This is a genomic window from Streptomyces sp. NPDC058664, from assembly GCF_042716635.1.
Classification (GTDB): domain Bacteria; phylum Actinomycetota; class Actinomycetes; order Streptomycetales; family Streptomycetaceae; genus Streptomyces.
The window spans coordinates 1-56,065 of record NZ_JBHXRW010000023.1; the positions used below are offsets into that span (position 1 = coordinate 1).

Consider the following 56,065-nt stretch of genomic DNA (forward strand, 5'->3'; position numbering starts at 1 on the left):
TTTTTTGTGGGGGCGTGTTTTTTTTTTTAAACCGACGGGCGGTCGGGGGGGGGGGGGGGGGCGGTTGTAACCCCCCCCCCCCCCCCCGTCGCGTACCCGCCCCCCTGGAGCCGGCCCGTGCCCATGACGCCACCCGACCACGCCCTCTGGTTCGCACCGGAAGCCGCCGTCACGCCCGAGGACGGAAAGAGCGCCGCCTTCACCGTGACGGACCTGGGGGCGCTCACCCTGCCCACCGGACGGCTCGTGGCCTGCGACCCGATCGTCCACCTGGGGAACGACGACGAGCGGCCCGAGCCCTTCACCGTCACGGTCCCGCCCGGGAGCTACCCGGTCCAGACCGTCGTGACCGACGTCGAGCACCCCTTCCCGCACCGCGTGATCGCCGCCGCGCGCCTGGTGATCCGGGACGCCCCCGTGGTCCGCTGGGAGCCCGCCCTGGTCCCCGGCCAGGACCCCGCCGACCTCGCCGACGGGGAGTTCTTCGGCTACGGCGTGGACGCCGGCGTCGGCTGCTTCCACGACGCCTCCGCCCATCACTCCTTCCCGGGCACCGAGGACGAGGAGGGCGTCGTCTGGGAGACGATGGACGGCAGCCCGGCCGGTCCGACGGCCTTCCTCGTCGAGGGTGAGGACGGCCACACCGTCGCCGTCTTCGACTCGGGCTGGGGCGACGGCTGCTACCCGACCTGGATCGGCCGCGACGCCGACGGCGAGGCCGTCTGCTTCGTCACCGACTTCCGCGTCTTCCGCTTCGCCCCCGCCTGACCCCGCCCCGGGGGTACCGTCGGGGCATGGCGATCCGCGCGATCCTCTGGGACATCGACGACACCCTCTTCGACTACGCGCGCGCCGACCGGGCCGGCATGCGGGCCCACCTCGCCGCCGAGGGGCTGCTCGGGGCGTACGACTCCGTCGAGGACGCCCTGCGCCGCTGGAAGGAGCTCACGGAGCTGCACTGGCGGCGCTTCGAGACGTCGGGCGGCACCTTCCAGGACCAGCGGCGCCACCGGGTCAGGGACTTCCTCGGGGAGCCCGGACTCACCGACACGGAGGCCGACGACTGGTTCGGCCGGTACGTGGTCCACTACGAGGCCGCCTGGGAGCTCTTCCCCGACACCCTCCCCGTCCTCGACCTCCTCGCCGCCGACTACCGGCACGCGGTCCTGTCGAACTCCAGCATCCACGCCCAGGACCCCAAGCTCCGGGCGCTCGGCCTGCGTGACCGCTTCGAGGCCGTCCTCTGCGCCGCCGAGCTGGGCACCGCCAAGCCCGCCCCGGAGGCCTTCCACGCCGCCTGCGCGGCCCTGGACCTCGCCCCGTACGAGATCGTCTACGTGGGGGACCAGCCCGACATCGATGCCCGGGGCGCCCGCGAGGCGGGGCTGCGGGGGGTGTGGCTCGATCGCGCCGCCACGGGCGGCAGACCGGAGCTCGACCGGATCACCGACCTCCACCAGCTCCCCGCCCTGCTCCGCGCGGATACCCGTTTTGGAGCACCGTCCACCTTCGGGTAATGTTCTTCCTGCGCCGAGGGGAACAAGCCGAAAGGCAAGAACCCGCAAAGCGCAAGCCGAGCAAGATCCTCCCTGGTGGGGATGGCGCCCCGGTGGCCTATGGTGTAATTGGCAGCACGACGGTTTCTGGTTCCGTTAGTCTTGGTTCGAGTCCAGGTAGGCCAGCTCGCAGAGCTCATCTGCAAACCAGTGGATGGCATCCACGAAGCCCCCGTTGTGTAGCGGCCTAGCACGCCGCCCTCTCAAGGCGGTAGCGCCGGTTCGAATCCGGTCGGGGGTACAGATCCTTCCCGCGGGATCACCTGGGTCGCACCCGGTGAACTCGATGCAGGATCGCTAGGGCCCCCGTTGTGTAGCGGCCTAGCACGCCGCCCTCTCAAGGCGGTAGCGCCGGTTCGAATCCGGTCGGGGGTACGGTTTAACCGCCATGGCCTATGGTGTAATTGGCAACACTACGGTTTCTGGTACCGTCATTCTTGGTTCGAGTCCAGGTAGGCCAGCTCGCAGAGCTCATCTGCACCGCGGATCTGATCCGCAAGGCCCCCGTTGTGTAGCGGCCTAGCACGCCGCCCTCTCAAGGCGGTAGCGCCGGTTCGAATCCGGTCGGGGGTACAAGACAAGGAAGCCCTTCCCTTCGGGGGAGGGCTTCTTCGCTGTTTCCTTCCGGGTCACAGACACAACTCCGGCCCACCGCTGCGGCGTTGAAGCGGTGGGCCGGGACGAACGGAAGGGAAGGGGAACGTCAGCCGGTGCGGCGCAGTGCCTCGGAGAGCCGGGCGGCGGCGTCGATGACCGCCTGGGCGTGCATACGGCCAGGGTGGCGCGTCAGACGCTCGATCGGACCCGAGACCGACACGGCGGCCACGACGCGGTTCGAGGGGCCGCGTACGGGCGCGGAGACGGACGCGACGCCCGGCTCCCGCTCGCCGATCGACTGGGCCCAGCCGCGGCGCCGTACGCCCGACAGGGCCGTCGCCGTGAAGCGGGCGCCCTGGAGGCCGCGGTGCAGCCGCTCGGGCTCCTCCCAGGCCATCAGGATCTGCGCCGACGAGCCGGCCTTCATCGTCAGCGTCGAGCCGACCGGGACGGTGTCCCGCAGGCCCGAGAGACGCTCGGCCGCCGCCACGCAGATGCGCATGTCGCCCTGACGGCGGTAGAGCTGGGCGCTCTCGCCGGTGACATCGCGCAGATGCGTCAGCACCGGGCCCGCGGTCGCGAGCAGGCGGTCCTCGCCGGCCGCGGCGGCGAGCTCCGCGAGGCGCGGTCCGAGGATGAATCGGCCCTGCATGTCACGCGCCACCATCCGGTGGTGTTCCAGTGCCACGGCGAGACGATGTGCCGTGGGTCGTGCGAGTCCCGTCGCCGCGACCAGTCCTGCGAGGGTGGCCGGACCGGACTCCAGGGCGCTCAGGACAAGGGCTGCCTTGTCGAGAACGCCTACGCCGCTAGAGTTGTCCATGCAACGATATTCGCGTCTCACTCTGTGAAACGCAAGTTCAATTTCCTGCGGAACTTGTCACTCTGGTGAGGCGGCCGCACAACGGCCCGCGAAACGGGTCTCTAGTTGTGCCGGCGTAGACGTCGGCCGGAGGGAAAGCGATGGGTAGGACACTCGCGGAGAAGGTCTGGGACGATCATGTCGTCCGGCGCGCCGAGGGCGAGCCCGACCTTCTCTTCATCGATCTGCACCTGCTGCACGAGGTGACCAGCCCCCAGGCCTTCGACGGCCTGCGCCAGAACGGCCGGCAGGTGCGGCGCCTCGACCTCACCATCGCCACCGAGGACCACAACACCCCGACCCTCGACATCGACAAGCCCATCGCCGACCCTGTCTCCCGCGCGCAGCTGGAGACCCTCCGTAAGAACTGTGCCGAGTTCGGCGTCCGCCTGCACCCGCTGGGCGACGTCGAGCAGGGCGTCGTCCACGTCGTGGGACCGCAGCTGGGCCTGACCCAGCCCGGCACCACCGTGGTCTGCGGCGACTCGCACACCTCCACGCACGGCGCCTTCGGCGCGCTGGCGTTCGGCATCGGCACCAGCCAGGTCGAGCACGTGCTCGCCACCCAGACGCTGCCGCTGGCCCGCCCGAAGACCATGGCCATCACGATCGACGGCGAGCTGCCCGAGGACGTCACGGCCAAGGACCTGATCCTGGCGATCATCACGAAGATCGGCACCGGCGGCGGCCAGGGCTACATCCTGGAGTACCGCGGCTCCGCCATCGAGAAGCTCTCGATGGAGGCCCGGATGACCATCTGCAACATGTCGATCGAGGCCGGCGCCCGCGCGGGCATGATCGCCCCCGACGAGACCACCTTCGCCTACCTCCAGGGCCGCGACCACGCCCCCGAGGGCGAGGACTGGGACGCCGCCGTCGCGTACTGGAAGACCCTGAAGTCCGACGACGACGCCGTCTTCGACGCCGAGGTCGTCATCGACGCGGCCTCGCTGGCGCCGTTCGTCACCTGGGGGACCAACCCCGGCCAGGGTGCGCCGCTTTCGGGACACGTCCCCGACCCGGCTTCGTACGAAGACGCTTCGGAGCGCCTCGCCGCCGAAAAGGCCCTGGAGTACATGGGGTTGACCGCCGGGCAGCCGCTGCGCGACATCAAGGTCGACACCGTCTTCGTAGGCTCCTGCACCAACGGCCGCATCGAGGACCTGCGCAACGCCGCCGGGCTGCTCGAAGGCCGCAAGGTCGCCGACGGCGTCCGCATGCTGGTGGTCCCCGGCTCCGTCCGGGTCGCCCTGCAGGCCGTCGAGGAGGGCCTGGACAAGGTCTTCAAGGAGGCCGGCGCCGAATGGCGGCACGCGGGCTGCTCGATGTGTCTGGGCATGAACCCCGACCAACTGGCGCCCGGTGAGCGCTCCGCGTCCACCTCCAACCGCAACTTCGAGGGTCGGCAGGGCAAGGGCGGCCGGACCCACCTGGTCTCGCCCCAGGTCGCCGCCGCCACCGCCGTCCTGGGCCACCTGGCCTCCCCGGCCGATCTGTCCGACGTCGCCACCACCGCGGGGGTCTGAGGAACCATGGAAGCTTTCACCACGCACACCGGCCGGGCCGTCCCGCTGCGCCGCAGCAACGTCGACACCGACCAGATCATCCCGGCGCACTGGCTGAAGAAGGTCACCCGCGACGGCTTCGAGGACGGTCTCTTCGAGGCCTGGCGCAAGGACTCCGAGTTCATCCTCAACCGCCCCGAGCGGCAGGGTGCCTCGGTCCTGGTCGCCGGCCCCGACTTCGGCACCGGCTCCTCCCGTGAGCACGCCGTCTGGGCGCTCCAGAACTACGGCTTCCAGGCGGTCATCTCCGCCCGCTTCGCCGACATCTTCCGCGGCAACTCGCTGAAGAACGGCCTGCTGACCGTGGTCCTGCCACAGGAGACGGTGGACGCGCTCTGGGAGCTGACCGAGGCCGACCCGAGCGCCGAGGTCACCGTCGACCTGGAGCGGCGCAAGGTCCTGGCCGACGGGATCGACGCCGACTTCGAGCTCGACGAGAACGCCCGCTGGCGGCTCCTGAACGGACTCGACGACATCAGCCTCACCCTTCAGAACGAAGCCGACATCGCGGCCTACGAGGCGGCTCGACCGGCCCACAAGCCCCGTACAATTACGGCCTGAGCAGCGCTTTTCCAAGACTGCGCCCCCCACCGTCCGGTGGGGGGCGCAGTCGCTTGTTGAGACCCTGTCGGGCGACAACTCGCCCTAGATGGCACAATCGGTGCATGGAACGCGACAGCCAACTCGAGCTCTACGAGGCAGTCGCCGCCCGATTGAAGGAAGCGCACACAAGAGTGCGCTCACTGCAAGTCCCGGAGGGCGTAAGGATGGCGCTGTCCCGGAAGCTGCTGGTCGTGACGGCCGCGGCGAAGCACGATCTCAAGGACGCGGCGACGCGTCTGGACCGGTTGATGAAGGACCTCGACGAGGGCCGATTCCCAGAGGACGACTGACACCAAGAACTCCGCAGCGGATCTTCCACGTTGCGGCACTAGGGTGATTAGACCGTTTCGTGTTTGATTTGCGGTATATACATGCCTAACGTGCGAAAAAGCTTGAACACTTTCGTTCTGGCAATGTCTCCGAAGGGGAAGACGTGAACAAGGCGCAGCTCGTAGAAGCGATTGCCGACAAGATGGGCGGTCGCCAGCAGGCCGCCGAAGCCGTCGACCACGTGCTCGACGCCATCGTGCGTGCCGTGGTCAGCGGTGACCGGGTCTCGGTGACGGGTTTCGGCTCGTTCGAGAAGGTCGACCGTCCGGCCCGCTACGCCCGCAACCCGCAGACGGGTGAGCGGGTGCGGGTCAAGAAGACCTCGGTTCCCCGCTTCCGTGCCGGTCAGGGCTTCAAGGACCTGGTCAGCGGCTCGAAGAAGCTCCCCAAGGGCGGCGAGGTCTCCGTTAAGAAGGCCCCCAAGGGCAGCCTCACCGGTGGCGCGTCCGCGACCGTGAAGAAGGCCGCCGCCAAGAAGGCCACCACCGCCAAGAAGGCCGCCGCGAAGAAGGCGACCCCGGCGAAGAAGGCCACCCCGGCGGCCGCCGCGAAGAAGGCGACCCCGGCGAAGAAGACCACCACGGCGGCCGCCAAGAAGGCGACCCCGGCGAAGAAGACGACTCCGGCCGCGGCGAAGAAGACCGCGAACGGCGCCGCCAAGAAGGCCACCACGGCCGCCGCCGCCAAGAAGGCGACCAAGGCCGCCGCCAAGAAGACCGCGCCCGCGGCGAAGAAGGCCACGGCGACGAAGGCGCCCGCCAAGAAGACGACGGCGCGCAAGACGACCGCCAAGAAGACCGCCGCCAAGAAGTAGGACGAGCGGCACCGATCCGCCGGGCCGGGCTCCCCCAGGGGAGCCCGGCCCGCGGCGCGTCCGCGCGGAGAAGGCCCCGTTCGGAAGGCCGGTGCGTGGAGAAGGCCTGCTCAGAAGGCCGGCGCGCGTGACAAAGTCCCGCTCAGCGTGCGAGAAAGACCCGCTCAGAAGGTCTGCAGCGTCACCAGGGTGATCCGCGGGACGGCCCCGGAAGCGCCGGGCTCCACCTCGATCCGCACCCGCTGCCCCGGCCGCAGCAGCCGCAGCCCGCCCGCCTCGAAGGCCTCCGCCCCGAACTCCACGGGGGTGCCGTCGTCGAGCAGCACACTGCCGCTGCGGGTCTCGGGGTCGTACGTGAACGCGGTCGCCTGCATGGACCGCAGCCTATCCGGCCGCCGACAGCCACCGGGCGGCCGTCCGCGGACCGAGCCCCAGCGCCCCGGCCGCCGCGAGATCCTCACCGGTGTCCACGTCCCGGCGTACGGAATCCACCCCGGCGAGCGTGATTTCCACCGCCCCCGAGGACAAATGCCGGAGTCTCGACGCGCCCCCGAATGCCGGTTCCAATTCGACCCCCGGAGCCGCCGAGAGGAATGTCGTACCTATTTCGGCGGCATCGGCGAGAAATGCTCGCGGAAATTTCCGGGCCACGTCGAGCACCCGGCCCAGCTCCTCCGGCCGCAGCGCCGGCAGATCCGCGTTGAGCGCCCCCACGCGCGCGTACGGCCGCCGGGACCGCACGGTGCGGACCCCGTGCGCGAGGGCCGCGTTGAGCCCCGCCGCCGGGGCGTCCGGGACGATGCGCGCACCCAGCGCGGCCAGGGCCGCGGCGGCCTCGGGGTCGTCCGTGACGACCGCCACGTCCCGTATCAGGGCGCAGTTCAGCACCGCCCCGACGGTGTCCTCGGCGAACGCCAGCGCGAGCCGGGGGCGCAGCCGGGACCCGGCCGCCGCGGCCAGTCTGCTCTTCGCCAGGGCAAGGGGCTTCAGGGGGACGACCAGGGACCAGCCGTCGTCCGCGTCCGTGTGCATGGGATGCCTCGGGTGCCTCGACTTCATCGGGGGCCATTCTGTCCCGCCCACACGTTCTGCCGGAGGACCCGGGGCGTACGGTGTCACTCGACAGAGCAGGAGCATGGGGCGACACTTGACCCCCTGCCAGCCAGTCCCGGAGAAAGGTGTCCGAGTGCCCCGCCGCAGAATCGGCTTCTGGTACCGCCTCGCGGCGGTCATCGCCAAACCCCCCCTGGTGGTTCTGTTCAAGCGGGACTGGCGCGGCATGGAGCACATCCCGGCCGACGGCGGGTTCATCACCGCGGTCAACCACAACTCCTACCTGGACCCCCTGTCCTACGCGCACTACCAGTACAACACCGGCCGTGTCCCGCGCCTCCTCGCCAAGGCGGCCCTCTTCAAGGCCCCCTTCGTCGGCATGATGCTGCGCGGCACCGGGCAGATCCCCGTCTACCGCGAGACGACCGACGCGCTCGACGCGTTCCGGGCCGCCGTCGACGCCATCGAGCGCGGCGAGTGCGTCGCCTTCTATCCCGAGGGCACCCTGACCCGCGACCCCGACATGTGGCCCATGGCGGGCAAGACCGGTGCCGCGCGCGTCGCGCTGCTCACCAAAGCCCCCGTCATCCCGGTGGCCCAGTGGGGCGCCAACCTGGCGATGCCGCCGTACGCCAAGGAGAACAAGCTCAGCCTGTTCCCCCGCAAGACGCTGATCGTGCAGGCGGGTCCGCCGGTCGACCTCTCCCGCTTCCACGGGCTCGAGCCGACGCCCGACGTGCTCCGCGAGGCGACCGAGGTCATCATGGCCGCCATCACCGCCCTCCTGGAGCAGGTCCGCGGCGAGCAGGCGCCCGCCGAACCGTACGACCACCGCAAGGCGCGTCTCGAGCAGCGGCGCAAGGCGACAGAGGGGGGCACCAAGTGACCAAGGCCGCCGTGTTCGGCAACGGATCCTGGGGCACCGCCTTCGCCATGGTGCTCGCCGACGCGGGCTGCGAGGTGAGCCTCTGGGGCCGCCGCGCCGAACTCGCCAAGGAGATCAACGCCTCCCGCACCAACCCCGACTACCTGCCGGGCGTCGAACTCCCGCAGCGGATCACGGCCACCGCGGACCCCGCAGAGGCCGCCGAGGCCGCCGACTTCACCGTCCTCGTCGTCCCCTCGCAGACCCTGCGCGGCAACCTCGCCGCCTGGAAGCCGCTGCTCGCTCCCGACACCGTCCTCGTCTCCCTCATGAAGGGCGTCGAACTCGGCACCGCCAAGCGGATGAGCGAGGTCGTCACCGAGGTCGCCGACGTGCCCGCCGAGCGCGTGGCCGTCCTCACCGGCCCCAACCTGGCCAAGGAGATCGCCGCCCGGCAGCCCGCCGCCGCCGTCGTCGCCTGCGTCGACGAGACGGTCGCCCAGCGGCTCCAGACCGCCTGCATCACCCCGTACTTCCGCCCGTACACCAACACCGACGTGGTGGGCTGCGAGCTCGGCGGCGCCGTCAAGAACGTCATCGGCCTCGCCGTCGGCATCGCCAACGGCATGGGCCTCGGCGACAACTCCAAGGCCACGCTCATCACCCGCGGCCTCGCCGAGACCACCCGCCTCGGCCTCGCCATGGGCGCCGACCCGCTCACCTTCTCCGGCCTCGCCGGCCTCGGTGACCTGGTCGCCACCTGCTCCTCGCCGCTCTCCAGGAACAACACCTTCGGCACCAACCTCGGCCGCGGGATGACCCTCCAGGAGACCATCGCGGCCACCAAGCAGACCGCCGAGGGCGTCAAGTCCTGCGAGTCCGTGCTCGATCTGGGCCGCCGCCACGGCGTCGACATGCCCATCACCGAGACGGTCGTCTCGATCGTCCACGACGGCAAGCCGCCGATCGTCGCCCTCAAGGAACTGATGTCGCGATCGGCCAAACCCGAACGCCGCTGAGCCGTCGGTGACGCGCCCGCTGCGCCGTACGCGCGCGGCGGCGGCGGGGCTTAAGCAGTTCGGGAGCCGCAAGGTACGCTCATCGCGATATGAGCGAGAACACCCAGAGCCCCCGCAAGCCGCGCGTGGCCGTCGTCTTCGGCGGACGCAGCTCCGAGCACGCCATCTCCGTCGTCACGGCGGGCGCCGTCCTGAGCGCCATCGACCGGGACAAGTACGACGTGCTGCCCATCGGCATCACGACGGACGGGCGCTGGGCGCTCACCGCCGACGCCCCCGAGCGCATGGCCATCGCCGACCGCGCCCTGCCGAACGTCGCCGACCTGGCCGAATCCGCGGAGGGCGGCGTCGTCCTCTCCGTCGACCCCGCCAACCGCGAGGTCGTCCTCAGCGAGCCCGGCGCCGTGCCGAAGGCCCTCGGCGAGGTCGACGTGGTCTTCCCCGTGATCCACGGCCCGTACGGCGAGGACGGCACCCTCCAGGGCCTCCTGGAGCTCTCCGGAGTCCCCTACGTCGGCGCGGGCGTCCTCGCCTCCGCCGTCGGCCAGGACAAGGAGTACATGAAGCGGGTCTTCGTCTCCTTCGGACTCCCGGTCGGCCCGTACGAGGTCATCCGGCCCCGTGAGTGGGAGCAGAACCCGGCCGCCGCCCGCAAGAGGATCGTCGAGTTCGCCGCCGACCACGGCTGGCCGCTCTTCGTGAAGCCGGCCCGTGGCGGCTCCTCCATGGGCATCACCAAGGTCGACGACCTCTCCGGCCTCGACGAGGCCATCGAGGAGGCCCGCCGCCACGACCCCAAGATCCTCGTCGAGTCGCTGCTGCGCGGCCGCGAGATCGAGTGCGGCGTCCTGGAGTTCGAGGACGGGCCGCGCGCCAGCGTGCCGGCCGAGATCCCGCCCGTCACCGACCACGACTTCTACGACTTCGAGGCCAAGTACATCGACTCGGCCTCCGGCATCGTGCCGGCCCCGATCGGGGACGAGGCCACCGCCGAGGTCCAGCGCCTGGCCGTCGCCGCCTACGAGGCCGTCTCCTGCGAGGGCCTGGTCCGCGCCGACTTCTTCCTCACCGAGGACGGCGACTTCGTCATCAACGAGATCAACACCATGCCGGGCTTCACGCCCATCTCCATGTACCCGCGCATGTGGCAGGAGAGCGGCGTCGGCTACCCCGAGCTCGTCGACCGGCTCATCCAGGCCGCGCTGACCCGCTCCACGGGCCTGCGCTGACCGGACCGGACCCGGAGGACCGTGCCGCCGCCCCTCAGAGGCTCGGCGGCACGGTCTTCCGCACGGGTGCGGCGAGATCGGCGAGCGGCGTCGCGTCGTGCGCGTACCGCTCGTCGAGGGTCACCTCGACATAGGTCTTCCGGTACGTCGAGGTGAAGCGGGGGCCGCCGCCCTCGGGGCGCTCCAGCATCCAGTTCACCCCGTTCGCCTCGACGGCCTGCGCCTTGGGATCGCTCATCTTTTCGGGCCGGGGCACCCCGCAGCGCAGTACGATCGCACCGTCACCCCAGCCGGCGGTCAGCTCGGAGCCGGGCTCCGGGTCACTGCGCTCAAGTCCCGCCACGGTGTCGGGAAGCTCCTTCGCCAAGGCCTGGCAGAAGGCGGCCTCCACCGCCGGGGGGCTTGGAACCACGACGGACGCCGCGGCGTCCGACGGGGCACAGCCGGCGGCGGCCGGCAGCAGGACGGCGGCCGCCACGGCGGCGGACAGGCCGAAGGGCCGGTGGGAAGACATCACCGGCCAAGCGTAGACGGGGGCTACAGATGAACGACCGGGCAGGTGAGGGTGCGCGTGATGCCGTCCACTTGCTGGACCTTGGCGACCACCATGCGGCCGAGCTCGTCGACCGTGTCCGCCTGCGCGCGCACGATGACGTCGTACGGACCGGTCACGTCTTCCGCCTGGAGCACCCCCGGGATCTTGGAGATGGTGTCGGCGACGATCGACGCCTTGCCCACCTCGGTCTGGATGAGGATGTACGCCTGAACCACGGAACCTCCAGGGCGACCACGAGGATCTTGTGGGAGAAAGGGACGCCACGGTACCGCGTCGCCGCGGGCCGCGGGGAGACCCGCGCGGCCCGGGGCACTGCCGGGGTGGCGTACGCAGGACAGAAGTTGACGGTCTACTTGACGGTACCCAGCACGGTGACGGCCCGCGACCCGCGGCGCGAGACGACGCGCCCCCGCCCGCCGGCCGGCACGAAGACACGAGGTGAGGCGCGGTGAAGGGCACAGTCGGAGAGCTCGGCGAGTTCGGGCTCATCAGGGAGCTCACGTCCCGGCTCACCTCCACCCCGGCGGTACGGATCGGGCCCGGCGACGACGCCGCGGTCGTCTCCGCCCCCGACCGGCGCGTGGTGGCCAGCACGGACATCCTCCTCGAAGGACGTCACTTCCGCCGCGACTGGTCCACGGCGTACGACGTCGGCCGCAAGGCCGCCGCGCAGAACCTCGCCGACATCGCCGCCATGGGCGCGGTCCCCACCGCGCTCCTCCTCGGCCTCGTCGTCCCCGCCGAGCTCCCCGTCACCTGGGCCACCGAACTCATGGACGGCCTGCGCGACGAATGTCAGGTCGCGGGCGCGGCGGTGGTCGGCGGCGACGTCGTCCGCGGCGATGTGATCATGGTCTCCATCACCGCCCTCGGCGACCTGCGCAACCACGACCCGGTCACCCGGGGCGGCGCCCAGCCCGGCGACGTCGTCGCCTACACCGGCTGGCTCGGCTGGTCCGCCGCCGGCTACGCGGTCCTCTCCCGCGGCTTCCGCTCCCCGCGCGCCTTCGTCGAGGCCCACCGCAGGCCCGAACCGCCGTACCACGCCGGCCCCGCCGCCGCCGGTCTCGGCGCCACCGCCATGTGCGACGTCAGCGACGGCCTCATCGCCGACCTCGGCCACATCGCCGAGGCCAGCAAGGTCCGCATCGACCTGCGCTCGGGCCTCATCGACATCCCCACCCAGATGAACGACATCGGGCAGGCCGTCGGCGTCGACCCCATGCAGTGGGTGCTCACCGGGGGAGAGGACCACGCCATCGTGGCCACCTTCCCGCCGGACGTGAAGCTCCCGGCCCGCTGGAAGGTCATCGGCGAGGTCCTCAACCCCTCCGCGCTGCCCCAGGTCACCGTGGACGGCGCCCCCTGGCACAGCGTGGGCGGCTGGGACCACTTCGGGGAGACGGAATGAGACCCCGTCGGGTGCAGGTGCCCCCGCTGGTGCTGACCGTCGCCGGATCCGACTCCGGCGGCGGCGCCGGCATCCAGGCCGACCTGAAGACGATGCTCGCGCTCGGCGTCCACGGCATGAGCGTGCTCACCGCCGTCACCGCCCAGAACTCGCGGGGCGTCCAGGGCGTCTGGGAGCTGCCGGAGGAAGCCGTACGCGCCCAGTACCGGGCCGTCGCCGACGACATCGGCGTCCAGGCGGTCAAGACCGGGATGCTGGCCACGGCGGCGCTCGTGGAGACCGTCGCCGAGCTGCTCGCGGACACCGCGGCCCCGGTCGTCGTCGACCCGGTGGGCGTCTCCAAGCACGGGGACCCGCTGCTCGCCGAGAGCGCGCTCGACTCCGTCCGGGAGAGGCTGCTGCCCCGGGCCACCGTCGCCACGCCCAACCTGGACGAGGTGGCGCAGCTCACAGGCGTGCACGTCGTCCACGAGAGCGACATGCGGACCGCCGCGGAGGCGATCCTGTCGTACGGGCCGCGCTGGGTCCTGATCAAGGGCGGGCACCTGCCCACCGGTCAGGAGGCCGTGGACCTGCTCACGGACGGCTCGGAGGAACACTGGCTGCGCGCCCCGCGCCTCGACAACCGGCACACCCACGGGACGGGCTGCACGCTCGCGTCGGCGGTCGCGTCCGGGCTCGCCAAGGGCCTCCCGGTGCCGGAGGCGGTACGGGAGGCGAAGGAGTACGTGACCGGGGCCGTAGCCGCCGGCTTCCCGCTGGGTACGGGCATCGGCCCGGTCGACCACGGCTGGCGGTTCCGGGCCTGAGCGGCCGGGAGCCCGTAAGGCCCGTGACCGTTCCAGGGCAAGGCAAAAGGCCGGTTCACCGAGGTGAACCGGCCTTTCAAGGCAACCGCAGGGGCTGCGCTACGACAGAACGTCGCGATTAGCGCGAGACCTTGCCGGCCTTGATGCACGAGGTGCAGACGTTGAGCCGCTTCGGCGTCCGACCGACCACGGCACGCACGCGCTGGATGTTCGGGTTCCAGCGACGGGACGTACGGCGGTGCGAGTGCGAAATGTTGTTGCCGAAGCCCGGCCCCTTGCCGCAGACGTCGCAGTTGGCAGCCACGGGTCACTCCAAAAGCTTCAGGATTTACAGTGAATTCCGGCGCACCGGAATCAGGAGTCTGAAGTGGCTTGCCGGGGAATGGCCCGGTGTGAACCGGGCAACCGAAGCAGCATACAACGCCTGCATCGGTGGAACGAAACTACCACGGTCTCCGCGAACCTCGCCCCGGGCCCTGGTCACGAGCGGGGCACCCCCGGTCTACCCTGCGGTGAGCTCACCGCCCGAGGAGGACCCCGTTGTCGCGAGCCCTTCAGCCCTTCGACGAGCTCGTCGAGCTCGACGCCGAAGCGGTCAGGTCCTGGTGCGCGCGGGCGCTCGACGCGCTCGGCCGGGAGCGCGAGGAGATCGACGCGATCAACGTCTATCCCGTCGCCGACGGGGACACCGGCACCAATCTGTACCTGACGGCGGAAGCCGCCCACCAGGCCGTCGAGGCCCTCTTCACCGCCTCCGTCCCCGGCACCGCCGAGACCGTACGGGCCATGGCGCACGGCGCCCTGCTCGGCGCCCGCGGCAACTCGGGGACGATCCTCTCCCAGCTCCTCCGCGGCATGGCCGGGGTCCTCGCCGAGGGGTGTGACGGCGATCACCTCGCCCGCGCCCTCGCCGAGGCCGCGAGCGCGGCACGACGGGCCGTCGCCCATCCCGTGGAGGGCACCATCCTCACCGTGGCGAGCGCGGCGGCCGGGGCCTGCGCGGCGGGCGGCGGACTCGTCGAGGTGGCCAGGACCGCCCACGAAGGGGCCAGGACCGCCCTCGCCGCCACCTCGGGACAGCTCGACGTCCTCGAACGCGCCGGAGTCGTCGACGCGGGCGGCCGGGGCCTGGTGACGGTCCTCGGTGCCCTCCTGGAGACCGTGACGGGACAGACCCCGCCCCCCGCCGGCCCGGCGGCCGTCATGCCCGCCCCCCACGAGGAGTGCCCCACCGAGGGCGGCCCCGCCTACGAGGTGCTCTACCTCCTGGAGGCGGACGACACGGCCGTGGAACTGCTGCGGACCCGGCTCGACCGGCTGGGGGAGTCCCTCGTCGTCGTCGGCGGCGACGGACTCTGGAACGTCCACGTGCACGTCGACGACGCGGGCGCCGCCGTCGAGGCCGGCGTCGAGGCCGGACGGCCCCACCGCATCCGGATCACCCACTTCGCGGCCGACGCGGCGGCCGGCGAGGGCCGCGTCGCGGAACGTGCCCAGCGCGCCGTCGTCGCCGTCGTCCCCGGCGAGGGCCTCGCCGGACTCTGCGCCGAGGCGGGCGCGACCACCGTACGGACCCGGCCGGGCGAACCGCCCGCGGGCGACGAACTCCTCGACGCGATCCGCCGGGCCCACGCGCGCGAGGTCGTCCTCCTGCCCAACGACACCGAGCTGCGGCAGGCCGCGGCGGCCGCCGCCGAACACGCCAGGGCCGAGGGCATCCGCGTCGCCCTCATCCCGACCCGGGCCGCCGTCCAGGGCATCGCCGCCCTCGCCGTCCACGAACCCGGCCGGCGCTTCGACGAGGACGTCGTCGCCATGACGGCCGCCGCCGGCGCCACCCGCTACGCCGAACTCGCCGTCGCCGAACGCCAGTCCTTCACCTCGGCCGGCGTCTGCCAGGCCGGCGACGTCCTCGGCCTCATCGAGGGCGACGTCGCCGTCATCGGCGAGGACCTCACCGAGACGGCCCGCACGGTCCTCGACCGGATGCTCTCGGCCGGCGGCGAACTCGTCACCCTCGTCGTGGCCGACGACACCCCGCCCGGACTCGCCTCCGACCTGGAACGCCACGTCCGACGCGGCTACCTGGCCGTCGACACCACCACCTACCACGCGGGCGCGGGGGCCCCACCGCTGCTCATCGGCGTGGAATGACCCCCGCCGGGGGCCGACCCGCGCGCGGGGTCGTCCACAGCCTGGACGCGACTGTCGGTCCCTTGGTGTGGAATGGAACGCGTGCCCGCGCTCGACGAACCACTCAAGAAGTCCCTCGGCCCCGCCACCGCCAAGGTCATGGCCGAGGCACTCGACCTGCACACGGTCGGTGACCTGCTCCACCACTACCCCCGCCGGTACGCCGAGCGCGGGGAGCTGACCACCCTCTCCGACCTGCCGCTCGACGAGCACGTCACGGTGGTCGCCCAGGTCGCCGACGCCCGCGTGCTCACCTTCAACGGCTCCAAGGGGCGCGGCCAGCGCCTCGAAGTGACCATCACCGACGGCAGCGGCCGCCTCCAGCTGGTCTTCTTCGGCAAGGGCGTGCACAAGCCGCACAAGGACCTGCTGCCCGGCACCCGGGCGATGTTCTCCGGCAAGGTCTCGCTCTTCAACCGGCGCCTCCAGCTCGCCCACCCCGCGTACGAACTCCTCCGCGGCGACGAAGGGGAGACCGTGGGCACCTGGGCCGGGGCCCTCATCCCGATCTACCCGGCCACCACCAAGCTGGAGTCCTGGAAGATCGCCAAGGCCGTCGACGCCGTCCTGCCCAGCGCCGTCGACGCCGTCGACCCGCTCCCCGACGCCCTGCGCGAGGGCCGCGGCCTCGCCGAACTCCCCGAAGCCCTCCGGCTCATCCACAGGCCCCGCACCAAGGCCGACGTCGCCACCGCCCGCGAGCGCCTCAAGTGGGACGAGGCCTTCGTCCTCCAGGTCGCCCTCGCCCGCCGCCGGCACGCCGACACCCAACTCCCCGCCGTCGCCCGCCGACCGGTCCCCGGCGGCATCCTCGACGCCTTCGACGCCAAACTCCCGTTCACCCTCACCGACGGCCAGCAGAAGGTCTCCAAGGAGATCTTCGACGACCTCGCCACCGAGCACCCGATGCACCGCCTCCTCCAGGGCGAGGTGGGCAGCGGAAAGACCATGGTCGCGCTGCGCGCCATGCTCGCCGTCGTCGACTCCGGGGGACAGGCGGCCATGCTCGCGCCCACCGAGGTCCTCGCCCAGCAGCACCACCGCTCGGTCACCGAGATGATGGGCGAGCTCGCCGAGGGCGGCATGCTCGGCGGCGCCGACCGGGCCACCAAGGTCGTCCTGCTCACCGGGTCCATGGGGGCCGCCGCCCGTCGGCAGGCCCTCCTCGACCTGGTCACCGGGGAGGCGGGCCTCGTCATCGGCACGCACGCGCTGATCGAGGACAAGGTCCAGTTCCACGACCTGGGCCTGGTCGTCGTCGACGAGCAGCACCGCTTCGGCGTCGAGCAGCGCGACGCGCTCAGGGGCAAGGGCAAGCAGCCCCCGCACCTCCTGGTCATGACCGCCACGCCCATCCCGCGCACCGTCGCCATGACCGTCTTCGGCGACCTGGAGACCTCCGTCCTCGACCAGCTCCCCGCGGGGCGCTCCCCGATCGCCAGCCATGTCGTCCCCGCCGCCGACAAACCCCACTTCCTCACGCGCGCGTGGGAGCGCGTGCGCGAGGAGGCGGGGAAGGGGCACCAGGCGTACGTGGTCTGCCCGCGCATCGGCGACGAGGAGGACCAGAAGAAGAAGTCCAAGGCGTCCGCCGAGGACGAGGCCGAGAAGCGCCCGCCGCTCGCCGTCCTCGACGTCGCCGAGAAGCTCCGCGCCGGCCCCCTCTCGGGGCTCCGGATCGCCGTCCTGCACGGCCGTATGCACCCGGACGACAAGGACGACGTGATGCGCCGCTTCGCCGCGGGCGAGCTCGACGTCCTCGTCGCCACCACCGTCATCGAGGTCGGCGTCAACGTTCCCAACGCCACCGCGATGGTGATCATGGACGCGGACCGCTTCGGCGTCTCCCAGCTCCACCAGCTCCGCGGCCGCGTCGGCCGCGGCTCCGCCCCCGGTCTCTGCCTCCTCGTCAGCGAGATGCCGGAGGCGAGCCCCGCCCGGCAGCGGCTCAACGCCGTCGCCGCCACCCTCGACGGCTTCGAGCTCTCCCGTATCGACCTCGAACAGCGACGCGAGGGCGACGTCCTCGGCCAGGCCCAGTCAGGCGTCCGCTCCTCGCTGCGGGTGCTCACCGTCATCGACGACGAGGAGGTCATCACCGCCGCCCGCGAGGAGGCCACCGCCCTCGTCCTCGACGACCCGGACCTCACCGCCCAGCCGGGACTCCGCACCGCGCTCGACGCGCTGCTCGACAAGGACCGGGAGGAGTACCTGGAGAAGGGCTGACCGCAAGCCGTCACCAGCGGCCATAAGCTGTTGCGTACGCAATGGGCTATGGAGAACGAGGACACCGATGACCCGCGTGATCGCCGGTACGGCCGGCGGGCGCCGCCTGGCCGTGCCACCAGGCAACGGCACCCGCCCCACCTCCGACCGGGCGCGCGAGGGCCTCTTCTCCACCTGGGAGGCGTTCCACGGCCTCGACGGGTCGCGCGTCGCCGACCTGTACGCGGGCTCCGGCGCCGTCGGCATCGAGGCGCTCTCCCGGGGCGCCGCCCACGCCCTGCTCGTCGAGGCGGACGCGCGCGCCGCGAAGACGATCAGGGACAACGTCCGGTCGATCGGCCTGCCCGGCGCCGAACTCCGTACCGGCAAAGCGGAACAGATCGTGACGGGACCGGCGCCGGCCGAGCCGTACGACCTGGTCTTCCTCGATCCGCCGTACGCGGTCACGGACGCGGAACTCCGCGAGATTCTCCTCACACTGCGCTCGGGGGGCTGGCTGAGCGAGGATGCCCTCGTCACCGTGGAGCGCAGCACCAGAGGCGGAGAATTCGGCTGGCCGGCCGGTTTCGAACCACTGCGGTCCCGTCGCTACGGCGAGGGAACGTTTTGGTACGGTCGCGCCGCCTCTACGTGCGAAGACGCACGATGACCGGACCGGAGAGCGAGGGACCCAAGTTGCGCCGCGCCGTCTGTCCGGGGTCATTCGACCCCATCACCAACGGACACCTCGACATCATCGCCCGCGCCTCCAAGCTGTACGACGTCGTACACGTCGCGGTGATGATCAACCAGTCGAAGAAGGGCCTGTTCACCGTCGACGAGCGGATCGAGCTGATCCGCGAGGTGACCGCCGACTTCGGCAACGTCGAGGTGGAGTCCTTCCACGGGCTGCTCGTCGACTTCTGCAAGCAGCGCGACATCCCCGCCATCGTCAAGGGGCTGCGAGCGGTCAGCGACTTCGACTACGAGCTGCAGATGGCACAGATGAACAACGGCCTCACGGGCGTGGAGACCCTGTTCGTCCCCACCAACCCGACCTACAGCTTCCTCTCCTCCTCGCTGGTCAAGGAGGTCGCCGCCTGGGGCGGCGACGTCTCCCACCTGGTCCCCCCGACCGTCCTTCCCCGGCTGACCGAGCGCCTGGCGCGGAAGTGACGCGCGGCCACCGCCGCTGACGTTCCGTCACCTGGTGTCGGACGGGAGCCGACTGCCCTTACAGTCGTCCCGTCCGTCTCCATCCAGCTGTAGAGAGTGGCGAGCACCCGGTGGACGTACAGAAGAAGCTCGACGAGATCGTCGCGACCGTGCGGGGCGCCCGCTCCATGCCCATGTCGGCGTCCTGTGTGGTCAACCGGGCCGAGCTGCTCGCCCTGCTCGAAGAGGTACGGGAAGCCCTGCCGGGCTCCCTCGCCCAGGCCCAGGAGCTGATCGGCGGCCGGGAGCAGCTGGTCGAGCAGGCCCGCCAAGAGGCCGAGCGGATCATCGAGGCCGCCCACGCCGAGCGGGGCTCGATCGTCTCGGACACCCAGGTCGCCCGGGAGTCGCAGGAGGAGGCCGACCGGATCCTCTCCGAGGCCCGCCGGGAGGCGGAGGAGGTCCGCGCGGAGGCCGACGACTACGTCGACTCCAAGCTCGCCAACTTCGAGGTCGTCCTCAACAAGACGATCGGCTCCGTCGACCGGGGGCGCGAGAAGCTCCTCGGCCGTGGCCCGGGCCTCGACCAGGACGGCTACGCCGACCCGGACGCCCCGGAGTACAGCTCCGACCCGGGGACCCTGATCCAGCGGGCCGACGAGTACGTCGACGCCAAGCTCGGCGCCTTCGAGGCCGTGCTCAGCAAGACCCTGGAGGCCGTCGGCCGCGGCCGGCAGAAGCTGCACGGCCGGATCGCCTCCGACGCCCTCGGCGAGCACATGGTCGCCCAGGACGGTCTCGGCGGCTCCGTGCACACCAGCGACGCCGACTACCTCGCGGGCCTCGCGGAGCTGTCCGACCCGGAGCCGGTCCAGATCCCGGCCCAGCAGCAGCCCCAGCAGCCCCAGCCCGACCCGTACGCGGCGTACCAGCAGGTCCAGCAGCAGCCCGACCCGTACGCCGGCTACCAGCAGCCGCAGCAGGCCGACCCGTACGCCTACCAGCAGCCCGACCCGTACGCCTACCAGCAGCAGGACCCCTACGCGTACCAGCAGCCGGTCCAGCCGGTCCAGCCGCAGCAGGCCGCCGCGCTCGACGAGACCAGCTTCTTCGACACGAGCATGATCGACCTGGAGCAGCTGCGCCGGTACGAACAGGGACACTAGGGGCGCCAGGGCCCGGATTGGGCCCTGGGCGACACGTCCAGTATCCTGGCTCTTCGGTCGCGCGTATGCCCGCGATCCTTGCTGCCCACGTCTCGGCAGCCTCCTCACGACGTGAAACGATCCGAAAGCAGGAAGACCCCTGAGCACGCGCCTCGACCACCGCAACCCCCTCGTGTTCGACACACACGAGCTGGGGCGGCGTCCTGGTGCCCTCCAGCGGATCTCGCGTTCGGTCGAGGCCCCCGGGTACCTGGGCGTCGAAGGAGTGATCGGAGTGCCCGAGGGCGCTCCGGTGGACATCGATCTCCGTCTTGAGTCGGTCATGGAAGGGGTGCTTGTCACAGGCACCGCCCGTGCATCGGCCGAGGGGGAGTGCGTAAGGTGTCTGGAGCCCGTCGAGCTTGATCTCGACGTGGACTTCCAGGAGATGTTCTCGTACCCCGACTCCGACGACCGGGGCCGCTTCAAGGCGGCCGCGGACGACGAAGACGAGGAAGGCGAGGACATGATCCCCCTCGAGGACGGCATGTTCGACCTCGAACCCGTGCTGCGTGATGCGGTGGTGCTCGCACTGCCGATGCAGCCGGTGTGCCGGGAGGACTGTGCGGGTCTGTGTTCCGAGTGTGGAACCAACCTGAACGAGAACCCGGACCACCACCATGAAGCCGTCGACGCTCGTTGGGCGGCACTGCAGGGACTCGCCGGTTCGCTGGGAACCGATGAGAAGGACAACATGAGCGGCAAAGCCTCTGACGGGGACGTCCGAAGCGCCGCCGAGAAGCAGGAGAAGTAGCCGTGGCTGTTCCGAAGCGGAAGATGTCGCGCAGCAACACGCGCCACCGCCGGTCGCAGTGGAAGGCTGCGGTCCCCACCCTGGTTTCGTGTGAGCGTTGCCAGGAGCCGAAGCTGCAGCACATCGCGTGCCCGAGCTGCGGCACCTACAACAAGCGCCAGGTCCTCTCGGTCTGATTGGGCTGGTGAGAGGCGCAATGTCTGAGTCCCGCAAGACGGACGACAAGACGGACCATGCCTCGTCCCACACGCTTCTGGAAGGGCGGCTCGGCTACAAGCTCGAGTCCGCCCTTCTGGTGCGTGCGCTGACCCACCGTTCGTACGCGTACGAGAACGGCGGTCTGCCCACCAACGAGCGGCTGGAGTTCCTCGGGGACTCCGTGCTCGGCCTGGTGGTCACGGACACGCTGTACCGCACCCACCCCGACCTGCCGGAAGGCCAGCTGGCCAAACTGCGGGCCGCGGTGGTCAATTCTCGTGCGCTGGCGGAGGTCAGCCGCGGCCTCGAACTCGGCTCCTTCATCCGGCTCGGCCGGGGCGAAGAGGGCACGGGTGGCCGGGACAAGGCGTCCATCCTCGCCGACACCCTTGAAGCGGTGATCGGCGCGGTCTATCTCGACCAGGGCCTCGACGCGGCGTCCGAGCTGGTGCACCGGCTCTTCGACCCGCTGATCGAGAAGTCCTCGAACCTCGGTGCGGGCCTGGACTGGAAGACCAGTCTCCAGGAGCTCACCGCGGCCGAGGGTCTTGGTGTGCCGGAGTACCTCGTCTCCGAAGAGGGCCCGGACCACGAGAAGACCTTCACTGCTGCCGCCCGCGTCGGTGGTGTCTCGTACGGCACCGGCACCGGCCGCAGCAAGAAGGAAGCGGAACAGCAGGCGGCGGAGTCCGCGTGGCGCGCGATTCGCGCGGCCGCGGACGAACGCACGGCGGCGGCGAAGGCCGTGGCCGAGGCGGGAACGGGAGAGGTCGCCGACCCCTCTCCGACCGTCCACCCGGCGTCGGCCTGACGGCCCGCGCCCACCGCTTCCCGAGAACCCCGCCCCAGGGCGGGGTTCTCGCTTTTCCGGACGCGTACGGCCGGGCGCGTCCGGCCGGTAGGGTTGAACCGCTGTCGAAGACGTCCCGAGGAGTCCCGTGCCCGAGCTGCCCGAGGTCGAGGTCGTCCGGCGCGGTCTGGAGCGCTGGGTCGCCGGCCGGACCGTGGCCGAGGTCGAGGTGCTGCACCCGAGGGCCGTACGGCGCCATCCGGCGGGCGGCGCGGACTTCGCGGCCCGGCTGAAGGGGCAGCGGTTCGAGGTGCCGCGCCGACGCGGCAAGTACCTCTGGCTGCCGCTGGCCGACACCGGGACCTCCGTCCTCGGACACCTCGGCATGAGCGGGCAGCTGCTCGTCAAGGCCGAGGACGCCGTCGACGAGAAGCACCTCCGGATCCGGATCCGCTTCACCGCATCCGACAGCGACCTCGCCGCGGGCGTCGTCGGCACCGAGCTCCGCTTCGTGGACCAGCGCACCTTCGGCGGGCTCTCGCTCCACGACCAGACCCCGGACGGGCTGCCGGACGTCATCGGGCACATCGCCCGCGACCCGCTGGACCCCGCCTTCGACGACGCCGTCTTCTTCGCCGCGCTGCGCCTGCGCCGTACGACCGTCAAGCGGGCGCTCCTCGACCAGTCGCTGATCAGCGGCGTCGGCAACATCTACGCCGACGAGGCGCTCTGGCGGTCCCGGCTGCACTACGACCGGCCGACCGCCACCCTGACGCGGCCGCGCGCGGCCGAGCTCCTCGGACACGTCAGGGACGTGATGAACGAGGCGCTCGCCGTCGGCGGCACCAGCTTCGACAGCCTGTACGTGAACGTCAACGGCGAGTCCGGCTACTTCGACCGCTCCCTCGACGCCTACGGGCGGGAGGACGAGCCCTGCCGCCGCTGCGGTACGCCGATGCGGCGGCGGGCCTGGATGAACCGCTCCAGCTACTTCTGCCCCCGCTGCCAGCGCCCGCCGCGCGTGACGGTGTGACGGCCGTGACGAGGCACGGGGCCCAGCCGACGACCGGCGCCGCGCGTCAGCCGGTGGCCGGGGCCGCGCGCTCCGCGTCGTAGCTCTCCCGGGCCGCCTCCACCTGGGGCATCCGGCCCTCCACCAGCTCGATCAGGCCGATCAGCCGCTCCGCGACCTCGCGGCCGAGCGGGGTGAGCTGGTAGTCGACCCGCGGCGGGTTCACGGGCTGCGCCTCGCGGTGGACGAGACCGTCGCGCTCCAGCGCCTGCAGGGTCTGCGACAGCATCTTCTCGCTCACGCCGTCGATCCGCCGCCGCAGCTCGTTGAAGCGGAACGAGCCGTCGTGCAGCGCGCCCAGCGTCAGGCTGCCCCAGCGGCCCGTCACGTGCTCGAGCGTTCCGCGCGAGGGACACGCCCGCGCGAACACGTCATAGGCGAGGTCGTCCGTCATGGCCTCCACCGTACTCCCGCGCAGCGCTCGCTTCTAGGCATGCGCCCTCTGGCCGGAAGCGCTTTCGACTGGTTAGCGTTCCTCGGTCTCACGGCCCTGGGCCCTACGGGCTCAGTAGCCGAAGTTCTGCGTCCACCAGGGGCCGCCGTCGCCGAAGTGGACGCCGACGCCGAGGGTCGTGAAGTCGCAGTTCAGGATGTTGGCGCGGTGGCCGTCGCTGTTCATCCAGGAGTCCATCACCGCCGCCGCGTCGGCCTGGCCGCGGGCGATGTTCTCGCCGCCCAGACCCGAGACGCCCGCCTTCTCCGCGCGCTCCCACGGCGTGGCCCCGTCCGGGTCCGTGTGGTCGAAGAAGCCGCGGGCCGCCATGTCCGCGCTGAACGCCCCGGCCAGTGCCGCGAGTCCCGCGCTCGCGTTCACCGGCGAGCAGCCCACCTGGGCGCGCTCGACGTTGACCAGCCGGAGCACCTCGGCCTCGGCGGCCCCGCTCCGGTTCGCGGTGGAAGCGGCCTGGGTCTTCTCGACCGGAGCCTCGGTCGTCGGGGCAGGCTTCGGCGCGGGGGCCTCGGTGGAGGGCGGGGCGGTGATCCTCGGCTTCGCGGGCACGGTCGGCGCGGGCTTGGTGGCCGCCGGCTTCGTCGGGGTCGGCTTCGGCGGAGTCGGCTTCGGGGTCGCCTTCGGCGTCGCCTTGGGGCTGGGCTTCTTCGACGGGGTGGCCGAGGGCGAGGCCGTCCTGCCACTGGTCGTACCCGTACTCGTTCCCGCGCTCTTGCCGGGGTCGACGAAGATCGAGTCGCCCGCCGGGGTCTGAGTGGCCCCGCCCTGCGTCGTCAGCTGCGGGGCCTGCCGGGACTCGCTCGGCCGCTCGCTCGTGCCGGTGCTGCCGACCGTGAACGTGTCCCCGCCCGGCAGCAGGCCGGAGGCGACGGCGACGGCGCCCAACGCGACCGCCGCGGAGGCGCCGAGCAGGCCGGTGCGCACGGGCCGCCGCTTGCCGCGGGCACCCCGGTGCAAGCGGTCCGTACCGGCCGCGTAGTCTTCTGCGGCGGGTGCGGCTCCGGCGCGACGGTGGCGTCCCATCTGCTCTGCCTTCCTCTGCTGGTTCTGCTGGCCTTTGCTGATCTTTGCTGTCGGTACCGTTCTGGACCGTCGGCTCGAACAGCGCGCGCCCGAACGGGTGAGGCGTGTTCGGTCGGGACTGTAGTCCATGTGTGGCCGGGGTGATGTGCTGATCTGGCATTCCGCCCGTTAGCGTGCAGTCATGAGCGACGATGTGCGGATGACCGCCTGGGTACGCGGGCGAGTACAGGGAGTGGGCTTTCGCTGGTTCACCAGGGCAAACGCTTTGGAGATCGGCGGTCTGGTGGGCTTCGCCCTGAACCTCGACGACGGCCGCGTGCAGGTGGTGGCCGAAGGGCCGCGTGAGAATTGCCACCGTCTGCTCGCCTGGCTCCGGTCCTCCGACACACCCGGCCGCGTGGACGGAGTCACTGAGATCTGGGCCACCCCGCGGGGCGGCTACGACGGCTTCGCCATCCGCTGAGGCGCCCGCGCCGACCCCTCGGCCCGGTGACTCGGAGAGGTGCCGCGCGGACGCGCCGTAACAGGCGCGTGAGGGGGAAAGCCCCTGGTGGTTGCCAAGAAGCGTCCGTCGTGGAAGGCTGCCCGACAAGGATGATCGCGACGCCCTGAGGCACCGAGTCTGCGAGGCCCCGCCGCCCACCGGGCGGCCCTGGACTCCTCGGTCGCCCCTTCGAACGGGGCGTGATCGTGTTGACCGTCAAACTTTTTGGTGAGACTCTGGAAGCCCCGCGCACCTTAGCTGTTTGGCAGTGGAACCGGCACGACAAGCAGTACTGCCGAGCACCGCGGGTGCGAAATCCCTCACGACCCAACCGCTTCGGTCGGTCACTCATTGTGGAGGACCATCCATCATGGCAAAGGCGCTTCTCGGTTACGTCGGCGGCTCCGACCCGCGACTCCTCGCCGAGATGCGACGGCTTCAGCAGCGCGTCCAGGACCTCGAATCCGAGCTGGTACGGATCCAGTCCGAGAACGACACGCTCGCCGCGGCCGCCGCTCATCACCAGGGAGAGTCGCTGCTGAACAGCATCGATCTCGACGTACCCCAGGCGGAGCCTGCGCTCACCTGACAACCCAGCCCCGAGGGGCCAGGTGGGAAACACTCACGCCGGCACAGCCGACCGGGAGATCCACTGGGACATCCATGTCGGTACGGCTGGACATGCAAGGGGCGCTTCGGCGTCCCTTCTCTCTTTCCCCACCGCTTCACCCCCCGTTTCCCCCTCGTCCCACCCTTCCTCACCCGGGGATCTGCCCTGCGCCTCCGCGGGCGAAACGCGCGGGCCCGGTAGAGTCGTATGGGTGCACCTCAAGGCCTTGACGCTCCGCGGATTCAAGTCGTTCGCCTCGGCCACCACCCTGCGGTTCGAACCCGGGATCACCTGTGTCGTGGGCCCCAACGGATCGGGCAAGTCCAACGTCGTGGACGCGCTCTCCTGGGTCATGGGCGAGCAGGGCGCCAAGTCGCTGCGCGGCGGCAAGATGGAGGACGTCATCTTCGCCGGCACGACCGGGCGCCCGCCGCTCGGCCGCGCCGAGGTCTCGCTCACCATCGACAACTCCGACGGCGCGCTGCCCATCGACTACGCCGAGGTCACCCTCACCCGCATCATGTTCCGCGGCGGCAGCAGCGAGTACCAGATCAACGGCGACACCTGCCGGCTGCTCGACTTCCAGGACCTGCTCTCCGACTCCGGCATCGGCCGCGAGATGCACGTCATCGTCGGCCAGGGACAGCTCGACTCGGTGCTGCACGCCGACCCGATGGGCCGCCGCGCCTTCATCGAGGAGGCCGCCGGCGTCCTCAAGCACCGCAAGCGCAAGGAGAAGGCGCTGCGGAAACTGGACGCGATGCGGGCCAACCTCGCGCGCGTGCAGGACCTCACCGACGAACTCCGCCGCCAGCTCAAGCCCCTCGGCCGGCAGGCCGCCGTCGCCCGCCGCGCCGTCGTCATCCAGGCCGACCTGCGCGACGCACGGCTCCGCCTTCTCGCCGACGACCTCGTCCACCTTCAGCGGGCCCTCACGGCAGAGGTGGCCGACGAGGCTGCCCTGCTCGCCCGCAAGGAGGCCACCGAGACCGAGCTGCGCGCCGCGCTCGCCCGGGAGGCCGAGCTCGAGGCGGAGGCACGCGCCCTCGTGCCCCGCCTGGAGCGCGCCCAGCAGAACTGGTACGCCCTCTCCCAGCTCGCCGAACGCGTCCGCGGCACCGTCTCCCTCGCCGACGCGCGCGTGAAGAGCGCCACCGCGGCGCCCGCGGAGGAACGCCGCGGCCGCGACCCGGAGGACCTGGAGCGGGAGGCGGCCCGCGTCCGCGAACAGGAGGCGGAGCTCGAAGCCGCCCTGGAGGCGGCCGAGCGGGCCCTCGAGGACACCGTCGCCCACCGCGCCGAGCTCGAACAGGCGCTGGCGGCCGAGGAGCGCCGCCTCAAGGACCTCGCCCGCGCCCGCGCCGACCGGCGCGAGGGCCTCGCCCGCCTCCACGGCCAGGTCAACGCGGCCCGCTCGCGCGCCGCCTCCGCCCAGGCCGAGATCGACCGCCTCGCCGCCGCACGCGACGAGGCGGGGGAACGGGCGGCCACCGCCCAGGAGGAGTACGAGCAGCTCCGGACGGAGGTCGAGGGACTCGAAGCGGCGGACACCGAACACGGCGAGCGGTACGAGGTCGCCCGCCGCGAACTCGCCGATGCCGAGACCGCGTCGAGCGCCGCCCGCGAGGCCGCCGACGCCGCCGAACGCCGCCGCGCCGCGACCCGGGCCCGGCACGACACCCTCGCCCTCGGCCTGCGCCGCAAGGACGGCACGGGCGCGCTGCTCGCCGCGGGGCTCGGCGGACTCCTCGGCCCGGCGGCCGAACTCCTCACCGTCACCCCCGGATACGAGATCCCCGTCGCCGCCGCACTCGGCGCCGCCGCCGACGCGGTCGCCGCCACCGGACCCTCCGCCGCCGCCGAAGCCCTCCGTCTGCTGCGCAAGCAGGACGCGGGCCGCGTCTCCCTGCTCCTGACCGGAGCCCCGGAGCCGGACCCGGCACCGGCGGCCGAGGGCCGCCCGTACGCCGCCGACCTCGTGCGAGGTCCCGCCGAACTCATGGGCGCCGTCCGCCGGTTGCTCGCCGGATTCGTGGTCGTCGGGGACCTGGACGAGGCCGCCGAACTGGTCAGGGCCCGGCCCGGACTGATCGCCGTCACCGCCCAGGGCGACCTGTTCGGGGCGCACTTCGCGCAGGGCGGCTCGGCGGGCGCCCCCAGCCTCCTCGAAGTCCAGGCCTCGGTGGCGGAGGCCGCCGCCGAGCTCGAAGAGCTGGGCGTGCTCTGCGAGGAGTTGGCGGCGGCCCGGGGCGAGGCCGACGAGCGGCGCCGTACCGCCGCCGCGTTCGTCGAGGAGCTCGACACCCGCCGCCGTACCGCCGAGCGCGAGAAGTCGGCCGTCGCCAAGGAGCTCGGGCGGCTCGCCGGGCAGGCCAGGGGAGCGGCGGGGGAGGCGGAACGGACCGCGGCGGCGGCCGCCCGCGCCCAGGAGGCCCTGGAGAAGGCCACCGCCGAGGCGGAGGAGCTGGCCGAACGGCTCCTGGTGGCCCAGGAGGCCGCCGACTTCGGGGACGGCGAGGACGGCGAACCCGACAGCGCCACCCGCGACCGGCTCGCGATCGACGGCTCCAACGCGCGCCAGACCGAGATGGAGGCGCGGCTCCAGGTCCGTACCCATGAGGAGCGGGTCAAGGCACTCGCCGGGCGGGCCGACTCGCTCGACCGGGCCGCCCGCGCCGAACGGGAGGCACGCGCGCGTGCCGAGCAGCGCCGGGCCCGGCTGCGCCACGAGGAACGGGTCGCGGGCGCGGTCGCCGCCGGCGCCCGGGAGCTCCTGGCCCATGTCGAGGTCTCGCTGGTCCGCGCCGAGCGGGAGCGGGTCGCGGCCCAGGCGGCACGCGCCGACCGGGAGCAGGGCCTCACGGCGGCCCGGGCCCGGGGCCGGGACCTCAAGGCGGAGCTCGACAAGCTGACCGACTCCGTCCACCGGGGCGAGGTCCTCGGCGCCGAGAAGCGGCTGCGGATCGAGCAGCTGGAGGCGAAGGCGCTGGAGGAGTTCGGCGTGGAGGCGACCGACCTGGTCGCCGAGTACGGCCCGGACCAGCCCGTGCCCCCGTCGCCCGCGGCCGAGGGCGAGGGCGAGCACATCGGTGACGCGGCCGGCGGTGACACGGCCGTGCCCCGCCCCTTCGTCCGTTCGGAGCAGGAGAAGCGGCTCAAGGCCGCCGAACGGGCGTACCACCAGCTCGGCAAGGTCAATCCGCTGGCCCTGGAGGAGTTCGCGGCCCTGGAGGAGCGGCACCGGTTCCTCTCGGAGCAGCTGGAGGACCTGAAGAAGACCAGGACCGACCTGCTTCAGGTCGTGAAGGAGGTCGACCTGCGGGTCGAGCAGGTCTTCACCGACGCGTACCGGGACACGGCCCGGGAGTTCGAGGGCGTCTTCTCGCGGCTCTTCCCGGGCGGCGAGGGCCGGCTGGTCCTCACCGACCCGGACGACATGCTCGCCACCGGCGTCGAGGTGGAGGCCCGTCCGCCGGGCAAGAAGGTCAAACGCCTTTCGCTGCTCTCGGGCGGTGAGCGCTCACTCACGGCCGTGGCGCTGCTCGTCTCGATCTTCAAGGCGCGGCCGAGCCCGTTCTACGTGATGGACGAGGTCGAGGCGGCGCTCGACGACACCAACCTCCAGCGGCTGATCCTGCTCATGCGGGAGCTCCAGGAGTCCTCCCAGCTGATCGTGATCACGCACCAGAAGCGGACGATGGAGGTCGCGGACGCGCTGTACGGCGTATCCATGCAGGGCGACGGCGTCTCGAAGGTCATCAGTCAGCGGCTCCGCTGAGCATTCGTTCAAGTGTTGAACTCAAGAGGCTTTGCTGTGCTCTAAAAGTCACATGACATCGACTATTGACTTCGAAACTTGAAGGCATAGTCTCTGCAACGTTGCTTTAACCTTCACGTGGTGGGCGGCGTGAAGTTGTGCGCCACTGGAAGGGCTTTCCCCCCACCGAGGAGTCCATGTGACCAGTACCGCGCAGGCGCCCACGCCGCCGCCTTCCGAAGGCCGAGCCGCCCACCCGGACCACCTCGGCCACGTCATCTTCATCACGGCCTCCGCCGCGATGGGCGGATTCCTCTTCGGATACGACAGCTCCGTCATCAACGGCGCCGTCGAGGCGATCCGCGACCGCTACGACATCGGCTCCGGCACCCTCGCCCAGGTCATCGCCGTCGCCCTGATCGGCTGCGCCATCGGTGCCGCCACCGCCGGCCGGATCGCCGACCGCATCGGCCGCATCCGCTGCATGCAGATCTCCGCCGCGCTCTTCGCCATCAGCGCCGTGGGCTCCGCGCTGCCCTTCGCGCTCTGGGACCTGGCTCTCTGGCGGGTCATCGGCGGCTTCGCCATCGGCATGGCCTCGGTGATCGGCCCCGCGTACATCGCCGAGGTCGCCCCCGCCGCCTACCGCGGCCGTCTCGGCTCCTTCCAGCAGGCCGCGATCGTCATCGGCATCGCCATCTCCCAGCTGGTCAACTACGGCATCCTCCAGCTCGCCGACGGCGACCAGCGCGGCGAGATCGGCGGCCTGGAGGCCTGGCAGTGGATGCTCGGCGTGATGGTCGTGCCCGCGCTCCTCTACGGCCTGCTCTCCTTCGCCATCCCCGAGTCCCCGCGCTTCCTCATCTCCGTCGGGAAGACCGACCGGGCCAAGGAGGTGCTCGCCGAGGTCGAGGGCCACGGCGTCGACCTCGACCGCCGCGTCGCCGAGATCGACCGGGCCATGCGCAGCGAGCACAAGTCCACCTTCAAGGACCTGCTCGTCGCCGGCGGCCGCTTCAAGCTGCTGCCCATCGTCTGGGTCGGCATCGGACTCTCGGTCTTCCAGCAGCTCGTCGGCATCAACGTCGCGTTCTACTACTCCGCGACCCTCTGGCAGTCCGTCGGCATCGACCCGTCGAGCTCGTTCTTCTACTCGTTCACCACGTCGATCATCAACATCATCGGCACCGTGATCGCGATGGTCCTGGTCGACCGGGTCGGCCGCAAGCCGCTCGCCCTCGTCGGCTCCGTCGGCATGGCGATCGCCCTCGCCTTCGAGGCCTGGGCCTTCTCCGCCGACCTCGTCGACGGCAAGCTCCCCGAGACCCAGGGCGTCGTGGCGCTCGTCGCCGCCCATGTCTTCGTGCTCTTCTTCGCCCTCTCGTGGGGCGTGGTGGTCTGGGTCTTCCTCGGCGAGATGTTCCCCAACCGGATCCGCGCCGCCGCCCTCGGCGTCGCCGCCTCCGCCCAGTGGATCGCCAACTGGGCCATCACCGCCAGCTTCCCGTCCCTCGCGGACTGGAACCTCTCCGGCACGTACGTCATCTACACGGTCTTCGCCGTGCTCTCGATCCCCTTCGTGCTCAGGTACGTCAAGGAGACCAAGGGCAAGGCGTTGGAGGAGATGGGCTAACCCCCGCTGCCCCGCTCCTCGCGACGACTGCCCCGGCCGAGCTCACGCCTTCAGCCGGGGCAGTACGCCGTCGCAGAACAGCCGCAGGCTCCGCCAGCCCTCCTCGACCGGCATCCCGCCGCACAGCGGATGCAGCACCAGGCTCTCCAGGCCGAGGGCCGAGCACTCCTCAGGGGTGACGACCCGGTACACCCCCTCCGCCCGCAGCTCCGCCACCGTCGTCGCCGTCGACCGCACCGCCGAGCGGATGTCCTTCGACTGCCAGGACGCGTACGTCCGTGCCTCGTGCAGGAAGTGCTCCCCGTGCTCCGCCCACGTCCGGTCCGGGTCCTCCGACAGGTGCAGCAGCGGCGTCTCCTCGGCCGGCATCATCGTCCACCCCTCCGTGCCGTACTCGGCGCACCGCTCCCGGTAGTACGCGTCGAGCTCCGGCAGATGCGCGCTCGGGAAGAACGGCAGCCCCAGCCGGGCCGCCCGCCGCGCCGCCGCCCGCGACGAACCGCCGACGAGCAGCAGCGGATGCGGCCGGGTGAAGGGCCGCGGGGTGACCCGCACCGTACGGCCCTGATACGCGAACGGCTCCCCGGTCCAGGCCGTCAGCAGGGTCTCCAGGAGCAGGTCCTGGAGCTTGCCGCGCCGGCCCCAGTCGACCCCGCGCTCCTCGTACTCCTCCGGCCGGTAGCCGATCCCCGCCACCGTCACCAGACGGCCCCCGCTCAGCAGGTCCAGGACCGCGATGTCCTCCGCGAGCCGCAGCGGATCGTGCAGCGGCCCGATGATCGCCGAGACGGTGACCGCGATCCTCTCCGTCGCGCCGAAGACGGCGCCGGCGAAGGCGAAGGGGGAGGGCAGCCAGTTGTTCGCCACCCCGTGGTGCTCCTCGGTCTGGACCGTGTCGACCCCGTGGGTGTCGGCGTACGCGGCCATGGCGAGGGCGGCCCGGTAGCGCTCCGAGAGGGATTCCGGGGTCGCGCGGGGATCGACGAGGTTGAACCGTACGACGCTGAACGGCATGGAAGGTCCCCCTCCGCGGGTGGGATACCGGCGAAGGGGGACGTTATCTGACGTGGCGTCAGATGGAAACGGTCTCGCGGACGTCGACCCGCTCCGCGGGGACCTTCTCGGGCGTACGCGGAAGGACCGCGTACAGCGCACCGGCCACCACGATCGTCGCCGCCCAGCCCAGACCGTTCTCACCGATCCAGGAGGAGGCGAGCGGACCGGCGAACCAGTCGACCTTCGTGAACAGCAGGCCCGCGAGCAGCGCCACCGCCCAGGCCGTCATCGCCTGCCAGGCGAAACCGCCCCGGTACCAGTAGGCGCTGGTCCTGGTGGTGTCCATGAGCGCCACCGCGTCGTACGACCGACGCCGCAGCATGTCCACGCCGAAGACCCCGATCCACGCCGAGAACGCCACCGCGAGCAGCGTCAGGAACGAGATGAACGAGCCGATGAAACTGGTCGCCACCACCATCAGGAGGAAACCGAAGACCAGGCTGATCACCGCGTTCACGCTGACCGCCGCCGCCCGCGACACCTTGATGCCCAGGGTCTGCGCGGTGAACCCGGCCGAGTACATCGACATCGAGTTGATCAGCAGCATGCCGAGCAGGGCGATCACCAGGTACGGCACCGAGATCCACATCGGCAGCAGCTCACCGATGAACGAGACCGGGTCCTGCGCCGAGGCCAGGTCCGGCGTCGACACCGCCATCACCGCGCCCATCAGCACCATCGGCAGGACGACGATCCCGGCGCCGCCGACCGTCGAGCCCACCATCGCCCTCGACGAGGCCGTACGGGGCAGATAGCGGGTGAAGTCGGGGCCCGAGGGGACCCAGCTGATGCCACCCGCCGCGATCGTGCCGATGCCCGCGACCATCATCGCCGTCGAGCCGGCCGGCTTGGCGAAGACCGCCGACCAGTCGGTGTTCGCCACCAGGTAGACCAGGACGAGGACCGAGAAGGCGCCGAAGAGGTACGTGGACCACTTGCTGCACACCCGCAGCGCGTTGATGCCGAGACCCGAGACGAGGAAGGTGCAGGTGACGAAGAGCAGCAGCGTCACCACGATGAGGGGCGTGTTCGACTTCACGCCGAAGAGCAGGTCGAGGACGGTCAGCACCGCGTAGGCACCGGTCACCGCGTTGATGGTCTCCCAGCCCCAGCGGGCCACCCAGATCAGCGCACCCGGGAAAAGGTTTCCGCGCTGACCGAACACGGCCCGTGACAGCGCCATCCCCGGCGCCCCGCCCCGCTTGCCCGCGATCGAGATCACACCGACGATCCCGTACGAGAGGACGGGCGCGGCGACCGCCACGGCCAGGACCTGCCAGAAGTTCAGGCCGTTGAAGACGATCAGACCGGCGCCCATCGTGAGCAACAGCACACTGATGTTCGCGGCGACCCAGGTCGGGAAGAGCTCGCGGACACGGCCGGTCCGCTCGGCGTCGGGGACGGGTTCGAGACCGCGGGTCTCCATGGCGCCGTCGTGCGTCGCGCCTGCGGCTTCGGAGGCGTCGTGGGGCATGGGGGTACTCCGTACAGATGTGGGGGGACCCACCCAGCGTACGTGCTCCGTATCCGGTCGCCTCTTGGCCGATACTGAGGAGGTTATGGAACTCATCCTTGCTGTAGTCATCGCTCTGGTCGTCGCGGTCGCCGTGACGAGCGGGCTCGTGATCAGCGGTCGCAAGAAGAAGCAGCTGCCGCCGGCCGAGCCGCCGTCCACCACGCCGACCATCACCGCTCCGCCCGCCGAACCGCACGTCGGCGAGGAGGCGGAGACGCCGCGGGAGGAACCACGCCGCACGGTCGAGGAGGTCACGCTCCCCGCCGATGAGGCGGTCGGGACGCCGGTCGCCGTCGAGGACCCCGTCGTCGCCGAGCCCGCGGCCCCCGAGATCGAGATCCCGGAGCCCACCGCCGGCCGTCTCGTACGGCTCAGGGCCCGGCTCGCCCGTTCCCAGAACTCGCTCGGCAAGGGGCTGCTCACGCTCCTGTCGCGCGAGCACCTCGACGAGGACACCTGGGAGGAGATCGAGGAGACCCTCCTCACCGCCGACGTCGGCGTCGCCCCCACCCAGGAGCTCGTCGAGCGGCTCCGCGAGCGGGTCAGGGTGCTCGGCACCCGCACCCCGGAGGAGCTGCGCGGTCTGCTCCGCGAGGAGCTCGTCACGCTCCTCGGCCCCGAGCTCGACCGCACGGTGCACACCGAGAGCCCCACCGACGTCCCCGGCGTCGTCATGGTCGTCGGCGTCAACGGCACCGGCAAGACCACCACCACCGGCAAGCTGGCCCGCGTCCTCGTCGCCGACGGCAAGTCCGTCGTCCTCGGCGCCGCCGACACCTTCCGCGCCGCCGCCGCCGACCAGCTCCAGACCTGGGGCGAGCGCGTCGGCGCCCGGACCATCCGCGGCCCGGAGGGCGGCGACCCGGCGTCGATCGCCTTCGACGCCGTCAAGGAGGGCATCGCGGAGGGCGCCGACGTCGTCCTCATCGACACCGCCGGCCGGCTCCACACCAAGACCGGCCTCATGGACGAGCTCGGCAAGGTCAAGCGCGTCGTCGAGAAGCACGGCCCGCTCGACGAGATCCTTCTCGTCCTCGACGCCACCACCGGCCAGAACGGCCTGATCCAGGCTCGCGTCTTCGCCGAGGTCGTCGACATCACCGGCATCGTGCTCACCAAGCTCGACGGCACCGCCAAGGGCGGCATCGTCGTCGCGGTCCAGCGCGAGCTGGGCGTCCCGGTCAAGCTGATCGGCCTGGGCGAGGGCCCGGACGACCTGGCCCCCTTCGAGCCGGGCGCCTTCGTCGACGCCCTGATCGGCGACTGACCCGCCGTCCACGCACACGCGTGAGGGCCCCCGCCACCATCCGGTGGCGGGGGCCCTCACGCGTGTCCCGTGCCCTTAGAAGTGCGTCCGGTGGCAGATGTACGCCAGGGTGCCGAGGAGCAGCCGCGCCTGCGGCGGCGCGCCCGCCGTGTCAAGGGTCGGGGGCCTCAGCCAGCGCACCGGACCGAGCCCGCCCAGGTCGGACGGGGGAGCGGTGATGTGGCTGCCGGGACCCAGGCAGTGCAGGTCCAGATCGGCGTCGTCCCAGCCCATCCGGTACAGCAGCCGCGGCAGCTCCGCCGCCGCCCCCGGCGCCACGAAGAACCGGGCCCGCCCGGTCGGCGTCGCGCACACCGGACCCAGCGGCAGCCCCATGCGCTCGAGCCGCACGAGCGCCCGCCGGCCCGCGGCCTCCGCGACCTCGATGACGTCGAAGGCCTTGCCCACCGGCAGCAGCAGCGCCGCGCCGGGGAACTCCGACCACGCCTTGGCCGCGTCGTCGAGGCCGGCGCCCGCAGGGACCGGCTCCGCGAAGGAGAGGGGGTGCGCGCCCGGGGCCGTACACGCCGGATCACCGCAGGAGCACTGGCCGGAGACGGCCCGCGCGCCGGGAACGACGTCCCAGCCCCACAGCCCGGTGTACTCGGCCACCGCTGTGCACTCCGTGGTGCGTACGCGGCGGCGTGCGCCGGACCGCATCTCACGAATGCCGATCGTGAAACCCATGCCCCCTCCAACGGGTCGAGCGCGCCGGTGGTTACGAGCCGGAGCACGGTCGTCACCCTTCGTCACGGTCCGTCGCCGAAAGTGTCGCGCGGTCGTGCGTGGGGTGGTGCGGGCCGGTGCGCGCGCCTCTCCGCGCATCCGTCCGCCGACTCCGGTTCGTCGCATGTCAAGTGAATCGTGTTCCACGGGCGGCGAGTTCATTCGAAGGGGTGGCGAATGGTGGCGTTTCTTGAATCGCCCTCGTAGAGGGGTGATCGTAGGATTACTTTCGGTACTCGAAACCAGGGGCCGCTGACGCACGCGGGTATGCCGGAGGCAACCCGGTTTCCAGTTCGAAGGAGTGCGAACGCCGGACGGGTGCCGCAGGACGCGGCATTCTGATAGGGGTTCGTAGGACAGGCAATCAGGTGGATGGGGGCGTTCCAGTGGGCGGCAACGGCGCAGACGGTACGACTGCCGGCAAGCGCCCGAACGAGCAGCTGGGCTCGTGGTTCGTGCGCAGCGGCTGGTCCAAGGGCGAACTCGCGCGGCAGGTGAACCGCAGGGCGCGCCAGATGGGCGCGCACCACATCTCCACCGACACCTCGCGGGTGCGCCGCTGGCTCGACGGCGAGCAGCCGCGCGAGCCCATCCCCCGCATCCTCTCCGAGCTGTTCTCGGAGCGCTTCGGCTCCGTCGTCGCCGTCGAGGACCTCGGCCTGCGCACCGCCCACCAGTCGCCCTCCGTCTCCGGGGTCGACCTGCCCTGGGCCGGGCCGCAGACCGTCGCCCTGCTCAGCGAGTTCTCCCGCAGCGACCTCATGCTCGCCCGCCGGGGCTTCCTCGGCTCCTCCCTGTCGCTCGCCGCGGGACCCGCCCTCATCGAACCGATGCAGCGCTGGCTCGTCCCCACCCCCACCGGCGACGTCGAGCGGCCCGACGCCCTCGCCGACGCCCGCCGCCCCAACCGGCTCTCCGAGATCGAACTCGACCTCCTGGAGTCCACCACCGCCATGTTCCGCAAGTGGGACGCCCAGTGCGGCGGCGGACTGCGCCGCAAGGCCGTCGTCGGCCAGCTCCACGAGGTCACCGACCTGCTCCAGGAGCCCCAGCCCGCCGCCACCGCCAAGCGCCTCTTCACCTGCGCCGCCGAACTCGCCGAACTGGCCGGGTGGATGAGCTACGACGTCGGTCTCCAGCCCACCGCCCAGAAGTACTTCGTCCTCGCCCTGCACGCGGCCAAGGAAGCCGGCGACAAGCCCCTCGGCTCGTACATCCTCTCCTCGATGAGCCGTCAGATGATCCACCTCGGCCGGCCCGACGACGCCCTCGAACTCATCCACCTCGCCCAGTACGGCAGTCGAGACTGCGCCACCCCGCGCACCCAGGCCATGCTGTATGCGATGGAGGCCCGCGCCTACGCCAACATGGGCCAGCCGTCCAAGTGCAAGCGGGCCGTCCGGATGGCCGAGGACACCTTCGCGGACGTCGGCCTCGACGGCGAGCCCGAGCCCGACTGGATCGGCTTCTTCTCCGAGGCCGAGCTCAACGGCGAGAACTCCCACTCCTACCGCGACCTCGCCTATGTCGCCGGGCGCTCCCCGACCTACGCCTCGCTCGCCGAACCCGTCATGGAACGGGCCGTCGAGCTCTTCGGGAAGGACCCCGACCACCAGCGGTCGTACGCGCTGAACCTCATCGGGATGGCCACCGTCCACCTCCTCAAGCGCGAGCCCGAGCAGTCCGTCGTCCTCGCGGAGAAGGCCCTCGTGGTGGCCAGGAGCATCCGCTCCGAGCGGGTCAACACCAGGCTCCGCAAGACCGTCGACCAGGCAGCCCGCAACTACAGCGACGTCGCCGAGGTCGTCCAGCTCACCGACCGGCTCACCCAGCTGCTGCCCGAGGCCGCCGAAGCGGTCTGACCCCGGCCCGCGAGCCCTCCGGCCCCCGCACCCGCGAGCCCCGCCCCCCGCACCAGCGAGGCCCCCGTACCCCGGCCGCGCCAGACGTCCCGTACTGCCCGACTCGGCTCCCCCGCCGCAAGGACACACGGACGCCAGGCGCGGCCGGTCTGTCGTCGCGCGGAGCGTACGCCCGGCACCTCCTCGTGATCCCGGCGTTCACGGCCACGTAACACGCCCCACCCCTTCGTCACCGCTCCGAAACATCGAGCGGCATCGGCGGAAACCGCGCTGCGCGAATCTCTGGCCCATAACCGGCCACCCTCACGGCCGCCGCTCTCTCCGGCCCCGCCCCGCACAGGCCGTACCGACGACGAGGAGACGCCGATGGCACCAGCCATCACGACCCTGGCAGCAGACGCCCCCGAGCTGTCCGCCGCCAACACCGGGTTCATGCTCATCTGCTCCGCCCTGGTCATGCTGATGACCCCGGCACTCGCCTTCTTCTACGGAGGCATGGTCCGCGTCAAGTCCACCCTGAACATGCTGATGATGAGCTTCATCAGCCTCGGGATCGTCACGATCCTGTGGGTGCTCTTCGGCTTCAGCCTCGCCTTCGGCACCGACGTCGGCTCGATCATCGGCTGGTCCTCCGACTACGTCGGCCTCAGCGGCATCGGCGTCACCGAACTCTGGGACGGCTACACCATCCCGGTGTACGTCTTCGCCGTCTTCCAGCTGATGTTCGCCGTCCTCACCCCGGCCCTGATCAGCGGCGCCCTCGCCGACCGCGTCAAGTTCACCGCCTGGGCCCTCTTCATCGCCCTCTGGGTCACCGTCGTCTACTTCCCCGTCGCCCACTGGGTCTGGGGCTCCGGCGGCTGGCTCTTCGAGATGGGCGTCATCGACTTCGCCGGCGGTACGGCGGTCCACATCAACGCCGGTGCCGCCGCCCTCGGCGTGATCCTCGTCATCGGCAAGCGCGTCGGCTTCAAGAAGGACCCGATGCGCCCGCACAGCCTCCCGCTGGTCATGCTCGGCGCCGGACTCCTCTGGTTCGGCTGGTTCGGCTTCAACGCCGGCTCCTGGCTCGGCAACGACGACGGCGTCGGCGCCGTGATGTTCGTCAACACCCAGGTCGCCACCGCCGCCGCCATGCTCGCCTGGCTCGCCTACGAGAAGATCCGCCACGGCTCCTTCACCACCCTCGGCGCAGCCTCCGGCGCGGTCGCCGGCCTCGTCGCCATCACCCCGGCCGGCGGCGCCGTCAGCCCGCTCGGCGCGATCGCCGTCGGCGCCATCGCCGGCCTCGTCTGCGCCATGGCCGTCGGCCTCAAGTACAAGTTCGGCTACGACGACTCCCTCGACGTCATCGGCGTCCACCTCGTCGGCGGCGTCATCGGCTCCCTCCTCGTCGGCCTCTTCGCCACCGGCGGCGTCCAGTCCGACGTCAAGGGCCTCTTCTACGGCGGCGGCCTCGAGCAGCTCGGCAAGCAGGCGGTCGGCGTCTTCGCGGTCCTCGCCTACTCTCTGATCGCCTCCGCGATCCTCGCCCTGATCATCGACAAGACGATGGGGATGCGGGTCAGCGAGGACGACGAGGTCTCCGGCATCGACCAGGTCGAGCACGCCGAGACCGCGTACGACTTCAGCGGAGCCGGCGGCGGCGCGTCCTCGCGCTCCACCGCCGCCCCCGCCCCGGCCGTCACGGAGAACAAGAAGGTGGACGCATGAAGCTCATCACCGCGGTCGTGAAGCCGCACCGGCTCGACGAGATCAAGGAGGCCCTCCAGGCGTTCGGCGTCCACGGCCTCACCGTCACCGAGGCCAGCGGCTACGGCCGCCAGCGCGGCCACACCGAGGTCTACCGGGGCGCCGAGTACACCGTCGACCTGGTTCCCAAGATCCGCATCGAGGTCCTCGTCGAGGACGAGGACGCCGAACAGCTCATCGACGTCGTCGTCAAGGCCGCCCGAACCGGCAAGATCGGAGACGGCAAGGTGTGGAGCGTGCCGGTCGAGACCGCCGTACGGGTCCGCACCGGCGAGCGCGGTCCGGACGCCCTGTAAGCACCGGACGCACTGCAAGGACACGAAGGAGCCGCCGGGTGACGAGCCTCGAAGTCAGCGAAGAGACCGAAGATTCGGGACCCGGCGGTTACGCGGCGGCCCGGCTGCTCCTCCTCCACGAGAAGGAGCGGTCCGGGCCGCCGCGCCGTACCGCCCTCGCCCGGCTCACCGACGACTGGCTGGCCGGACTCTTCTCCGCCGCCGCCCCGCCCCGCGGAGTCGCCCTCGTCGCCGTCGGCGGCTACGGCCGCGCCGAACTCTCCCCCCGCAGCGACCTCGACCTCCTCCTGCTCCACGACGGCAGCGCCGGCAAGGCCGAGATCGCCGCCCTCGCCGACCGGATCTGGTACCCCGTCTGGGACCTCGGGCTCGCCCTCGACCACTCCGTGCGCACCCCCGCCGAAGCCCGCGCCACCGCCCGCGAGGACCTCAAGGTCCACCTCGGACTCCTCGACGCCCGGCCCCTCGCCGGAGACCACGGACTCGTCGCCGCCCTGCGCACCACGATCCTCGCGGACTGGCGCAACCAGGCCCCCGAGCGCCTCCCCGAACTCGACGATCTCTGCCGGGAACGCGCCGAACGCATGGGCGAGCTCCAGTTCCTCCTCGAACCCGACCTCAAGGAGGCCAGGGGCGGACTCCGCGACGCCCAGGTCCTCCGCGCCGTCGCCGCCTCCTGGCTCGCCGACGCCCCCCGCGAAGGACTCGACGCCGCCCGCCGCCGCCTCCTCGACGCCCGCGACGCCCTCCACCTCACCACCGGCCGCGCCACCGACCGGCTCGCCCTCCAGGAACAGGACGCCGTCGCCGCCGAACTCGGCCTCCTCGACGCCGACACCCTGCTCCGCGAGGTGTACGAGGCCGCCAGGACCATCTCGTACGCCACCGACGTCACCTGGCGCGAGGTCAACCGCGTCCTCAAGGCCCGCTCCGCCCGGCCCCGGCTCAGGGCCCTCCTGACGGGCCGCGGGGGCGTCGCGAAACCACCCGTCGAACGCACCCCGCTCGCCGAAGGCGTCGTCGAGATGGACGGCGAGGTCGTCCTCGCCCGCACCGCACGCCCCGAACGCGACCCCGTACTGCCCCTGCGGGCCGCCGCCGCGGCCGCCCAGTCCGCCCTGCCGGTCTCCCCGCACGCCGTACGCCGCCTCGCGGCCACCGCCAAGCCCCTGCCCGTGCCCTGGCCCGCCGAGGCCCGCGAGGAACTCGTCACCCTGCTCGGCGCGGGCGAGGCCACCGTCCCCGTCTGGGAGGCCCTGGAGGCCGAAGGGCTGATCACCCAGCTGCTCCCCGACTGGGAACGCGTCCGCTGCCGTCCCCAGCGCAACCCCGTCCACACCTGGACCGTCGACCGCCACCTCGTCGAGACCGCCGTACGGGCCTCCTCGCTCACCCGCCGCGTCGGCCGCCCCGACCTCCTCCTCGTCGCCGCCCTCCTCCACGACATCGGCAAGGGCTGGCCCGGCGACCACTCCGTCGCCGGCGAGACCATCGCCCGCGACCTCGCCACCCGCATCGGCTTCGACCGCACCGACGTCGCCACCCTCGCCACCGTCGTCCGCCACCACCTGCTCCTCGTCGAGACCGCCACCCGGCGCGACCTCGACGACCCCGCCACCGTCCGCTCCGTCGCCACCGCCGTCGGCACCCTCGGCACCCTGGAGCTCCTGCACGCCCTCACCGAGGCCGACGCGCTCGCCACCGGCCCCGCCGCCTGGTCCTCCTGGCGCGCCTCCCTCGTCGCCGACCTGGTCAAACGGGTCGCGGGCGTCCTCGCGGGCGAGACCCCGCCCGACCCCGAGGCCGCCGCCCCCAGCGCCGAACAGGAACGCCTCGCGATCGAGGCCCTGCGCACCGGCGAACCCGTCCTCGCCCTCCACACCCGCACCGAACCGCCCGTCGAACCCGATCCCACCGGCGCGGACGGCCCGGAACCCGTCGGCGTCGAACTCGTCATCGCCCTGCCCGACCAGCCCGGTGTCCTCCCCGCCGTCGCCGGCGTCCTCGCCCTGCACCGGCTCACCGTCCGCGCCGCCGACCTGCGCGCCGTCGACCTCCCCACCGGACTCGGCGCCGGATCGGGGCCCGTCCTCGTCCTCGCCTGGCGGGTCGCCGCCGAGTACGGTTCGCTCCCCGAGGCCGCCCGGCTCCGCGCCGACCTCGTCCGCGCCCTCGACGGCTCCCTCGACATCCCCGCCCGCCTCGCCGAACGCGAGGCGGCCTACCCGCGCCGACGCGGCCTCGCCGCCCCGCCGCCCCGCGTCACCGTGGCCGCCGCCGACTCCCGGCTCGCCACCGTCATCGAGGTCCGCGCCCAGGACGCCCCCGGTCTCCTCCACCGCATCGGCCGCGCCCTGGAGGGCGCCGAGGTCCGCGTCCGCAGCGCCCATGTCTCCACGCTCGGCGCCAACGCGGTCGACACCCTGTACGTGACACGCCCGGACGGCACCCTGCTGCCGGACGAGGAGGCGATCGATCTGGCCCGGACACTGGAATCGGCGCTCCGCTGACCCCCGTGCCGACCCGTCCCCGCGCGCCGGATCCGGCGGGCGGGGGTACACACTTCGAGCGGCCCGATACCCTGGAGGGCAATCCGACCGCCCCCGACACCGAGGATCCGCGACCGCCGTGTTCGATACCCTCTCCGACCGCCTTGCAGCGACCTTCAAGAACCTCCGCGGCAAGGGCCGTCTGTCCGAGGCGGACATCGACGCCACCGCCCGCGAGATCCGCATCGCGCTGCTCGAGGCGGACGTCGCCCTGCCGGTCGTCCGGTCCTTCATCAAGCAGGTCAAGGAGCGCGCCACCGGCGTCGAGGTCTCCCAGGCCCTGAACCCCGCCCAGCAGGTCATCAAGATCGTCAACGAGGAGCTCGTCTCCATCCTCGGCGGCGAGACCCGGCGCCTGCGGTTCGCCAAGACCGCGCCCACCGTGATCATGCTCGCCGGTCTCCAGGGCGCCGGTAAGACCACCCTCGCCGGAAAGCTCGGTCTCTGGCTCAAGAGCCAGGGTCACTCGCCGCTGCTTGTCGCCTGCGACCTCCAGCGCCCCAACGCCGTCACGCAGCTCTCCGTCGTCGCCGACCGCGCCGGGGTGGCCTTCTACGGCCCCCAGCCGGGCAACGGCGTCGGTGACCCGGTCCAGGTCGCGAAGGACTCGATCGAGTACGCGCGGACCAAGATGTACGACGTCGTCGTCGTCGACACCGCCGGCCGCCTCGGCATCGACCAGGAGCTGATGCAGCAGGCCGCGGACATCCGCGACGCCGTCAGCCCCGACGAGGTCCTCTTCGTCGTCGACGCCATGATCGGTCAGGACGCGGTCAACACCGCCGAGGCCTTCCGCGACGGCGTCGGCTTCGACGGCGTCGTGCTCTCCAAGCTCGACGGCGACGCCCGCGGTGGTGCCGCGCTCTCCATCGCGCACGTCACCGGCAAGCAGATCATGTTCGCCTCCAACGGCGAGAAGCTGGACGAGTTCGACGCGTTCCACCCGGACCGCATGGCGTCCCGCATCCTCGGCATGGGCGACATGCTCTCCCTCATCGAGAAGGCCCAGCAGACCTTCGACGAGGAAGAGGCCGCCAAGATGGCCTCCAAGCTCGCGTCGAAGAAGGGCCAGGAGTTCACGCTCGACGACTTCCTGGCGCAGATGGAGCAGGTCCGCAAGATGGGCTCCATCTCGAAGCTGCTCGGGATGCTCCCCGGCATGGGCCAGATGAAGGAGCAGATCGCCAACATCGACGAGCGGGACGTCGACCGTACGGCCGCCATCATCAAGTCGATGACCCCGGGCGAGCGCCACGACCCGACCATCATCAACGGCTCCCGCCGCGCCCGTATCGCCAAGGGCTCCGGCGTCGAGGTCAGCGCCGTCAAGGGGCTGGTCGAGCGCTTCTTCGAGGCGCGCAAGATGATGTCCCGCATGGCCCAGGGCGGCGGCCTCCCCGGCATGCCGGGCATGCCCGGCATGGGCGGCGGCCCCGGCCGGCAGAAGAAGCAGATCAAGCAGGCCAAGGGCAAGCGCAAGAGCGGCAACCCGATGAAGCGGAAGGCCGAGGAGCAGGCCGCGGCCGAGCGTCGCGAGCAGACGCAGGCGGGCGGCGCCTTCGGTCTCCCGGCGGCGGGGCAGACCCCCAAGGACTTCGAGCTCCCGGACGAGTTCAAGAAGTTCATGAGCTGACGCCGGTCACCTCGTGACAAGGGGCCCGGGACGGTACGAAACCGTCCCGGGCCCCTTCTCACCCCTCCGGGCCGCCCGCGATGCCGGGTTCCTCCCGCTCTTCGATACTGGGGACACTGCCGCCCCGAGGAGAGCCACGTGGCCAACCCCGTACCGCCGCGCGACCGGACCGATCAGCCCTGGCGCTCGGAAGGGGCTCCGCCGCCACCGCCGGCGAAGAGGAAGATGCCCGGCGGCTGGGGAGGCCTCATCCTCACCGCCCTGGTCGTCTACCTGATCGCCAACCTCGTGCTGTCGTTCTTCAACCGGGGCGACGAGCCGACGATCTCGTACACCGAGTTCAGCAAGCAGGTGAGCTCCGGCAACGTCACCAAGATCTACTCCAAGGGCGACGCCATCCAGGGGGAGCTGAAGAACAAGCAGCCCCTGCCCAACGGTGACAAGGGCGACTACAGCAAGTTCGTCACCCAGCGGCCCGCCTTCGCCGACGACGACCTGTGGGCGCAGCTGACCAAGCAGAACGTCACCGTCACCGCAGAGCCGGTCGTGCGGGAGCGCAGCTTCCTCGCCAACCTCCTCATCTCGCTCGCGCCGATGCTGCTGCTCGTCGTGCTGTGGATCTTCATCGCCCGCCGGATGGGCTCCGGGATGGGCGGCGCCGGTGGCATGCTCGGCCGCAAGACCCCGCCCAAGCCCGTCGAACTGGAGGCCGGCGCCAAGCGCACCACCTTCGAGGACGTCGCCGGCATCGACGAGGTCGAGGGCGAGCTCAACGACGTCGTCGACTTCCTCAAGAACCCGGACGCCTACCGCGCGATGGGCGCCAAGATGCCCCGCGGCGTGCTCCTCGCCGGTCCGCCCGGCACCGGGAAGACCCTGCTCGCCCGCGCCGTCGCGGGCGAGGCCGGGGTGCCGTTCTTCTCCGCCTCCGCGTCCGGGTTCATCGAGATGATCGTGGGCGTCGGCGCCTCCCGGGTGCGGGAGCTGTTCGCGGAGGCCCGCAAGGTCGCCCCCGCGATCATCTTCATCGACGAGATCGACACCATCGGCCGGGCCAGGGGCGGCGGCTCCGGCATGGGCGGGCACGACGAACGCGAGCAGACCCTCAACCAGATCCTCACCGAGATGGACGGCTTCACCGGCTCCGAAGGGGTCATCGTCCTCGCCGCCACCAACCGCGCCGACGTCCTCGACCCCGCCCTCACCCGGCCGGGCCGCTTCGACCGGATCGTGCACGTCAACCCGCCCGACCGGAGCGGCCGCGAGGCCATCCTCAGGATCCACACCCGGGAGATCCCGCTCGCCAAGGACGTCGACCTGGAGCACGTGGCCAGGACGACCCCCGGGATGACCGGTGCCGAGCTCGCCAACCTCGCCAACGAGGCCGCCCTCCTCGCGGTCAAGCGCGACCAGAAGACCGTCACCCGGTCCGACCTGTCCGACGCCCTGGAGAAGGTCCGGCTCGGCGCGGAACGGCCGCTCGTGATGCCCGCCGACGAGCGGCGCCGCACCGCGTACCACGAGAGCGGACACGCCCTCCTCGGCATGCTCCAGCCCGGCGCCGACCCGGTCCGCAAGATCACCATCGTGCCCCGGGGCCGGGCCCTCGGCGTCACCCTCTCCACCCCCGACTCCGACAAGTACGCCTATACCGAGGACTACCTGCGCGGCCGGATCGTCGGCGCCCTCGGGGGCATGGCCGCCGAGGAGGTCGTGTTCGGCGTCGTCACCACCGGTGCCGAGAGCGACCTGGAGCAGGTCACCAGCATCGCCCGGGGCATGGCCGGCCGCTGGGGCATGAGCGAGCGCGTCGGCCGCCTCACCGCCATTCCCGGGGACGCCCAGCAGGCGTACGGCCTGTCGGCGGCCCCCGCGACCCTCGACACCGTCGACGCGGAGATGCGCCGCATCGTCGAGGAGTGCTACGAGGGCGCGGTACGGCAGCTCCGCGAGCACCGCGACCAGCTGGACGCGCTGGCCGCCGCGCTCCTGGAGAACGAGACCCTGGAGGAGGCCGAGGCCTACCGCGCGGCGGGCATCACGCGCGCGGACCGGGAGGACTGACCCGGGGCCGGCCCTCGCCGGGCACGGCCCCCGTGGAGCGGAGTGCTACGGCACCCGGGCGAGCACGTACCGGAAGACGTTCGGCATCCACACCGTCCCGTCCGCGCGCACGTGCGGGGCGAGCGCCTCCTCGATCTCCTTCGTCACCTGCGAGGGGTCCGTCGCGCGGACGGCCTGGTCGAACGCGCCCGTCGACAGCAGACCGCGCACCGCGCTGCCCTCATTGGCGTACCCGAAGGGGCAGGCCACCCGACCCGACCCGTCCGGCCGCAGCCCGGCCGCCGCCACCAGCCCGTCCAGGTCCGCCCGGACCGCCGGCCCGTGGTCCGCGAGCCGGTCCGCGACCCGCAGCACCGGTTCCGTGGCGCACCGCTCCGGCGGCCCCCAGCCGGCCAGCACGACCGTGGCACCGCGTTGCGCCGTACGGGTGAGCGCCATCAGCTCGGGGAGGAGTCCTTCGGTGGCGTGGAAGGCCGTGATCACGTCGTACGGGCCGGCCTCCGGCGGTTCCTCCGTGACCGCGACGTCCTCCGGCAGCCGCTCCCTGGCCAGCTCCACGCGCGCGTGGTCCCGGTCCGCGCCGGCCACCCGCGCGCCCCGCGCGGCCGCCATGAGCAGCGCCAGGCCGGAGCCGCAGCCCAGGCCGAGGACCCGGGAGTCGGCGCCCACGCCGAGGCGGGCGTACACCGCCTCGTAGAGCGGGACGAGCATGCGTTCCTGGATCTCGGCCCAGTCACGCGCGGGGTGGTGCGGGACGAGCGTAGGTGTCATGGAAAAGTGCTCCGATCCGTGCTCGGACGACTGCCCCCGTAGCCAGGGAACTGCGCATCCCGGGCCGCGTCCAGTGCTCGCGCCGCATCGATTCGCCCGGAGGGCGGCGGAGCGGGAACCGGGGGAGGGGTGCCGCGCGATCGCGCGCGCGGACCCGGTAATGTCCGTGCAACGCTTCCCGGTTTACCGAGGGAACGTCCTCCCGGGCGCACGCGCCTTCGCTACACGCCGGGGCGTATGCGCCACTACGCACCGGCTTGGCGCCCGCTGCGCGACTTCTCCGCAGATCGGCGCACTGGCCCTCGTCAGGACGCATCAACGGCAACTGACGGGTACGTGCAAAATATTTGGGATGCCCCGGAATGGAACCCCGAGGGGATCCGGCTCGTTGTACCCGACGTGAGCACGACACCACCTGTTCTCGCCGCAGAGCTGGCACAGGCGTGGGCCGACATTCAGCGGCACCACCCCGAGCTGCCCGATCTTGCCGCGCCCGAGTCCCTGATCGGAGAGTCCTCGTCCGCCTGCGGCGCCGAACTCTCCTTCGAACGGCTGCTCCATGAGGCAGTCCACGGCATCGCCGCCGCCCGAGGTGTCCGCGACACCTCCCGCGCCGGCCGCTACCACAACCGCAGATTCCTCGCGATCGCCGAGGAGATGGGCCTCGACCACCCCGAGGAGCCACACGCCAGCAGCGGCTTCTCCCTGGTCACGCTCAACCCCGAGGCGAGGCGGCGCTACCGGCCCACCATCGAGCGGCTTCAGCGCGCCCTCAAGGCCCACACGGTCGCCACGGCGGCCGACACCAAGCGCTCCTTCCGCGGACCGGCCGCCCGGCACGGCTCCTCGGGTGGCGGCGTGCGCGTCAAGGCCGTCTGCGACTGCGGGCGGAACGTGCGCGTGGTGCCCTCGGTGCTCGCCCAGGCCCCGATCGTCTGCGGCGGCTGCGGCAAGCCCTTCCGCATCCCGGAGACCGTGGGCGCCGCGAGCTGATCGCGGTGTGGCACAATGGCTAGCTGTACTCGACAGTCGCACAGGACCCCTCTCTCCTCCGGCTGACGCGTCCATCGGGCATCCGAGTACCGCAACCCCACGTGGCATCTCAAAGTGCCCAACCACGTCAAGACCAGGAGACACCACTCCAGTGGCAGTCAAGATCAAGCTCAAGCGCCTCGGCAAGATCCGCCAGCCCCACTACCGCATCGTCGTCGCCGACTCCCGCACCCGCCGGGACGGTCGCGCGATCGAGGAGATCGGCCTCTACCACCCGACGTACAACCCGTCGCGTATCGAGGTCGACTCCGAGCGTGCGCAGTACTGGCTGTCCGTCGGCGCCCAGCCGACCGAGCCGGTTCTCGCCATCCTGAAGCTCACCGGTGACTGGCAGAAGGCCAAGGGCCTCCCGGCCCCCGAGAAGGCCCTGCTCGTCCCGGCGACCAAGGAGGCGAAGCGCGCCTCGTTCGACGAGTTCGCGAAGACCCTCGAGGGTGGCGACGACAAGGGTGAGGCCATCACCCCGAAGGCCAAGAAGGCCGACAAGAAGGCTGACGAGGCCGAGGCCGCGTCGACCGAGTCGACCGAGGCCTGAGCATGCTCGAGGAGGCTCTCGAGCACCTCGTGAAGGGCATCGTCGACAACCCCGACGATGTGCAGGTCGCCTCGCGCAACCTGCGCCGTGGACGCGTGCTCGAGGTCCGGGTGCACCCGGACGACCTCGGCAAGGTGATCGGCCGCAACGGCCGCACCGCGCGCGCGCTGCGTACCGTCGTGGGCGCCATCGGCGGCCGTGGGATCCGGGTCGACCTCGTCGACGTGGACCAGGTCCGCTGAACAAGTCGGCCACATCGGTTGAATGATGTGCCGGCACGGGCCGGGGAGGGCTTACGAGCCCACCCCGGCCCGTTGTCGTTTTCGTCGTACGAGCTGTGTGACAGGAGAGTGTGGAGCAGTGCAGTTGGTAGTCGCGCGGATCGGCCGCGCCCACGGCATCAAGGGCGAGGTCACCGTCGAGGTGCGGACGGACGAGCCCGAGCTGAGGCTCGGCCCCGGTGCCGTACTGCTCACCGACCCGGCCTCCGCCGGGCCGCTGACCATCGAGACCGGCAAGGTGCACAGCGGTAAGCTGCTGCTGCGCTTCGTGGGCGTCAACGACCGCAACGCCGCCGAGGCCCTGCGCAACACCCTCCTCATCGCCGAGGTCGACCCGACGGAGATGCCCGAGGAGGAGGACGAGTACTACGACCATCAGCTGATGGACCTCGACGTGGTCCTCGCCGACGGCACCGAGATCGGGCGGATCACCGAGATCTCCCACCTGCCGTCCCAGGACCTCTTCATCGTCGAGCGTCCCGACGGCACCGAGCTGATGATCCCGTTCGTCGGGGAGATCGTCACCGAGATCGACCTGGAGGAGCAGCGGGCCGTCATCGACCCGCCGCCCGGCCTGATCGACGACCGGGCCGAGATCGTCTCCTCCCGGGACGCCGAACCGGGTGACGACGCATGAGGCTCGACGTCGTCACGATCTTCCCCGAGTACCTCGAACCGCTGAACGTCTCGCTCGTCGGCAAGGCACGCGCGCGTGGACAGCTCGACGTCCACGTCCACGACCTGCGCGACTGGACCTACGACCGGCACAACACCGTCGACGACACCCCGTACGGCGGCGGCCCCGGCATGGTCATGAAGACCGACCCCTGGGGCGACGCGCTCGACCAGACGCTCGCCGACGGCTACGAGGGCGGCGCCCACGGACCGGTCCTCGTCGTCCCCACCCCCAGCGGCCGCCCCTTCACCCAGGAACTGGCCGTCGAGCTCTCCGAGCGGCCCTGGCTGATCTTCACGCCCGCCCGTTACGAGGGCATCGACCGCCGCGTCATGGACGAGTACGCGACCCGGATGCCGGTCTACGAGGTCTCCATCGGCGACTACGTCCTCGCCGGCGGAGAGGCCGCCGTCCTCGTCGTCACCGAGGCCGTCGCCCGGCTCCTGCCCGGTGTCCTCGGCAACGCCGAGTCGCACCGGGACGACTCCTTCGCCCCCGGGGCCATGGCCAACCTCCTGGAGGGCCCCGTCTACACCAAGCCCCCCGAGTGGCGCGGCCGGGGCATCCCCGACGTCCTGCTCAGCGGGCACCACGGCAAGATCGCCCGCTGGCGGCGCGACGAGGCCTTCCGCCGCACCGCCGCCCACCGGCCGGATCTCATCGAGCGCTGCGACCCGGCGGCCTTCGACAAGAAGGACCGGGAGATCCTCTCCATGATGGGGTGGGCGCCCGAGCCCGGCGGCCGATTTTGGCGCAGGCTCGACGACGTGGAAGAATAGGCCGCTGCCGTCCGTCCGGCGCGCGCCCCTGCCACAGGGGGACGACGCCCGCCAGAGACGCGCGGCATCCTCATCGTCCGAACGTACCGCTGATGACCTGTGGCATCAGCGAGGAAAGAGACCTCCATGGCCTCCCTGCTCGACCAGGTCAACGCGGGTTCGCTCCGCTCCGACCTCCCCGCCTTCCGCCCCGGCGACACCGTGAACGTCCACGTGCGCGTCATCGAAGGCAACCGCTCGCGTATCCAGCAGTTCAAGGGCGTCGTCATCCGCCGCCAGGGTTCGGGCGTCAGCGAGACCTTCACGGTCCGCAAGGTCTCGTTCTCCGTCGGCGTCGAGCGCACCTTCCCGGTGAACAGCCCGATCTTCGAGAAGATCGAGCTCGTGACCCGCGGTGACGTCCGTCGCGCCAAGCTCTACTACCTGCGCGAGCTGCGCGGCAAGGCTGCCAAGATCAAGGAGAAGCGCGACCGCTGAGCTTCGGCTCCCGGCACGCTCGACGCTTCCGAGCCCTCGGACAGACAGGCCGGATAGGCTCTGCCCCCGATGGACGACGAAGCACAGCACACGGAGCGCGACCCCTCTTCCGACCTGGAGGAAGGGTCGCGCTCCGCGCGCGTTCCCGAGGCCGACACGACCGCCCCGGACGACACGACCGCACGGGCCGAGACGACCGCCCCGGCCGACACGACCGCCCCGGACGGGACCCCGCCCGGTGGGACCGCGCCCTCCTGGCGGCGGACGGCGCTCGTGGGCGGCGCCTGCGTGGTCTTCCTGCTGCTCCTGAGTCATTTCGTGGCGCAGCCCTTCCTGATCCCGAGCGGCTCGATGGAACCCACGCTCCAGGTCGGCGACCGGATCCTGGTGAACAAGCTGGCGTACCGTTTCGGCAGCGAGCCGGAGCGGGGCGACGTCGTCGTCTTCGACGGCACCGGCTCCTTCGTGCGCGAGCAGCCGCAAGGCGATCCGGTGACCGGAGCGCTCCACGACGGCGCGGCCGCCCTCGGGCTCGCGGAACCCGACGAGACCGACTTCGTGAAGCGGGTCGTCGGCGTCGGCGGAGACCGGGTCGTCTGCTGCGACAAGGACGGCCGGCTCACCGTCAACGGGGTCACCGTCCAGGAGCGGTACCTGATGCCCGGGGACCAGCCCTCCAGCGTGCCCTTCGACATCGTCGTCCCGCAGGACCGGCTCTGGGTCATGGGCGACCACCGCAGCCAGTCCAGCGACTCCCGGGACCACCTGGGCAGCCCCGGCGGCGGAATGGTCCCCGTCGACAGGGTCGTCGGACGCGCCGACTGGATCCCCTGGCCCTTCGGCCGCTGGTCCGGCGTGCCCGCGACGGACGCCTTCGACGCCGTACCGGCCGCACCGGCCGGCGGACACGGGGCGGGGGCCCATGGGTAGCCGGGGCCGGCCGCCGGGCGGATCGGGTCACCCCGCCGAGCAGGGGACCGGCCGGGGCCCGGCCCTGCCGGGACGGGCCGAGCGGCGCAGGCTCGCCCGCAAGGTCAAGCGGCGCCGGCAGCGCTCCGCGCTCCGCGAGATCCCCATTCTGGTCATGGTGGCCGTCCTCATCGCGCTCGTACTGAAGACCTTCCTGGTCCAGGCGTTCGTCATCCCGTCCGGCTCCATGGAGCAGACGATCCGGATCTCCGACCGGGTCCTCGTCGACAAGCTCACCCCCTGGTTCGGCTCCCGCCCGCAGCGCGGCGACGTCGTCGTCTTCAAGGACCCCGGCAACTGGCTCCAGCAGGAGGCCGCGCCGCCCGCCGACGACCCGGTCGGCGTCAAACAGGCCAAGCAGGCCCTCACCTTCATCGGGCTGCTGCCCTCCGCCGACGACCGGGACCTCATCAAGCGGGTCGTCGCCGTCGGGGGGGACACCGTCCGCTGCTGCGGCGAGGACGGACGGATCACCGTCAACGGCGTACCGCTCGACGAGCCGTACCTCCACCCGGGGAACGAGCCGTCCACCATCCCCTTCGAGGTGAAGGTGCCGCAGGGCCGGATCTTCGTCCTCGGCGACCACCGCTCCGACTCGGCCGACTCCCGCTTCCACCTCGACGAGAAGGACCACGGCACCGTCTCGGAGGAGCAGGTGGTGGGGCGCGCCGTGGTGATCGCCTGGCCGATCGGGCACTGGCGGGGCCTCGAGGAACGGGCCACCTTCGCCGCCGTACCGGACGCCGGTACGAGTTCCGATTCCACGCCCGGTCTGTCGCATAGTGTGTCCCAGCGGAATCTGAACGGATTCCCCGGGCTCCCGACCCCTGCGGAACTTCTGCTCGTTATGGGAGTGGTGGGCCTGTCCCTGACCCGGGGCGGGCGTTCGCACGGACTGAGGAGTGGATGTGGGGGATTTGGCCGTCGACGCACGATCCGGACACGATGAGCCCGACAAGAGGGCCGACGGGGCCTTCGGCGAAGACAGCGCGGGTGACGACGTGACGGGTGACGAGCAGGCGCAGCCGCCGGGCGGCGGCACGCCGGGCGGTGGCGACGACGACGCGACGGGCGGCTCCGGCAGGGGCCCGAAGAAGCAGCGTTCCTTCTGGAAGGAACTGCCCCTCCTCGTCGGCATCGCGCTGGTGCTCGCCCTGCTGATCAAGACCTTCCTGGTGCAGGCGTTCTCGATCCCCTCGGAATCGATGATGAACGCCCTCCAGAAGGGCGACCGGGTCCTCGTCGACAAACTGACCCCGTGGTTCGGCTCCGAACCCGAGCGCGGCGAGGTCGTCGTCTTCCATGACCCCGGCGGTTGGCTCGAAGGCCAGACGACGCCCAAGCCGAACGTCGTCCAGAAGTTCCTCAGCTTCATCGGCCTCATGCCGTCGGCCGAGGAGAAGGACCTCATCAAGCGCGTCATCGCCGTCGGCGGGGACACCGTGTCCTGCAAGGAGGGCGGCAAGGTCGTCCTCAACGGCAAGACGCTGGACGAGACCTCCTACCTCTACCCCGGCTCCGTCCCCTGCCAGGACTCCTTCGGGCCGATCAAGGTCCCCGAGAACCGGATCTGGGTCATGGGCGACAACCGCCAGAACTCCCTGGACTCCCGCTTCCACCAGCAGCTCCCGGGCGGCGGCACCGTCTCCGACGACGAGGTCGTGGGCCGCGCCGTCGTGGTCGCCTGGCCCGTCACCCGCTGGGCGACCCTCCCCGTGCCCGACGTCTTCGACCAGCCCGGCATCGACCGGGCCATGACCGCCGCCCCCGTCGGCGCGGCCGGTCTCGCCGGCGCGTTCCCGCTGGTGCTGTGGCGCCGGAAGAAGCTCGCCGCGCGGCATACCGCCGCGTAGTGACCCGCGGGTAGGGTGCCGTCCCGGACCGTCGAACGACCACGGTCCTTCGACAGACCCACGGGGTGCGCGCATGAGCGGAAACATACGGACCCAGAGCGGCCACGGCCGCCTCGGCAGCGTGCTGTCGGGGCTGGCCGTGGCCGTCGGCTGTGTGCTGTTCCTCGGCGGCTTCGGCTGGGGCGCCCTGCTCTACCAGCCGTACTCCGTCCCCACCGACTCCATGACCCCCACCCTCGCCGTCGGATCCAAGATCCTCGCCCAGCGTGTCGACGGCGCCGAGGTGCGGCGCGGAGACGTCGTCGTCTTCACCGACCCGCTCTGGGGCGACTCGCCGATGGTCAAGCGGGTCGCCGCCGTCGGCGGCGACACCGTCGTCTGCTGCGACCGGGAGGGGCGTCTCACGGTCGACGGCACGCCCGTCGAAGAGCCGTACCTGAGGCCAGGACCGGACGGCCGGATCCTCGCCTCCGGCCGGGAGTTCTCCGTGACCGTCCCTGAGGGCAACCTCTTCCTCCTCGGCGACGACCGGCACACCTCCCTCGACTCCCGTACGCACATCGAGGAGGCCGGTCAGGGCTCCGTACCCCGCTCGTCCGTGATCGCCAGGGTCGACGCGGTCGTCTGGCCCGCCAAGGGCCTCCTGGACCGCCCGACGGGCTTCGCGGGGCTTCCGGGCGGCATCTCCGAGCCCGGGCCCGTACGCCCCCTCCTCACCGCCATCGCGGCCGGGGCCTTCCTGGTGCTGGCCGGAGGCGCGTACGGCCCGGTGGCGCGCTTCTTCACGAAGCGCCGTCCGGTGGGGCCCGGGGCCGGCCGACGGGAGAAGGTGGGTACATGACGGACTTCGATGCGCGGCCGGCGGAGGCCCTGGAGCCGGGACCGGTCCTGGAACCGGCGCCCGTGCGGCGGCGGGTCGCGCGGGTCGTGCTCCTCGACCCCGACGACCGCGTCCTGCTCCTGCACGGGTACGAGCCGGACGACCCGGCCGACTCCTGGTGGTTCACCCCCGGCGGCGGCCTCGAAGGTGCCGAGACGCGCGAGGAGGCGGCCCTGCGCGAGCTCGCCGAGGAGACCGGCATCACCGACGTCGACCTCGGACCGGTGCTCTGGAAGCGCTACTGCTCCTTCCCCTTCGACGGGCGCCGCTGGGACCAGGACGAGTGGTACTACCTCGCCCGCACCCGCGGCACCGAGGAGGCGCCCCGGCCGCGGGCCCTCACCGAGCTGGAGAACCGGAGCCTCGCGGGCCTGAGATGGTGGACCTCCGCCGAACTGTCGGCGGCGCGTGAGACGGTGTACCCGACCAGACTCGCCGAGCTGCTCCGCACGCTGCTCGACGAGGGACCTCCGAGTGCACCGGTGGTTCTCGCCCCGGAAATCGTTTAGGGGCGCGTTCGGCAGGCGCACAATAGGGGGACGCACGGCTGAAGGGGAACATGCCATGAGCGCCGAGGACCTCGAGAAGTACGAGACCGAGATGGAGCTGAAGCTCTACCGGGAGTACCGCGATGTCGTCGGGCTGTTCAAATACGTGATCGAGACCGAGCGGCGCTTCTACCTCACCAACGACTACGAGATGCAGGTGCACTCGGTGCAGGGTGAGGTCTTCTTCGAGGTCAGCATGGCTGACGCCTGGGTCTGGGACATGTACAGGCCGGCCAGGTTCGTCAAGCAGGTGCGGGTCCTCACCTTCAAGGACGTGAACATCGAGGAGCTCAACAAGAGCGACCTCGAACTTCCCGGCAGCTGACACCGCCGCACGGGCCTCACCCTCAGGGGTGAGGCCGTTTTCCACAGGCCTTCGGCCGTCCACAGCGGCCCACGCGGACGACCATCAGCCGTCACAGTCGGTGACGGAGGTGGTACCGCATGAACGCGACCGACAAGAACACCGGCACGGCCCGGACCCCCGGACGTTCCGGCACGGACCGAGGCCACGAAGGATCCGCCACGACCCCGACCCTCGAGGGGTCCAGCACGGTTCCGGCCCCCGAGAGGTCCGGCACGGCCCCGGCCCCCGAGCGGTCCGCGGCGGCCGAGCGGTCCCGTACGACCCGGGCCCTCGGGCGGTACGGGGAAGAGCTGGCGGCCCGCCGGCTCACCGCGGCCGGGATGCGCGTCCTCGCCCGCAACTGGCGCTGCGGCCGCACCGGCGAGATCGACATCGTCGCCCGCGACGGTGACACCCTCGTCGTCTGCGAGGTCAAGACCCGACGGCTCGGCTCCTACGAGCACCCCATGGCCGCCGTCACCCCCGGCAAGGCCGACCGGCTCCGCCGCCTCGCGGCCTGCTGGCTCGACCGCAACGACAGCCCGGCGCCCCCCGGCGGCGTCCGCATCGACCTCGTCGGCATCGTCCTGCCCCGCCGCGGCGCCCCCGTCCTCACCCACGCCCAGGGGGTGGCCTGAGATGGGATTCGCCCGCACCTGCTCCGTCGCCCTCGTCGGCGTCGAAGGCGTCGTCGTCGAGGTCCAGGCCGACCTCGAACCCGGCGTCGCCGCCTTCACCCTCGTCGGCCTCCCCGACAAGAGCCTCACGGAGAGCCGCGACCGGGTCCGCGCGGCCGTCGTGAACTCCGGTGCCGAATGGCCCCAGAAGAAACTCACCGTCGGACTCAGCCCGGCGTCCGTCCCCAAGAGCGGTTCGGGATTCGACCTCGCCGTCGCCGCCGCCGTGCTCGGCGCCGCCGAGCGGATCGACCCGCGGGCCATCGCCGACCTCGTCCTCATCGGCGAACTCGGCCTCGACGGACGCGTCCGGCCCGTCCGAGGCATCCTGCCCGCCGTCCTCGCCGCCGCCGACGCCGGATACCGCCAGGTCGTCGTCCCCGAACAGACCGCCGGCGAGGCCGCGCTCGTCCCGGGAGTCTCCGTCCTCGGCGTCCGCAGCCTCCGTCAACTCATCGCCGTCCTCGCCGACGAGCCCGTCCCCGAGGAGGAACCCACCGAAGAGGGCCGGCCCGACGCCATGCTCGCGGGACTCCTCGTCCCCGGAGCCGGCATCGGCAGCGGACTCGCCCCCGACCCCACCGACACCGCCGGAGGCCCCGACCTCGCCGACGTCGCCGGCCAGCACCGCGCCCGCCGCGCCCTGGAAGTGGCCGCCGCC

Annotated in this window: 57 protein-coding genes and 5 tRNA genes (1 of these 62 cut by a window edge); 50 read left to right on the top strand and 12 right to left on the bottom strand. The window is 71.6% G+C overall.

Features of this window, described 5'->3' with window-relative positions:
- Positions 1-123: 123 nt before the first annotated feature.
- The 7 genes from ACFWUY_RS19810 to ACFWUY_RS19840 all read left to right on the top strand — a co-directional run bounded on the left by ACFWUY_RS19810 (position 124) and on the right by ACFWUY_RS19840 (position 2,129).
- Positions 124-768, top strand: coding sequence for a DUF4241 domain-containing protein (locus tag ACFWUY_RS19810; RefSeq protein WP_384110206.1), 645 nt, complete (start codon positions 124-126; stop codon positions 766-768).
- Positions 769-794: 26 nt separating this feature from the next.
- Complete coding sequence (locus ACFWUY_RS19815; protein ID WP_384109685.1) at positions 795-1,517, top strand: HAD family hydrolase; 723 nt, start codon at positions 795-797, stop codon at positions 1,515-1,517.
- A gap of 93 nt (positions 1,518-1,610) precedes the next feature.
- Positions 1,611-1,682: transfer RNA gene (locus ACFWUY_RS19820), tRNA-Gln, on the top strand.
- A gap of 42 nt (positions 1,683-1,724) precedes the next feature.
- Positions 1,725-1,797 (top strand) — tRNA-Glu (locus ACFWUY_RS19825).
- A 61-nt stretch (positions 1,798-1,858) separates the two neighbouring features.
- Positions 1,859-1,931, top strand: a tRNA-Glu gene (locus ACFWUY_RS19830).
- Positions 1,932-1,945: 14 nt separating this feature from the next.
- Positions 1,946-2,017, top strand: a tRNA-Gln gene (locus ACFWUY_RS19835).
- 39 nt (positions 2,018-2,056) lie between these two features.
- Positions 2,057-2,129 (top strand) — tRNA-Glu (locus ACFWUY_RS19840).
- 130 nt (positions 2,130-2,259) lie between these two features.
- Here ACFWUY_RS19840 and ndgR read toward each other — a convergent pair.
- Entirely contained in the window at positions 2,260-2,976 is a 717-nt protein-coding gene (gene ndgR, locus ACFWUY_RS19845; RefSeq protein ID WP_015036427.1) for an IclR family transcriptional regulator NdgR, read from the bottom strand.
- A gap of 140 nt (positions 2,977-3,116) precedes the next feature.
- Here ndgR and leuC point away from each other — a divergent pair, with 140 nt between their 5' ends.
- The 4 genes from leuC (at position 3,117) to ACFWUY_RS19865 (ending at position 6,327) form a co-directional block, all read left to right on the top strand.
- The gene (gene leuC / locus ACFWUY_RS19850; protein ID WP_384109690.1) at positions 3,117-4,541 is read left to right on the top strand and encodes a 3-isopropylmalate dehydratase large subunit; all 1,425 of its coding nucleotides are present in this window, start codon (positions 3,117-3,119) and stop codon (positions 4,539-4,541) included.
- Between the two features lie 6 nt (positions 4,542-4,547).
- Positions 4,548-5,141: a 3-isopropylmalate dehydratase small subunit gene (leuD, locus tag ACFWUY_RS19855; protein WP_384109694.1), complete on the top strand. Its 594-nt coding sequence runs from the start codon at positions 4,548-4,550 to the stop codon at positions 5,139-5,141.
- Positions 5,142-5,245: 104 nt separating this feature from the next.
- Positions 5,246-5,473: a hypothetical protein gene (locus ACFWUY_RS19860; protein WP_015036430.1), complete on the top strand. Its 228-nt coding sequence runs from the start codon at positions 5,246-5,248 to the stop codon at positions 5,471-5,473.
- Between the two features lie 143 nt (positions 5,474-5,616).
- A complete protein-coding gene (locus tag ACFWUY_RS19865; protein ID WP_384109698.1) occupies positions 5,617-6,327 on the top strand; it encodes an HU family DNA-binding protein in 711 nt (236 codons plus the stop codon).
- A 164-nt stretch (positions 6,328-6,491) separates the two neighbouring features.
- Here the strand turns inward: ACFWUY_RS19865 and ACFWUY_RS19870 are convergent, their stop codons facing one another.
- Positions 6,492-6,701, bottom strand: a complete 210-nt coding sequence (locus ACFWUY_RS19870; protein ID WP_384109701.1) for a hypothetical protein — start codon at positions 6,699-6,701, stop codon at positions 6,492-6,494.
- A 10-nt stretch (positions 6,702-6,711) separates the two neighbouring features.
- Positions 6,712-7,386 carry a 2-phospho-L-lactate guanylyltransferase gene (cofC, locus tag ACFWUY_RS19875; RefSeq protein ID WP_384109704.1) on the bottom strand — a complete coding sequence of 225 codons (675 nt, stop codon included), beginning with the start codon at positions 7,384-7,386 and terminating at the stop codon, positions 6,712-6,714.
- Positions 7,387-7,513: 127 nt separating this feature from the next.
- Here cofC and ACFWUY_RS19880 point away from each other — a divergent pair, with 127 nt between their 5' ends.
- From ACFWUY_RS19880 to ACFWUY_RS19890, 3 genes are all read left to right on the top strand, one after another.
- The gene (locus ACFWUY_RS19880) at positions 7,514-8,266 is read left to right on the top strand and encodes a lysophospholipid acyltransferase family protein (RefSeq protein WP_384109707.1); all 753 of its coding nucleotides are present in this window, start codon (positions 7,514-7,516) and stop codon (positions 8,264-8,266) included.
- Positions 8,263-9,264 (top strand): NAD(P)H-dependent glycerol-3-phosphate dehydrogenase, encoded by a 1,002-nt coding sequence (locus tag ACFWUY_RS19885; RefSeq protein ID WP_384109711.1) that lies wholly within the window; start codon positions 8,263-8,265, stop codon positions 9,262-9,264. The genes ACFWUY_RS19880 and ACFWUY_RS19885 overlap by 4 nt, the downstream gene beginning before the upstream one ends.
- 89 nt (positions 9,265-9,353) lie before the next feature.
- Positions 9,354-10,493 carry a D-alanine--D-alanine ligase family protein gene (locus ACFWUY_RS19890; protein WP_384109714.1) on the top strand — a complete coding sequence of 380 codons (1,140 nt, stop codon included), beginning with the start codon at positions 9,354-9,356 and terminating at the stop codon, positions 10,491-10,493.
- A gap of 34 nt (positions 10,494-10,527) precedes the next feature.
- On the opposite strand, the gene ACFWUY_RS19895 is transcribed toward ACFWUY_RS19890, so the two are convergent.
- A complete protein-coding gene (locus ACFWUY_RS19895; RefSeq protein WP_384110213.1) occupies positions 10,528-11,007 on the bottom strand; it encodes a DUF3515 domain-containing protein in 480 nt (159 codons plus the stop codon).
- A gap of 23 nt (positions 11,008-11,030) precedes the next feature.
- Positions 11,031-11,264 carry an Lrp/AsnC family transcriptional regulator gene (locus ACFWUY_RS19900; RefSeq protein WP_073819077.1) on the bottom strand — a complete coding sequence of 78 codons (234 nt, stop codon included), beginning with the start codon at positions 11,262-11,264 and terminating at the stop codon, positions 11,031-11,033.
- A 233-nt stretch (positions 11,265-11,497) separates the two neighbouring features.
- Between ACFWUY_RS19900 and ACFWUY_RS19905 the strand changes: the two genes are divergently transcribed.
- A complete protein-coding gene (locus tag ACFWUY_RS19905; protein ID WP_384109724.1) occupies positions 11,498-12,460 on the top strand; it encodes a thiamine-phosphate kinase in 963 nt (320 codons plus the stop codon).
- Positions 12,457-13,269, top strand: coding sequence for a bifunctional hydroxymethylpyrimidine kinase/phosphomethylpyrimidine kinase (gene thiD / locus ACFWUY_RS19910; protein ID WP_384109732.1), 813 nt, complete (start codon positions 12,457-12,459; stop codon positions 13,267-13,269). The genes ACFWUY_RS19905 and thiD overlap by 4 nt, the downstream gene beginning before the upstream one ends.
- Before the next feature lie 118 nt (positions 13,270-13,387).
- On the opposite strand, the gene rpmB is transcribed toward thiD, so the two are convergent.
- Positions 13,388-13,573, bottom strand: coding sequence for a 50S ribosomal protein L28 (gene rpmB, locus ACFWUY_RS19915; RefSeq protein ID WP_003957616.1), 186 nt, complete (start codon positions 13,571-13,573; stop codon positions 13,388-13,390).
- A 236-nt stretch (positions 13,574-13,809) separates the two neighbouring features.
- Between rpmB and ACFWUY_RS19920 the strand changes: the two genes are divergently transcribed.
- The 9 genes from ACFWUY_RS19920 (at position 13,810) to mutM (ending at position 22,802) form a co-directional block, all read left to right on the top strand.
- Positions 13,810-15,423 (top strand): DAK2 domain-containing protein, encoded by a 1,614-nt coding sequence (locus ACFWUY_RS19920; protein WP_384109738.1) that lies wholly within the window; start codon positions 13,810-13,812, stop codon positions 15,421-15,423.
- 72 nt (positions 15,424-15,495) lie between these two features.
- Entirely contained in the window at positions 15,496-17,688 is a 2,193-nt protein-coding gene (gene recG / locus ACFWUY_RS19925) for an ATP-dependent DNA helicase RecG (RefSeq protein WP_384109741.1), read from the top strand.
- A gap of 67 nt (positions 17,689-17,755) precedes the next feature.
- The gene (gene rsmD, locus ACFWUY_RS19930) at positions 17,756-18,337 is read left to right on the top strand and encodes a 16S rRNA (guanine(966)-N(2))-methyltransferase RsmD (RefSeq protein WP_384109746.1); all 582 of its coding nucleotides are present in this window, start codon (positions 17,756-17,758) and stop codon (positions 18,335-18,337) included.
- 26 nt (positions 18,338-18,363) lie between these two features.
- Positions 18,364-18,843: a pantetheine-phosphate adenylyltransferase gene (gene coaD / locus ACFWUY_RS19935; protein ID WP_181399519.1), complete on the top strand. Its 480-nt coding sequence runs from the start codon at positions 18,364-18,366 to the stop codon at positions 18,841-18,843.
- A gap of 110 nt (positions 18,844-18,953) precedes the next feature.
- Positions 18,954-19,988, top strand: coding sequence for an ATP synthase F0 subunit B (locus tag ACFWUY_RS19940; RefSeq protein ID WP_384109750.1), 1,035 nt, complete (start codon positions 18,954-18,956; stop codon positions 19,986-19,988).
- A 139-nt stretch (positions 19,989-20,127) separates the two neighbouring features.
- Complete coding sequence (locus tag ACFWUY_RS19945; protein WP_384110217.1) at positions 20,128-20,781, top strand: YceD family protein; 654 nt, start codon at positions 20,128-20,130, stop codon at positions 20,779-20,781.
- Positions 20,782-20,783: 2 nt separating this feature from the next.
- The gene (gene rpmF, locus ACFWUY_RS19950) at positions 20,784-20,957 is read left to right on the top strand and encodes a 50S ribosomal protein L32 (RefSeq protein ID WP_015036448.1); all 174 of its coding nucleotides are present in this window, start codon (positions 20,784-20,786) and stop codon (positions 20,955-20,957) included.
- A 20-nt stretch (positions 20,958-20,977) separates the two neighbouring features.
- On the top strand, positions 20,978-21,790 hold the full coding sequence (rnc, locus tag ACFWUY_RS19955; RefSeq protein WP_384109759.1) for a ribonuclease III: 813 nt from the start codon (positions 20,978-20,980) through the stop codon (positions 21,788-21,790).
- Positions 21,791-21,917: 127 nt separating this feature from the next.
- Positions 21,918-22,802 (top strand): bifunctional DNA-formamidopyrimidine glycosylase/DNA-(apurinic or apyrimidinic site) lyase, encoded by an 885-nt coding sequence (gene mutM / locus ACFWUY_RS19960; protein WP_384109765.1) that lies wholly within the window; start codon positions 21,918-21,920, stop codon positions 22,800-22,802.
- A 46-nt stretch (positions 22,803-22,848) separates the two neighbouring features.
- Here mutM and ACFWUY_RS19965 read toward each other — a convergent pair whose 3' ends face one another.
- Positions 22,849-23,235, bottom strand: coding sequence for a winged helix-turn-helix transcriptional regulator (locus tag ACFWUY_RS19965; RefSeq protein ID WP_384109772.1), 387 nt, complete (start codon positions 23,233-23,235; stop codon positions 22,849-22,851).
- Between the two features lie 111 nt (positions 23,236-23,346).
- A complete protein-coding gene (locus ACFWUY_RS19970; RefSeq protein WP_384109779.1) occupies positions 23,347-24,315 on the bottom strand; it encodes a CAP domain-containing protein in 969 nt (322 codons plus the stop codon).
- A gap of 181 nt (positions 24,316-24,496) precedes the next feature.
- Here ACFWUY_RS19970 and ACFWUY_RS19975 point away from each other — a divergent pair, with 181 nt between their 5' ends.
- The 4 genes from ACFWUY_RS19975 (at position 24,497) to ACFWUY_RS19990 (ending at position 30,799) form a co-directional block, all read left to right on the top strand.
- Positions 24,497-24,778: an acylphosphatase gene (locus tag ACFWUY_RS19975; protein WP_384109787.1), complete on the top strand. Its 282-nt coding sequence runs from the start codon at positions 24,497-24,499 to the stop codon at positions 24,776-24,778.
- Between the two features lie 391 nt (positions 24,779-25,169).
- Positions 25,170-25,388, top strand: a complete 219-nt coding sequence (locus ACFWUY_RS19980) for a hypothetical protein (protein ID WP_359517204.1) — start codon at positions 25,170-25,172, stop codon at positions 25,386-25,388.
- 232 nt (positions 25,389-25,620) lie between these two features.
- Positions 25,621-29,187, top strand: a complete 3,567-nt coding sequence (gene smc, locus ACFWUY_RS19985) for a chromosome segregation protein SMC (RefSeq protein WP_384109796.1) — start codon at positions 25,621-25,623, stop codon at positions 29,185-29,187.
- A gap of 178 nt (positions 29,188-29,365) precedes the next feature.
- Positions 29,366-30,799 carry a sugar porter family MFS transporter gene (locus tag ACFWUY_RS19990; protein WP_384109803.1) on the top strand — a complete coding sequence of 478 codons (1,434 nt, stop codon included), beginning with the start codon at positions 29,366-29,368 and terminating at the stop codon, positions 30,797-30,799.
- Between the two features lie 42 nt (positions 30,800-30,841).
- Here the strand turns inward: ACFWUY_RS19990 and ACFWUY_RS19995 are convergent, their stop codons facing one another.
- Positions 30,842-31,813, bottom strand: a complete 972-nt coding sequence (locus tag ACFWUY_RS19995) for an LLM class flavin-dependent oxidoreductase (protein WP_384109809.1) — start codon at positions 31,811-31,813, stop codon at positions 30,842-30,844.
- Positions 31,814-31,871: 58 nt separating this feature from the next.
- Positions 31,872-33,329, bottom strand: a complete 1,458-nt coding sequence (locus tag ACFWUY_RS20000; protein WP_384109814.1) for a cytosine permease — start codon at positions 33,327-33,329, stop codon at positions 31,872-31,874.
- 85 nt (positions 33,330-33,414) lie between these two features.
- Between ACFWUY_RS20000 and ftsY the strand changes: the two genes are divergently transcribed.
- Positions 33,415-34,638, top strand: a complete 1,224-nt coding sequence (gene ftsY / locus ACFWUY_RS20005) for a signal recognition particle-docking protein FtsY (RefSeq protein ID WP_384109821.1) — start codon at positions 33,415-33,417, stop codon at positions 34,636-34,638.
- Positions 34,639-34,713: 75 nt separating this feature from the next.
- Here the strand turns inward: ftsY and ACFWUY_RS20010 are convergent, their stop codons facing one another.
- Positions 34,714-35,364 carry a bifunctional DNA primase/polymerase gene (locus ACFWUY_RS20010; RefSeq protein ID WP_384109826.1) on the bottom strand — a complete coding sequence of 217 codons (651 nt, stop codon included), beginning with the start codon at positions 35,362-35,364 and terminating at the stop codon, positions 34,714-34,716.
- A gap of 425 nt (positions 35,365-35,789) precedes the next feature.
- Here ACFWUY_RS20010 and ACFWUY_RS20015 point away from each other — a divergent pair, with 425 nt between their 5' ends.
- From ACFWUY_RS20015 to ftsH, 6 genes are all read left to right on the top strand, one after another.
- The gene (locus ACFWUY_RS20015; protein ID WP_384109831.1) at positions 35,790-37,265 is read left to right on the top strand and encodes a hypothetical protein; all 1,476 of its coding nucleotides are present in this window, start codon (positions 35,790-35,792) and stop codon (positions 37,263-37,265) included.
- Positions 37,266-37,631: 366 nt separating this feature from the next.
- Positions 37,632-38,978 carry an ammonium transporter gene (locus ACFWUY_RS20020; RefSeq protein ID WP_384109836.1) on the top strand — a complete coding sequence of 449 codons (1,347 nt, stop codon included), beginning with the start codon at positions 37,632-37,634 and terminating at the stop codon, positions 38,976-38,978.
- Positions 38,975-39,313 carry a P-II family nitrogen regulator gene (locus tag ACFWUY_RS20025; protein ID WP_015036464.1) on the top strand — a complete coding sequence of 113 codons (339 nt, stop codon included), beginning with the start codon at positions 38,975-38,977 and terminating at the stop codon, positions 39,311-39,313. The genes ACFWUY_RS20020 and ACFWUY_RS20025 overlap by 4 nt, the downstream gene beginning before the upstream one ends.
- A gap of 38 nt (positions 39,314-39,351) precedes the next feature.
- Positions 39,352-41,823, top strand: coding sequence for a [protein-PII] uridylyltransferase (locus ACFWUY_RS20030; protein ID WP_384109843.1), 2,472 nt, complete (start codon positions 39,352-39,354; stop codon positions 41,821-41,823).
- 118 nt (positions 41,824-41,941) lie between these two features.
- Positions 41,942-43,495, top strand: a complete 1,554-nt coding sequence (gene ffh, locus ACFWUY_RS20035) for a signal recognition particle protein (protein ID WP_384109846.1) — start codon at positions 41,942-41,944, stop codon at positions 43,493-43,495.
- 138 nt (positions 43,496-43,633) lie between these two features.
- On the top strand, positions 43,634-45,559 hold the full coding sequence (gene ftsH, locus ACFWUY_RS20040) for an ATP-dependent zinc metalloprotease FtsH (RefSeq protein WP_384109853.1): 1,926 nt from the start codon (positions 43,634-43,636) through the stop codon (positions 45,557-45,559).
- Between the two features lie 45 nt (positions 45,560-45,604).
- Here ftsH and ACFWUY_RS20045 read toward each other — a convergent pair whose 3' ends face one another.
- Complete coding sequence (locus tag ACFWUY_RS20045) at positions 45,605-46,330, bottom strand: class I SAM-dependent methyltransferase (RefSeq protein WP_384109859.1); 726 nt, start codon at positions 46,328-46,330, stop codon at positions 45,605-45,607.
- 399 nt (positions 46,331-46,729) lie between these two features.
- Here ACFWUY_RS20045 and ACFWUY_RS20050 point away from each other — a divergent pair, with 399 nt between their 5' ends.
- From ACFWUY_RS20050 to ACFWUY_RS20115, 14 genes are all read left to right on the top strand, one after another.
- On the top strand, positions 46,730-47,323 hold the full coding sequence (locus ACFWUY_RS20050) for a hypothetical protein (protein WP_024755886.1): 594 nt from the start codon (positions 46,730-46,732) through the stop codon (positions 47,321-47,323).
- Between the two features lie 151 nt (positions 47,324-47,474).
- Positions 47,475-47,918 carry a 30S ribosomal protein S16 gene (rpsP, locus tag ACFWUY_RS20055; protein WP_030690646.1) on the top strand — a complete coding sequence of 148 codons (444 nt, stop codon included), beginning with the start codon at positions 47,475-47,477 and terminating at the stop codon, positions 47,916-47,918.
- A gap of 2 nt (positions 47,919-47,920) precedes the next feature.
- Entirely contained in the window at positions 47,921-48,160 is a 240-nt protein-coding gene (locus ACFWUY_RS20060) for an RNA-binding protein (RefSeq protein ID WP_005311361.1), read from the top strand.
- 118 nt (positions 48,161-48,278) lie between these two features.
- Positions 48,279-48,836 carry a ribosome maturation factor RimM gene (gene rimM, locus ACFWUY_RS20065; protein WP_384109872.1) on the top strand — a complete coding sequence of 186 codons (558 nt, stop codon included), beginning with the start codon at positions 48,279-48,281 and terminating at the stop codon, positions 48,834-48,836.
- Positions 48,833-49,654, top strand: a complete 822-nt coding sequence (gene trmD, locus ACFWUY_RS20070) for a tRNA (guanosine(37)-N1)-methyltransferase TrmD (protein ID WP_015036472.1) — start codon at positions 48,833-48,835, stop codon at positions 49,652-49,654. Before rimM ends, trmD begins: the two co-directional genes overlap by 4 nt.
- A gap of 126 nt (positions 49,655-49,780) precedes the next feature.
- Complete coding sequence (gene rplS, locus ACFWUY_RS20075) at positions 49,781-50,131, top strand: 50S ribosomal protein L19 (RefSeq protein ID WP_015036473.1); 351 nt, start codon at positions 49,781-49,783, stop codon at positions 50,129-50,131.
- Positions 50,132-50,200: 69 nt separating this feature from the next.
- The gene (gene lepB, locus ACFWUY_RS20080; RefSeq protein ID WP_384109879.1) at positions 50,201-51,061 is read left to right on the top strand and encodes a signal peptidase I; all 861 of its coding nucleotides are present in this window, start codon (positions 50,201-50,203) and stop codon (positions 51,059-51,061) included.
- Positions 51,054-52,049, top strand: a complete 996-nt coding sequence (lepB, locus tag ACFWUY_RS20085) for a signal peptidase I (protein ID WP_384109882.1) — start codon at positions 51,054-51,056, stop codon at positions 52,047-52,049. The genes lepB (ACFWUY_RS20080) and lepB (ACFWUY_RS20085) overlap by 8 nt, the downstream gene beginning before the upstream one ends.
- Complete coding sequence (lepB, locus tag ACFWUY_RS20090) at positions 52,018-52,953, top strand: signal peptidase I (protein ID WP_384110220.1); 936 nt, start codon at positions 52,018-52,020, stop codon at positions 52,951-52,953. Before lepB (ACFWUY_RS20085) ends, lepB (ACFWUY_RS20090) begins: the two co-directional genes overlap by 32 nt.
- Before the next feature lie 73 nt (positions 52,954-53,026).
- Complete coding sequence (gene lepB, locus ACFWUY_RS20095) at positions 53,027-53,794, top strand: signal peptidase I (protein ID WP_384109885.1); 768 nt, start codon at positions 53,027-53,029, stop codon at positions 53,792-53,794.
- Entirely contained in the window at positions 53,791-54,342 is a 552-nt protein-coding gene (locus tag ACFWUY_RS20100) for an NUDIX hydrolase (protein ID WP_384109888.1), read from the top strand. Before lepB (ACFWUY_RS20095) ends, ACFWUY_RS20100 begins: the two co-directional genes overlap by 4 nt.
- A gap of 55 nt (positions 54,343-54,397) precedes the next feature.
- Positions 54,398-54,706 carry a DUF2469 domain-containing protein gene (locus ACFWUY_RS20105; RefSeq protein WP_005311352.1) on the top strand — a complete coding sequence of 103 codons (309 nt, stop codon included), beginning with the start codon at positions 54,398-54,400 and terminating at the stop codon, positions 54,704-54,706.
- A gap of 332 nt (positions 54,707-55,038) precedes the next feature.
- On the top strand, positions 55,039-55,365 hold the full coding sequence (locus tag ACFWUY_RS20110; protein WP_384110223.1) for a YraN family protein: 327 nt from the start codon (positions 55,039-55,041) through the stop codon (positions 55,363-55,365).
- A 1-nt stretch (position 55,366) separates the two neighbouring features.
- A protein-coding gene (locus ACFWUY_RS20115) for a YifB family Mg chelatase-like AAA ATPase (protein WP_384109892.1) crosses the window boundary here: on the top strand, positions 55,367-56,065 show its 5' end (the start). The gene runs 924 nt beyond the window's last position; the window shows 699 of its 1,623 coding nt (coding positions 1-699); it begins with the start codon at positions 55,367-55,369; its stop codon lies off the right edge, out of view.

Bases quoted from the DNA above. Each gene is read 5' to 3' on its own strand.
- ACFWUY_RS19810 (WP_384110206.1), top strand. From the start codon at position 124: ATGACGCCACCCGACCACGCCCTCTGGTTCGCACCGGAAGCCGCCGTC.
- ACFWUY_RS19815 (WP_384109685.1), top strand. From the start codon at position 795: ATGGCGATCCGCGCGATCCTCTGGGACATCGACGACACCCTCTTCGAC.
- ndgR (WP_015036427.1), bottom strand. From the start codon at position 2,976: ATGGACAACTCTAGCGGCGTAGGCGTTCTCGACAAGGCAGCCCTTGTC.
- leuC (WP_384109690.1), top strand. From the start codon at position 3,117: ATGGGTAGGACACTCGCGGAGAAGGTCTGGGACGATCATGTCGTCCGG.
- leuD (WP_384109694.1), top strand. From the start codon at position 4,548: ATGGAAGCTTTCACCACGCACACCGGCCGGGCCGTCCCGCTGCGCCGC.
- ACFWUY_RS19860 (WP_015036430.1), top strand. From the start codon at position 5,246: ATGGAACGCGACAGCCAACTCGAGCTCTACGAGGCAGTCGCCGCCCGA.
- ACFWUY_RS19870 (WP_384109701.1), bottom strand. From the start codon at position 6,701: ATGCAGGCGACCGCGTTCACGTACGACCCCGAGACCCGCAGCGGCAGT.
- cofC (WP_384109704.1), bottom strand. From the start codon at position 7,386: ATGAAGTCGAGGCACCCGAGGCATCCCATGCACACGGACGCGGACGAC.
- ACFWUY_RS19890 (WP_384109714.1), top strand. From the start codon at position 9,354: ATGAGCGAGAACACCCAGAGCCCCCGCAAGCCGCGCGTGGCCGTCGTC.
- ACFWUY_RS19895 (WP_384110213.1), bottom strand. From the start codon at position 11,007: ATGTCTTCCCACCGGCCCTTCGGCCTGTCCGCCGCCGTGGCGGCCGCC.
- thiD (WP_384109732.1), top strand. From the start codon at position 12,457: ATGAGACCCCGTCGGGTGCAGGTGCCCCCGCTGGTGCTGACCGTCGCC.
- recG (WP_384109741.1), top strand. From the start codon at position 15,496: ATGGAACGCGTGCCCGCGCTCGACGAACCACTCAAGAAGTCCCTCGGC.
- rsmD (WP_384109746.1), top strand. From the start codon at position 17,756: ATGACCCGCGTGATCGCCGGTACGGCCGGCGGGCGCCGCCTGGCCGTG.
- rnc (WP_384109759.1), top strand. From the start codon at position 20,978: ATGTCTGAGTCCCGCAAGACGGACGACAAGACGGACCATGCCTCGTCC.
- ACFWUY_RS19965 (WP_384109772.1), bottom strand. From the start codon at position 23,235: ATGACGGACGACCTCGCCTATGACGTGTTCGCGCGGGCGTGTCCCTCG.
- ACFWUY_RS19970 (WP_384109779.1), bottom strand. From the start codon at position 24,315: ATGGGACGCCACCGTCGCGCCGGAGCCGCACCCGCCGCAGAAGACTAC.
- ACFWUY_RS19975 (WP_384109787.1), top strand. From the start codon at position 24,497: ATGAGCGACGATGTGCGGATGACCGCCTGGGTACGCGGGCGAGTACAG.
- ACFWUY_RS19980 (WP_359517204.1), top strand. From the start codon at position 25,170: ATGGCAAAGGCGCTTCTCGGTTACGTCGGCGGCTCCGACCCGCGACTC.
- ACFWUY_RS19995 (WP_384109809.1), bottom strand. From the start codon at position 31,813: ATGCCGTTCAGCGTCGTACGGTTCAACCTCGTCGATCCCCGCGCGACC.
- ACFWUY_RS20000 (WP_384109814.1), bottom strand. From the start codon at position 33,329: ATGCCCCACGACGCCTCCGAAGCCGCAGGCGCGACGCACGACGGCGCC.
- ftsY (WP_384109821.1), top strand. From the start codon at position 33,415: ATGGAACTCATCCTTGCTGTAGTCATCGCTCTGGTCGTCGCGGTCGCC.
- ACFWUY_RS20010 (WP_384109826.1), bottom strand. From the start codon at position 35,364: ATGGGTTTCACGATCGGCATTCGTGAGATGCGGTCCGGCGCACGCCGC.
- ACFWUY_RS20020 (WP_384109836.1), top strand. From the start codon at position 37,632: ATGGCACCAGCCATCACGACCCTGGCAGCAGACGCCCCCGAGCTGTCC.
- ACFWUY_RS20025 (WP_015036464.1), top strand. From the start codon at position 38,975: ATGAAGCTCATCACCGCGGTCGTGAAGCCGCACCGGCTCGACGAGATC.
- ACFWUY_RS20045 (WP_384109859.1), bottom strand. From the start codon at position 46,330: ATGACACCTACGCTCGTCCCGCACCACCCCGCGCGTGACTGGGCCGAG.
- ACFWUY_RS20060 (WP_005311361.1), top strand. From the start codon at position 47,921: ATGCTCGAGGAGGCTCTCGAGCACCTCGTGAAGGGCATCGTCGACAAC.
- trmD (WP_015036472.1), top strand. From the start codon at position 48,833: ATGAGGCTCGACGTCGTCACGATCTTCCCCGAGTACCTCGAACCGCTG.
- rplS (WP_015036473.1), top strand. From the start codon at position 49,781: ATGGCCTCCCTGCTCGACCAGGTCAACGCGGGTTCGCTCCGCTCCGAC.
- lepB (WP_384109879.1), top strand. From the start codon at position 50,201: ATGGACGACGAAGCACAGCACACGGAGCGCGACCCCTCTTCCGACCTG.
- lepB (WP_384109882.1), top strand. From the start codon at position 51,054: ATGGGTAGCCGGGGCCGGCCGCCGGGCGGATCGGGTCACCCCGCCGAG.
- lepB (WP_384109885.1), top strand. From the start codon at position 53,027: ATGAGCGGAAACATACGGACCCAGAGCGGCCACGGCCGCCTCGGCAGC.
- ACFWUY_RS20100 (WP_384109888.1), top strand. From the start codon at position 53,791: ATGACGGACTTCGATGCGCGGCCGGCGGAGGCCCTGGAGCCGGGACCG.
- ACFWUY_RS20105 (WP_005311352.1), top strand. From the start codon at position 54,398: ATGAGCGCCGAGGACCTCGAGAAGTACGAGACCGAGATGGAGCTGAAG.